The 57,671-nt window shown below is 37.1% G+C and carries 51 protein-coding genes and 1 tRNA gene (1 of these 52 running past the window's edge); 34 read left to right on the top strand and 18 right to left on the bottom strand.

What is annotated here, in order from left to right; translation table 11 throughout:
* The first annotated feature begins 29 nt into the window (after window positions 1-29).
* The 13 genes from dnaA (at window position 30) to TRESU_RS00065 (ending at window position 11,325) form a co-directional block, all read left to right on the top strand.
* Window positions 30-1,487, top strand: a complete 1,458-nt coding sequence (gene dnaA, locus TRESU_RS00005) for a chromosomal replication initiator protein DnaA (RefSeq protein WP_013700282.1) — start codon at window positions 30-32, stop codon at window positions 1,485-1,487.
* Between the two features lie 292 nt (window positions 1,488-1,779).
* Window positions 1,780-2,904 carry a DNA polymerase III subunit beta gene (gene dnaN, locus TRESU_RS00010; RefSeq protein ID WP_013700283.1) on the top strand — a complete coding sequence of 375 codons (1,125 nt, stop codon included), beginning with the start codon at window positions 1,780-1,782 and terminating at the stop codon, window positions 2,902-2,904.
* Between the two features lie 17 nt (window positions 2,905-2,921).
* Window positions 2,922-4,043: a DNA replication/repair protein RecF gene (gene recF / locus TRESU_RS00015; protein ID WP_013700284.1), complete on the top strand. Its 1,122-nt coding sequence runs from the start codon at window positions 2,922-2,924 to the stop codon at window positions 4,041-4,043.
* Window positions 4,040-4,582: a DciA family protein gene (locus TRESU_RS00020; protein ID WP_013700285.1), complete on the top strand. Its 543-nt coding sequence runs from the start codon at window positions 4,040-4,042 to the stop codon at window positions 4,580-4,582. The genes recF and TRESU_RS00020 overlap by 4 nt, the downstream gene beginning before the upstream one ends.
* Before the next feature lie 56 nt (window positions 4,583-4,638).
* Window positions 4,639-4,794, top strand: a complete 156-nt coding sequence (gene rpmH / locus TRESU_RS00025; protein WP_013700286.1) for a 50S ribosomal protein L34 — start codon at window positions 4,639-4,641, stop codon at window positions 4,792-4,794.
* Between the two features lie 17 nt (window positions 4,795-4,811).
* Window positions 4,812-5,174, top strand: a complete 363-nt coding sequence (rnpA, locus tag TRESU_RS00030) for a ribonuclease P protein component (protein WP_052299464.1) — start codon at window positions 4,812-4,814, stop codon at window positions 5,172-5,174.
* Entirely contained in the window at window positions 5,144-5,392 is a 249-nt protein-coding gene (gene yidD, locus TRESU_RS00035) for a membrane protein insertion efficiency factor YidD (RefSeq protein WP_041611842.1), read from the top strand. Before rnpA ends, yidD begins: the two co-directional genes overlap by 31 nt.
* 21 nt (window positions 5,393-5,413) lie before the next feature.
* Window positions 5,414-7,222, top strand: a complete 1,809-nt coding sequence (yidC, locus tag TRESU_RS00040) for a membrane protein insertase YidC (protein WP_013700288.1) — start codon at window positions 5,414-5,416, stop codon at window positions 7,220-7,222.
* Between the two features lie 23 nt (window positions 7,223-7,245).
* Window positions 7,246-7,962, top strand: coding sequence for an RNA-binding cell elongation regulator Jag/EloR (gene jag / locus TRESU_RS00045; protein WP_013700289.1), 717 nt, complete (start codon window positions 7,246-7,248; stop codon window positions 7,960-7,962).
* 30 nt (window positions 7,963-7,992) lie between these two features.
* The gene (locus tag TRESU_RS00050; protein ID WP_013700290.1) at window positions 7,993-8,769 is read left to right on the top strand and encodes a DUF6675 family protein; all 777 of its coding nucleotides are present in this window, start codon (window positions 7,993-7,995) and stop codon (window positions 8,767-8,769) included.
* 14 nt (window positions 8,770-8,783) lie between these two features.
* Complete coding sequence (locus TRESU_RS15750) at window positions 8,784-9,806, top strand: peptidylprolyl isomerase (RefSeq protein WP_013700291.1); 1,023 nt, start codon at window positions 8,784-8,786, stop codon at window positions 9,804-9,806.
* A 227-nt stretch (window positions 9,807-10,033) separates the two neighbouring features.
* On the top strand, window positions 10,034-10,567 hold the full coding sequence (locus TRESU_RS00060; RefSeq protein WP_013700292.1) for a GNAT family N-acetyltransferase: 534 nt from the start codon (window positions 10,034-10,036) through the stop codon (window positions 10,565-10,567).
* A 2-nt stretch (window positions 10,568-10,569) separates the two neighbouring features.
* On the top strand, window positions 10,570-11,325 hold the full coding sequence (locus TRESU_RS00065) for a hypothetical protein (RefSeq protein ID WP_013700293.1): 756 nt from the start codon (window positions 10,570-10,572) through the stop codon (window positions 11,323-11,325).
* Here TRESU_RS00065 and TRESU_RS00070 read toward each other — a convergent pair.
* The 4 genes from TRESU_RS00070 to TRESU_RS00085 form a co-directional block, all read right to left on the bottom strand.
* On the bottom strand, window positions 11,322-12,674 hold the full coding sequence (locus TRESU_RS00070; RefSeq protein ID WP_041611843.1) for a GntR family transcriptional regulator: 1,353 nt from the start codon (window positions 12,672-12,674) through the stop codon (window positions 11,322-11,324). The genes TRESU_RS00065 and TRESU_RS00070 overlap by 4 nt on opposite strands.
* Before the next feature lie 75 nt (window positions 12,675-12,749).
* Complete coding sequence (locus TRESU_RS00075) at window positions 12,750-13,154, bottom strand: cytidine deaminase (protein ID WP_013700295.1); 405 nt, start codon at window positions 13,152-13,154, stop codon at window positions 12,750-12,752.
* Window positions 13,154-13,465: a YhbY family RNA-binding protein gene (locus TRESU_RS00080; RefSeq protein WP_013700296.1), complete on the bottom strand. Its 312-nt coding sequence runs from the start codon at window positions 13,463-13,465 to the stop codon at window positions 13,154-13,156. The genes TRESU_RS00075 and TRESU_RS00080 overlap by 1 nt, the downstream gene beginning before the upstream one ends.
* A 31-nt stretch (window positions 13,466-13,496) precedes the next feature.
* Window positions 13,497-14,246: a TIGR02757 family protein gene (locus tag TRESU_RS00085; protein WP_013700297.1), complete on the bottom strand. Its 750-nt coding sequence runs from the start codon at window positions 14,244-14,246 to the stop codon at window positions 13,497-13,499.
* A gap of 169 nt (window positions 14,247-14,415) precedes the next feature.
* On the opposite strand from TRESU_RS00085, the gene TRESU_RS00090 reads away from it, so the two are divergent.
* The 3 genes from TRESU_RS00090 (at window position 14,416) to carB (ending at window position 20,495) form a co-directional block, all read left to right on the top strand.
* Window positions 14,416-14,826, top strand: coding sequence for a hypothetical protein (locus TRESU_RS00090; RefSeq protein WP_148228218.1), 411 nt, complete (start codon window positions 14,416-14,418; stop codon window positions 14,824-14,826).
* 52 nt (window positions 14,827-14,878) lie between these two features.
* Window positions 14,879-16,198, top strand: a complete 1,320-nt coding sequence (locus TRESU_RS00095; protein ID WP_013700299.1) for a carbamoyl phosphate synthase small subunit — start codon at window positions 14,879-14,881, stop codon at window positions 16,196-16,198.
* 61 nt (window positions 16,199-16,259) lie between these two features.
* Window positions 16,260-20,495 carry a carbamoyl-phosphate synthase large subunit gene (carB, locus tag TRESU_RS00100; RefSeq protein ID WP_013700300.1) on the top strand — a complete coding sequence of 1,412 codons (4,236 nt, stop codon included), beginning with the start codon at window positions 16,260-16,262 and terminating at the stop codon, window positions 20,493-20,495.
* A 73-nt stretch (window positions 20,496-20,568) separates the two neighbouring features.
* Here carB and TRESU_RS13920 read toward each other — a convergent pair whose 3' ends face one another.
* From TRESU_RS13920 to TRESU_RS00120, 4 genes are all read right to left on the bottom strand, one after another.
* Entirely contained in the window at window positions 20,569-22,464 is a 1,896-nt protein-coding gene (locus TRESU_RS13920) for a methyl-accepting chemotaxis protein (RefSeq protein ID WP_013700301.1), read from the bottom strand.
* Between the two features lie 103 nt (window positions 22,465-22,567).
* Window positions 22,568-24,772 (bottom strand): TIGR03545 family protein, encoded by a 2,205-nt coding sequence (locus tag TRESU_RS00110; protein WP_013700302.1) that lies wholly within the window; start codon window positions 24,770-24,772, stop codon window positions 22,568-22,570.
* Window positions 24,769-25,290: a TIGR03546 family protein gene (locus tag TRESU_RS00115; RefSeq protein WP_013700303.1), complete on the bottom strand. Its 522-nt coding sequence runs from the start codon at window positions 25,288-25,290 to the stop codon at window positions 24,769-24,771. Before TRESU_RS00115 ends, TRESU_RS00110 begins: the two co-directional genes overlap by 4 nt.
* A gap of 55 nt (window positions 25,291-25,345) precedes the next feature.
* Window positions 25,346-25,418, bottom strand: a tRNA-Ala gene (locus TRESU_RS00120).
* A 107-nt stretch (window positions 25,419-25,525) separates the two neighbouring features.
* Here TRESU_RS00120 and TRESU_RS00125 point away from each other — a divergent pair.
* The 7 genes from TRESU_RS00125 (at window position 25,526) to proC (ending at window position 32,260) form a co-directional block, all read left to right on the top strand.
* Entirely contained in the window at window positions 25,526-26,461 is a 936-nt protein-coding gene (locus TRESU_RS00125; RefSeq protein WP_013700304.1) for an ABC transporter substrate-binding protein, read from the top strand.
* Window positions 26,462-26,705: 244 nt separating this feature from the next.
* A complete protein-coding gene (locus tag TRESU_RS00130) occupies window positions 26,706-27,917 on the top strand; it encodes an ATP-binding cassette domain-containing protein (protein WP_148228220.1) in 1,212 nt (403 codons plus the stop codon).
* A 40-nt stretch (window positions 27,918-27,957) separates the two neighbouring features.
* Complete coding sequence (locus TRESU_RS00135; RefSeq protein ID WP_013700306.1) at window positions 27,958-29,430, top strand: NAD(P)H-hydrate epimerase; 1,473 nt, start codon at window positions 27,958-27,960, stop codon at window positions 29,428-29,430.
* Between the two features lie 21 nt (window positions 29,431-29,451).
* Window positions 29,452-29,820, top strand: a complete 369-nt coding sequence (locus TRESU_RS00140; RefSeq protein WP_013700307.1) for a CidA/LrgA family protein — start codon at window positions 29,452-29,454, stop codon at window positions 29,818-29,820.
* A gap of 2 nt (window positions 29,821-29,822) precedes the next feature.
* Window positions 29,823-30,518, top strand: a complete 696-nt coding sequence (locus TRESU_RS00145) for an LrgB family protein (protein ID WP_013700308.1) — start codon at window positions 29,823-29,825, stop codon at window positions 30,516-30,518.
* A gap of 132 nt (window positions 30,519-30,650) precedes the next feature.
* Window positions 30,651-31,484 carry a glutamate 5-kinase gene (gene proB / locus TRESU_RS00150; RefSeq protein WP_013700309.1) on the top strand — a complete coding sequence of 278 codons (834 nt, stop codon included), beginning with the start codon at window positions 30,651-30,653 and terminating at the stop codon, window positions 31,482-31,484.
* Window positions 31,481-32,260, top strand: a complete 780-nt coding sequence (gene proC / locus TRESU_RS00155; RefSeq protein WP_013700310.1) for a pyrroline-5-carboxylate reductase — start codon at window positions 31,481-31,483, stop codon at window positions 32,258-32,260. Before proB ends, proC begins: the two co-directional genes overlap by 4 nt.
* A 2-nt stretch (window positions 32,261-32,262) precedes the next feature.
* Here the strand turns inward: proC and TRESU_RS13925 are convergent, their stop codons facing one another.
* Together TRESU_RS13925 and TRESU_RS00165 are read right to left on the bottom strand one after the other, a co-directional pair.
* Window positions 32,263-33,084, bottom strand: coding sequence for a GNAT family N-acetyltransferase (locus TRESU_RS13925; protein ID WP_013700311.1), 822 nt, complete (start codon window positions 33,082-33,084; stop codon window positions 32,263-32,265).
* Between the two features lie 2 nt (window positions 33,085-33,086).
* Window positions 33,087-34,469 carry an MATE family efflux transporter gene (locus tag TRESU_RS00165; RefSeq protein WP_052299468.1) on the bottom strand — a complete coding sequence of 461 codons (1,383 nt, stop codon included), beginning with the start codon at window positions 34,467-34,469 and terminating at the stop codon, window positions 33,087-33,089.
* A gap of 55 nt (window positions 34,470-34,524) precedes the next feature.
* Here TRESU_RS00165 and TRESU_RS00170 point away from each other — a divergent pair, with 55 nt between their 5' ends.
* From TRESU_RS00170 to pdxT, 6 genes are all read left to right on the top strand, one after another.
* A complete protein-coding gene (locus TRESU_RS00170) occupies window positions 34,525-35,991 on the top strand; it encodes an OmpA family protein (protein WP_013700313.1) in 1,467 nt (488 codons plus the stop codon).
* Between the two features lie 5 nt (window positions 35,992-35,996).
* Complete coding sequence (locus TRESU_RS00175; protein WP_013700314.1) at window positions 35,997-36,467, top strand: low molecular weight protein-tyrosine-phosphatase; 471 nt, start codon at window positions 35,997-35,999, stop codon at window positions 36,465-36,467.
* Between the two features lie 87 nt (window positions 36,468-36,554).
* The gene (locus TRESU_RS00180; protein WP_013700315.1) at window positions 36,555-37,472 is read left to right on the top strand and encodes a LysR family transcriptional regulator; all 918 of its coding nucleotides are present in this window, start codon (window positions 36,555-36,557) and stop codon (window positions 37,470-37,472) included.
* Between the two features lie 108 nt (window positions 37,473-37,580).
* Entirely contained in the window at window positions 37,581-38,861 is a 1,281-nt protein-coding gene (locus tag TRESU_RS00185) for an O-acetylhomoserine aminocarboxypropyltransferase/cysteine synthase family protein (RefSeq protein WP_013700316.1), read from the top strand.
* 164 nt (window positions 38,862-39,025) lie between these two features.
* Entirely contained in the window at window positions 39,026-39,904 is an 879-nt protein-coding gene (gene pdxS, locus TRESU_RS00190) for a pyridoxal 5'-phosphate synthase lyase subunit PdxS (RefSeq protein WP_013700317.1), read from the top strand.
* Window positions 39,901-40,458 carry a pyridoxal 5'-phosphate synthase glutaminase subunit PdxT gene (gene pdxT, locus TRESU_RS00195; RefSeq protein WP_013700318.1) on the top strand — a complete coding sequence of 186 codons (558 nt, stop codon included), beginning with the start codon at window positions 39,901-39,903 and terminating at the stop codon, window positions 40,456-40,458. Before pdxS ends, pdxT begins: the two co-directional genes overlap by 4 nt.
* 9 nt (window positions 40,459-40,467) lie before the next feature.
* Here pdxT and TRESU_RS00200 read toward each other — a convergent pair whose 3' ends face one another.
* On the bottom strand, window positions 40,468-42,009 hold the full coding sequence (locus TRESU_RS00200) for a phospholipase D-like domain-containing protein (RefSeq protein WP_013700319.1): 1,542 nt from the start codon (window positions 42,007-42,009) through the stop codon (window positions 40,468-40,470).
* A gap of 199 nt (window positions 42,010-42,208) precedes the next feature.
* Between TRESU_RS00200 and TRESU_RS00205 the strand changes: the two genes are divergently transcribed.
* From TRESU_RS00205 to TRESU_RS00220, 4 genes are read left to right on the top strand one after another with little or no spacing between them, the layout of a single operon-like run.
* Window positions 42,209-46,144 (top strand): phosphoribosylformylglycinamidine synthase, encoded by a 3,936-nt coding sequence (locus TRESU_RS00205; RefSeq protein WP_148228221.1) that lies wholly within the window; start codon window positions 42,209-42,211, stop codon window positions 46,142-46,144.
* 16 nt (window positions 46,145-46,160) lie between these two features.
* The gene (locus TRESU_RS00210; protein ID WP_013700321.1) at window positions 46,161-47,144 is read left to right on the top strand and encodes a thioredoxin family protein; all 984 of its coding nucleotides are present in this window, start codon (window positions 46,161-46,163) and stop codon (window positions 47,142-47,144) included.
* Entirely contained in the window at window positions 47,144-48,418 is a 1,275-nt protein-coding gene (locus TRESU_RS00215) for an HlyC/CorC family transporter (protein WP_013700322.1), read from the top strand. The genes TRESU_RS00210 and TRESU_RS00215 overlap by 1 nt, the downstream gene beginning before the upstream one ends.
* On the top strand, window positions 48,415-49,680 hold the full coding sequence (locus TRESU_RS00220; protein WP_013700323.1) for a hemolysin family protein: 1,266 nt from the start codon (window positions 48,415-48,417) through the stop codon (window positions 49,678-49,680). Before TRESU_RS00215 ends, TRESU_RS00220 begins: the two co-directional genes overlap by 4 nt.
* Here the strand turns inward: TRESU_RS00220 and TRESU_RS00225 are convergent.
* From TRESU_RS00225 to TRESU_RS00255, 7 genes are all read right to left on the bottom strand, one after another.
* Window positions 49,675-50,325 (bottom strand): cytidylate kinase-like family protein, encoded by a 651-nt coding sequence (locus TRESU_RS00225; RefSeq protein WP_013700324.1) that lies wholly within the window; start codon window positions 50,323-50,325, stop codon window positions 49,675-49,677. The two genes, TRESU_RS00220 and TRESU_RS00225, sit on opposite strands and share 6 nt — an antisense overlap.
* Window positions 50,326-50,394: 69 nt before the next feature.
* Window positions 50,395-51,141 (bottom strand): RluA family pseudouridine synthase, encoded by a 747-nt coding sequence (locus TRESU_RS00230; protein WP_013700325.1) that lies wholly within the window; start codon window positions 51,139-51,141, stop codon window positions 50,395-50,397.
* A 44-nt stretch (window positions 51,142-51,185) separates the two neighbouring features.
* Window positions 51,186-51,956, bottom strand: coding sequence for an ABC transporter ATP-binding protein (locus TRESU_RS00235; protein WP_013700326.1), 771 nt, complete (start codon window positions 51,954-51,956; stop codon window positions 51,186-51,188).
* A complete protein-coding gene (locus TRESU_RS00240; protein ID WP_013700327.1) occupies window positions 51,944-52,912 on the bottom strand; it encodes a FecCD family ABC transporter permease in 969 nt (322 codons plus the stop codon). Before TRESU_RS00240 ends, TRESU_RS00235 begins: the two co-directional genes overlap by 13 nt.
* A gap of 8 nt (window positions 52,913-52,920) precedes the next feature.
* Window positions 52,921-53,763, bottom strand: a complete 843-nt coding sequence (locus TRESU_RS00245; RefSeq protein ID WP_013700328.1) for an ABC transporter substrate-binding protein — start codon at window positions 53,761-53,763, stop codon at window positions 52,921-52,923.
* On the bottom strand, window positions 53,764-54,450 hold the full coding sequence (gene pyrE, locus TRESU_RS00250) for an orotate phosphoribosyltransferase (protein ID WP_013700329.1): 687 nt from the start codon (window positions 54,448-54,450) through the stop codon (window positions 53,764-53,766).
* 87 nt (window positions 54,451-54,537) lie between these two features.
* Window positions 54,538-56,964, bottom strand: a complete 2,427-nt coding sequence (locus TRESU_RS00255) for a glycoside hydrolase family 94 protein (RefSeq protein WP_013700330.1) — start codon at window positions 56,962-56,964, stop codon at window positions 54,538-54,540.
* 282 nt (window positions 56,965-57,246) lie between these two features.
* Between TRESU_RS00255 and TRESU_RS00260 the strand changes: the two genes are divergently transcribed.
* On the top strand, window positions 57,247-57,671 hold the start of the coding sequence (locus TRESU_RS00260) for an ABC transporter substrate-binding protein (protein WP_013700331.1). The gene runs 880 nt beyond the window's last position; only the first 425 of its 1,305 coding nucleotides appear in the window; it begins with the start codon at window positions 57,247-57,249; its stop codon lies beyond the right edge, outside the window.

Genomic DNA, 57,671 nt, shown 5'->3' on the forward strand with positions numbered 1-57,671 from the left:
AAAGTAAAGACAGAGTATAATTGTAAGCTATGAGTGAACAGAATTACCGTGCTTTTTGGGATGAAGCATTAAAACAAATCCATGATGAATACAAACTAAAAGGACTGGAATCAGAATTCAAACTCTGGTTCAACATGGAATATGTAGAAGATACAATTGAAACTATAACCGTATCTGTACCCTCTGATTTCATGTGGATTAGCATGGTAAACAAAGGTTATGTAAACGCAGTAGAATCAAAAATAGCCGAACTGTCAGGACAAAACATAAATTTAACTTATATATTGAAAAAACGAAATTCTCAAAAAGAATCTGAATCTATAAATTCTGTACCCAAAACTGCAACCATTGATTCTGAAAATTCAAATATTTCAAATGAAAATGAAATCGATTCTGAAAAAAAATCTGCACCCATAAATTCTGTACCCACTTTTAAAATTCATCCACAATTAAGCGAAGATTACACATTTGAAAAATTTGTAAAAGGCGAAAACAGTGAATTTGCCTACAGCGCATCTCTTGCAGCCGCAAAAGAACCTGGCAGAAGATTCAATCCTCTTTTAATTTATGGAGGAGTCGGACTTGGAAAAACCCACTTAATGCAGTCAATTGGAAATTACATTTATAACAATCCGCCTGAAGGAAAAGAAAACATAAAAATCTGTTACATAAGCGCGGAAAATTTTTTAAACGAATTTACTTTTTCCTTAAGAGATGGAACTTCCGAAAAATTCAAAAACAAATACAGAAAACTTGATGTTCTCCTTTTGGATGACATTCACTTTCTAGAAGACAAAATTCAGACGCAGGAAGAGCTTTTTTATACATTTGAAGAGCTTTACAGAACTCATGCTCAAATTGTATTTACTTGCGACCGTCCGATTTCTGAACTAAATGGAATTGAAGACAGACTGAAATCAAGATTTTCAATGGGAACTACAATAGATTTGCAGCCTCCAAGCTACGAAATAAGAAAAGCCATCCTCTTAAAAAAACTTGAAATAAAGAAAAAATCAGTTCCAGAAGATGTAATTGATTTCATAGCAAAAAATATTCAGTCGAATGTGCGCGAACTTGGAGCTTGCCTTGATAAAATGATTGGCTACGCTGAGCTTTTGCAGAAAAATCTTACAATCGATATTGCAAAGAAACTTTTAAGCGACAACATAAGCAAAGTTTCCGACGGTTCAATTTCAATAGACACAATTCAAAAAGTCGTCGCAAATCATTACAACATATCTTTAAGCGACATAAAAGGCGTAAAACGCAACAAAAAAATAGCATATTCACGCCACATCGCAATTTACATTGCACGTATTTTGACTGAATCTTCATTTAATGAAATCGCTGCTGAATTCGGCGGAAAAGACCATTCAACAATAATGCACAGCTACAACACAATTGAACTTCAGCTTAAAACGGATGAAAGTTTAAACTCAACAATTGATCTTCTTATAAGAGAGATAAAAGATTACAAGAAGCTTTGATTTCAGTGGAAAACTATATTCAAATATGTTATAATCCTGTGGAAAAAATAAGGATTTCATAAAAAAAGTGAATTTGTGGAAAAAAAGTGAATTCATTTCATTGATTTTTGCACAACTTAATTTCTTTTAATGCAAAAAGAAAAATCACTTTTCCATAAATCCACAGGCACTATTACTACTATTACTAAAATTTATAAATTTATAAATTTAATATAGCTTGTGCATAAAAATTCATTTGCTTTCTAAAAGCGAATAATTATGCAAAATTGTATAGTAAAACCAGGAGAAATATATGAGATTTACATTTGACAAAGACACAATGATTAAAGAAATTTCAATTGCCCAGGAAATTATTTCAACAAAAAACATGGGCTCAATTCTTTCAAACATCCTTATTATAGCTCAAGAAAATAAACTGACTATAAAAGCAACTGATATAAAAGTTAACTTTGAGACTCAAGTTCCTGTTCAAATAACTGAAGAAGGAACAACAACAGTTTACTGCGATAAATTCATGGGAATTTTGAATTCTCTTCCTTCTGGAGAAATTGAATTCAATCAGGAGAAGAAAGAAAATGAAGAGCAGTCTATAAATGTAATAATCAAACCTGTAGATAAAAAAATCAAGTTTCAGATGAAAAGCATGTCTCAGGAAAAATTTCCTGAATTTTATTCAGCTGAAAACGTTCCTTATTTTGAAGTTTCATCGAAAGATATAAAAGAAATGATAGCTCAGACTTCTTTTGCAGTAAGCGAAGATGAAACACGCTATTTTATGAATGGTGTTTTCTTTGAGAAAAAAGGAGACAACTTGAATATGGTTGCCACAGACGGCCGCCGTTTGAGCTTTGTTTCAAAGTCAATTCTTGCTGGAATAAGCGAATTTCCTTCAGCTATAGTTCATCCAAAAATTTTGAATATCATATTAAAGCATGCTCCGGAAGAAGGAAATATTTTTGTAGCTGTTGTTGATAAAATGATTTTCTTTAAATTCGGAAACTACAAATTTGGCGCGGCTCTTTTGGAAGGACAGTTTCCTAATTATGAGCGTGTTATTCCTGAACATCAGGCTTTCAATTTTCAGGTTTACAAAGCTGATTTAGTAGATGCTCTTAAACGTGTTGCTCTTATGGTTGATAAAAAGGCTGGACGCATATTCTTTAATATTTCCGATGGAGTTTTAAAAATAACATCTTCTCAGTCGGATATGGGAAGCGCAGATGAAGAAATTCCGTGCCAATATCAAGGAGATTCTTACACAATTGCATTGAATTTCCGCTACATTGAGGAGCCTTTAAGAGGAATAAATTCTGAAAAAATCGCATTTGAATTCACAGAAGAAATGAAAGCTGTTACCATGCGTCCTGAGCCAGCTGAAGATTATTTTCACATAATAATGCCAATGCAAAAGGAATAGAAAATAAAGCATAAAAAATGCCTTTTCTTTCTTTGTCTCCATACAATTTTAGAAATCTCTGCAATGAAAACATAGATTTGTCATCAAAAGAAATTTATTTTGTTGGAAAAAATGGACAGGGAAAGAGCAATCTTTTGGAATCGCTTTATTATTCTGCTTATGGTTCGTCATTTAGAACTCATGTTGATTCAGAAGTTATAAAAAAAAATGAAAGTGAAATGAGCCTTCGTTGCTTGTTCAGGGAAGAAAATGGAACTTCTCATACAACTTCAATTATTTTAAAAGAAAAGCTTAAAAAAATAGAAAAAGACGGAAAAATCCTTCACGACCGAAAAGAACTTATAAATACAATGCCTTGCGTTCTTTATAGCCATGAAGATTTGGATTTTGCTGTAGGTTCTCCAGAAAGAAGAAGATTTTTCATAGATCAGTCGCTGAGTATGTATGATGTTCTTTATATTGATATTATGAGAAAATACAAGAGAATTTTAAAAAACAGAAATTTAAGTTTAAAAGAAAAACATTACGATTTGCTTGAAACTTATGATTTTCAGCTTGCTCAAAATGGACTTGAAATTCAGAAAAAAAGAAAAGATGCTGTTTTTAGTTTTAATCAGATTTTTGGAAAACTTTACGAGCAGGTAACTGGAATTTCTGGAGTTTCCATAAAATACATTCCGTCTTGGAAAAATAAATCGGACAATTTGAATTCTCCTTTTTTTGACAGAAATATTCCGTCAGTTGATTATGTTGTTGATTATTTAAGTAAAATAAGGGAGCAGGAAAAAATAATCGGCTCTTCAATAAGCGGACCTCACCGGGATAAAATTGTATTTGAAAAAGAAGGAATTCCTTTTGTTCCAACAGCATCTACTGGACAAAAAAGACTTATAGCTTTGATTTTAAGAACTGGCCAAGCTGTTTTTTATAAGCAGATTACTTCAAGAAAACCAGTTTTACTTATGGATGATGTTCTTCTTGAACTTGATCCTGAAAAAAGACAAAAAGTAACTTCTCTTTTGCCTGAATATGACCAGCTTTTCTGCACTTTTCTTCCTGGAGAACCTTATAAAAATTACAAAAGGGAAAGCACAAGAGTTTTCAAAATTCAAGACGGAAAATGGGAAGATTCAGAATGAGCGAAGAAATAGTTTCTTTCAGCCAAATAATTTCAAATGCTTTTGATTCTATAAAAATTGAAAATGCAAAGAATTCTGTAAATATTTATGATGAATGGAAAAAAATTCTTTCGCGGATAAAGACAAATTCTTCAAATCCAAATGAAGGTCTTAATATGGCTGGACATAGCCGCGTAATTGACTTGAAAAATGGAATTTTGCTCATTGAAGCCGATCATCCGGGGTGGATTTCACTTATACAGTTTCATAAAAAATATATACTTAATGGATTTAGAATGAAATTTCCTGAAGTTGAATTTAAAACTCTTGCATTCCGCTTAAAAGGAAATAAAGGTGAAATTTCATCGGAAATAGAAAGCAAGGATTCAATTTATAAAAAAGTTGAAAAAAAACTTGAATTTGAAGAGAAAATCAACAAAAAATCCGGAATAAACATTAATAAAAATCTAAAAAAATCAGAAAAAAAAGATCTTCCTCCTGAATTGAAAGTTCTTTTTGACAATTTAAGGAAAAGTATGTTGACCAATCTTGAAAAATAATGATAATATCTGCTCTACTAATCTGAAAAAAATTTTATTTATATAGGAGTCTTATTATGTTACGTACATATCAGCCTAGCAAAGTAAAGCGCAATAGAAAATTCGGTTTCCGTGCACGTATGGCAACTCGCGGCGGACGTATGGTTCTTGCTAGAAGAAGAGCTAAGGGTCGCTACAAGCTTACAGTTTCTGACGAAAAGAAGCCTTACTGATTTTTCTAAATTAAAGGATGGATACGGACTTGCTAAAAACAGGGCGTTTTAGAAGAGAAGAACATATAAAGCGCTTTGCCGACATCCAGAAACTTTTTAAAACAGGGAAGAGATTCAGTGTTGCTGGGGCTAAAATTTTTTTTTCCAGAAACAATTTGAATTTTAACAGAATTGCTTTTCCTCTTCCCAGTGGCTATGGAAATGCTGTTGAAAGGAACAGATCTAAACGCTATAGCCGTGAAACATATCGTTTTTTTAAAGCGCGCCTGAACACCGGTTTTGATATTCTTTTTTTAGTTTATCCCGGAAATGACTCGTTCCTTTCGCGGTGCGGACAATTTAAGACATTATGCAAAAAAGCTGGCTTATTAAAGGAATAAGAAATTTCTTCGTAAGGTTTTTGGTTCTTTTTATAAGATTTTATCAAGTTTGTATTTCTCCTCTATTTCCTCCATGCTGTCGCTATACTCCAAGTTGTTCTGCTTATGCATTGGAATCAATTCAAAAACATGGTCCTGTAAAAGGGCTTTATTTCGCCATAAAAAGAATTCTCAGATGCAATCCTTTTTGCAAGGGAGGCTATGATCCTGTTCCTTAAAAGGCGTAAAAAGGAAAATTTATGGAAAAAAACACTATTTTAGCAATAGCTCTTTCGACAATTGTCCTTGTTGTTTCTTTGTTTATTCAGACAAAGTATGTTATGCCGCGTCAGCAGGAAAGAGCACGTGAGCAAGCTGCCGAATTTGAAGCAAAAAAAGAAGAGCAGGAAGCTCAAATAAAAGCTGAAAAAGAAATGATTTCTGCTTCATTTTCTGAGGCGACAGTTCAAAATTCAGAAGATGTTCAGGAATTTGTAATTTCAACTAATAAAGCAAAAGTTACATTTACAAACCGCGGCGGAGACATTACAAGTTATAAGCTTCTTGAGCATAAAGATAAAGAAACTGGTTCCGGCGTTGAAATGGTAAACAATGTAACCAGTTCAAACAGAGCGTTCAGTCTTTCTTTTTGTGGAACTGAAAATCCGGCTTTAAATGATATATTCAATGTTACAAAAAAAGACGATTATACGATTCTTTTCTACCGGGACTACGAAATTAAAGATTCTGAAGGAAATCCAAAGAAATTCACACTTGGAAAAAGATATACTTTCAGTCCTGACGATTATGCTTTTAAACTTGATGTTTCTATAATTTCAAAGGAAGGCGGAGAATTTGGAATTGGAGGCGCGGCTTATACTTTAAGAACAGCTCCTCAGATTGGACCAAAATACGACAAGAAAAACCGCTATGAAGTAAGACAATTTCTTGCATTGAACGGAGGAAAAAAATTCCGCAAGAACATTTCAGATAAATTTTATGATTTAAATTCTGTGGATTGGGCTGGAGTTGGCGGAAAATATTTTACAATGCTAGTCAAGCCTTCTTCTCCTTCTGATATGCTTGGAAAAATAAAAGTTTCTACTAAATCTGAAAATGAAGATGGATGCCAGATTTTTATTCCAAGAAAGCCTGTTTTGGACGAAACTTCAAATGATACATATTACATTTATGTTGGGCCTCGTCAGGAACGTGAACTTATAAAATATAATGACCAGACAAAAAATGCATGGAATCTTTCAAATGCGAAATTTAACGAAGCATTGCAGACAACTGGATTCCTTTCTTGGATTGAAATAATTTTAAAATGGTGTCTTGAAAAAATCAATTTGATTGCCCATAACTGGGGAATTTCCATAATAATTCTTACAATTCTTTTGAAGATTGTTTTGTTCCCGCTGAATAAAAATGCCGCCGTGGGCTCGCTTAAAATGCAGAAAATTCAGCCTAAAATGAAAGTTCTTCAGGAGAAATATAAAAATGACCAGCAGAAGCTTAGCATGGAAATGCAGAAACTTTATAAAGAAGCTGGATACAATCCGATGTCTGGATGCCTCCCGATGGTTGTACAGATGTTTATTTTGTTTGCTCTTTATAATGTATTTAACAATTACTTTGAATTCCGTGGAGCAAGTTTTGTAAAAGGATGGATTGAAGATCTTTCGGCTGGAGACAGTATTTGGACTTGGAAGCGTAACATTCCTTTTATTTCAGCATTTACAATGAACAATTTGCGACTTCTTCCGTTTATTTATACTGCGTCTCAGCTTTTGAATGGAAAAATAACTCAGTACGGAAATCCTGGAACTGGAGCAAATCAGTCACAGATGAAGTTCATGATGTACGGAATGCCATTGATGTTCTTTTTCCTGTTCTATAATGTTCCGAGCGGACTTTTGCTTTACTGGGCAGTCAGCAATATTATTCAGATTGGACAGCAGCTTGTTATAAACAGCGTAATGAACAAAAAACGTTCCGAGCTTGAAAATGAAAAAACTGTGAATAAAAACGTCTTGAAATTTAAAGGCGGAAAAAAGAAAACAAGATAAAATTTAATTTTGCGAGGTAATATATGACTTACGAATATGAAGGAAAAACAGAAAAAGAAGCTATTGAAAAAGCTGCTGCTGAGCTTGGACTTGAAAAAGACCAGTTTGATGTTGAAATTCTTGAATCCCAGAAAAAAACTTTGTTTAAAAACGGATATGTAAAAATCAGAGTTCACACAGTTGATTCAAAAAATCAAGTTTCGCCTGAATTTGATGGAAAAGTTCCTAATGCAACAACAAGAGCTAATGACCCTTCGTTAGTTTCAAATCCTCTTCCTCAGGATGAAGTTGAAGAAAAAATTATTGATTTTGTAAAAACTCTTATTGAAAAAATGGGATATGAAGCTGCTGTTGAAATTATGTTCCGTGAAGAAAAAAAGATTGGAATAAAACTTTCAAGCGAATCGTCTTCAATTCTCATTGGAAGAAAAGGCAAAAACCTTGATGCGATGCAACTTATTGTAAATGTTTACGCAGGACATCTTGGAAGAGAAGATTTGCGCATTATTCTTGACACAGAAAATTATAGAATCCGCCGTGAAGAAAGCCTTGTGCGCCTTGCTTATGTTACAGCTGACAAAGTCCGCCAGAAGAAAACTTCTATTTTGCTTGAGCCTATGAATCCTTTTGAGCGCCGCCTTATTCATACAACTTTAAATGACATTGCGGATGTTGAAACCAAATCTGAAGGTGAAGGTTTATATAAGCAGGTGCGCGTTATTTATAAAGGTGTGCGTTGATTAAAATATTAAAATCTGGAGAAATAGCTGATGAAAAAGTTTATTTGTAGAATTTCAGGATTTTTTTTGATTTTGAATTTTTTTACTGCATTTTTGTCAGCTTATTCTGCGGAAGAAATTCTTGGAAAAGAAAATTTTGAGCTTTTAAATCAGAATGGAAAAATTCAGTCTAACGAATTTAAGCCAAAAGAAGCCAAATTTTCACTTCTTCCTGATACTGAGCTTTCAAATAAAATTGCAGAAGAACTTGCGTCAAATGAAGGAGAAATGCCTTCTCTTATTGGAGAAAATATTTATCTTATTCCAAAAGAAAATATTGATTTAAACGAAGCTTCTGTAATTTTACGTTCTGTCAGCAAAATGGAAGGAATGCAATATTATTCCAATGGCGAAAAAAACTGGACTACACTTTATCATGACGCATATTGCATTGCAGGTCCGCAAGATAGAACTAGAGTTGATGATAAAACAGAAGGAAGCGCAAACGGACTTGTTCAGTATTGCCTTTTAAATGACAATTCGCTTGGAAAGACAAACTACGAAGTTTCATATTTTCAGACTGAAAACGAAATTTCAATGAAACTTGTAAACACAACTCCTGTATATTACAAGTTTATAAAAGCTGTAAAGCCGGAAAATGTTCACATAAATCTTGTTATGACAATTTGCGATGATTACGTTGTTGTGTATATGAATGTAAAGGCGAATTTTTTCTCTTTAGGAGTTCTTGAAAAAAGAATGCAAAAGTCGCTTTTAAATAGGCTTGATGCGATTTACACATGGTTTTCTAAGCAAATTTCTGAGTGATATTTGGAGGAAAAATGAAAAAATTTATAGGAGCGTTGCTTTTTGTCTGCGTACTTATTTTTTATGGAGGATGTAAACCTATGAAATCTTTGGAAGGAAAAGAAGGACTTTTTGCTGTAATAAACACAAGCAAAGGTGATATTGTTCTTGAGCTTTTTTATAAACAAGCTCCTTTGACGGTAACAAATTTTGTTGGGCTTGCAGAAGGAACTTTGGATGCTGCAAAAGGAAAGCCTTTTTATGATGGATTGAAATTTCATCGTGTAATAAAAGATTTTATGATTCAGGGCGGAGATCCAAAAGGAAACGGAACAGGCGGACCTGGATATAATTTTGAAGATGAAATTGTAGATGGTCTTGAATTTACAGGTTCTGGAGTTCTTGCAATGGCAAATGCAGGTCCTGGAACAAATGGAAGCCAGTTTTTCATAACTCATGTGGAAACTCCTTGGTTGAATGGTCATCATACAATTTTTGGACACGTTGTTGATGAAGCAAGTCAGGCCACAGTAAATTCTATTGCGAAGGATGATGAAATTAAAAGCATAAAAATTATTCGTCAAGGCGCGGAAGCTGAAAAATTCACTGCAACACAAACAGATTTTGATAGATTTGCCTTAGAAGCTCAGAAAAAAGCATTGGAAGCAAAAGAAAAAGCCAATGCTTCAAAAATTGCAGAAGTAGAAAAAAATTTTCCAGGATTTGAAAAAGACAAAAATGGAATTTACTACAAAGTAATAAGAGAAGGCACCGGAAATAAATGCGGTGCAAGGAAATCAGTTGCAACTGAATACAAAGGTTATTTGGTAGATGGAAGTGTTTTTGATCAGTCAAAAGGCAGAGGTCCTCTTGAATTCCAGACTGGAGCAGGCCAAATGATTCCAGGATTTGACATTATGGTTCAGGATATGAAGCTTGGTGAAAAAAGAACAGTTGTAATACCTTCTGATTTGGCTTATGGTGACAGAGGATATCCTGGAGTAATTCCTGGCGGGGCTTATATTGCGTTTGATATTGAACTTGTAAAGATTAAATAAATTTTTTGAAAATTAACAGGCACGTTGTTAATAATGGCAGCGTGCTTTTTTTTGTTCATTGTGGAAAAATTATTTATTCACTTTTTTATACCAAGTTTTCCACAAAAATTTAAGAGTTTTCCACATAAATCTGTGGAAAATTCCCTTTAAATACACATGAATTTACACAAGTTTTCCACAATCGATGGAAAATTTAGTAAATTTATGTTGAGTAAAAGAAGGTTATAATGGAAATTATAAGAAAAGCCACAAAATATGATATAAATGCTATTATGAATATTGAAAAAGAAGCATTTTCAGAAGGAATTAAGGAAAATAAAGACGTTTTCCTTGATCGCATAGAATCATTCTCTGATGGATTTTTTATTTTAGAAGATAAAAACAAAGCAATTGGATATTTTTCTTCTGAACTGTGGAATTCTGTACCTCAAAAAGGTGACAGTTGCTTTTCTTTAAATCATTCAGCATTGAAAAATCATAAAAAAGAGGGTACAATTTTATATATAAGTTCTATAGCAATTTTAAATGAGTACAAAGGAACTGGATTAGGGTACAGATTTTTTTATAAAAGCGTAGAAAAAATTATGAAGTCATTTCCGCAGATAAAAGAAATTGTACTTTTAGTAAATGAAATTTGGATTCCAGCTTTGCACATATATAAAAAATGCGGTTTTATAGAATATGGACGAATACAGAATTTTTTTTCGTCTGCTGGAATAAAAACCGACGGAATTTTAATGCGAAAAAGTGTGGATCTGTAAAAATGAATAATTCTCAATGGAATATTTTTTTGCAATTTAGAGATGAATTTAAAAATCTTTGCAATCAATGGAGTCAGTTTTCAAACGAGTTGTACCCATTGCAAAAAGAATCTGCAAAAGACACTCCAGATTACAACTTGGAAACTTCGATTGTCTATAATAAAGCTTATGATGAAGTCCAAAAAACAGACAAAATAAGTTTCATTGTTATTGGAGATAATCCCGGAAAAGAAGAACAGTTGTCTTCTAATCAAAAATATTTGGTTGGACAAAGTGGAAGAATTGCAGAAGGATTTTTTAGGCGTAATCCAGAATTGAGTACAGATTTTAGAAAAAATGTTTTGATTTTGAATAAAACGCCTGTTCATACTGCAAAAACTGTTCAGCTAAAATATATTTTAAAAAATGGAAGCAAAGAAATTGTAGAGCTTGTAAATGAAAGCCAGAAAAAAATGGCTCAGCTTGCCTTTGAGCTTCATAATGGACTTTATTCCAATGCTGAAGATGGATTTCCTGAATTGTGGCTCGTTGGATATTCTGAACTGAAGAAAAACGGAATTTTTAATGGGTACAGAAATGAATTAAAAAAGCAATATGAAGGGTACAGTTCTTGGAATAAAGTTTTTGTATACCAGCATTTTTCAATGAACCGATTTATTGTAGATTTAAATGAATTCAGAAAGAACAATAATCTTCCTTTAAAAAAGTGCCTTGAAGAAATTGGCGGAATTCATAAAAACGAAATATTTAGTTCTTAAATTTGCTCTATGCTGGACAAATAATTTATGAGTTTGTCTTTTATCAAAAAATCGGCGATTGACATTTGGCTTAGAATAGAAAGCGGGCATCCGAATTTTTGGTACTGGTTTTTGTAACTTTCTAAAATTTTCTTTGGAAGAATCGCAGCTGTTGTGTTTATTGATTTTGAAATCAGATTTGAAAAATTTTCAATATAAATACATTTTCCGTTGAAATCTTGGCTATAAACAAAGTCAGAGCCAGAGATTTCTGTAGATGTATCATATTCAATTATATATCTGAAATCTTCTTTTGCCGCCCATTCAAGAATTTCCTGTTTTTTTTGTTTTGAATCTGTGTTCTTTGAATAAATAAATGCTGATGTTGCTCCGCTTTTTTCTAGCAATGCGGCAATTGATTCTTTTGAGTCAAACGGAATTTCTGTAGTTTTTATACTTGCTGCGGAAAACACATCTGTCAGCGACGAATGAAATCCCTGCGGAACAGCGATGCACGGTTTTATTTTTCTTGGACTGATTGATTTTTCTGCAAGCTGTAAAAGTCCGTGTAAACTGCTTTTGGGATTTTTGAATTCATCTAAAAGAAGAAGTTTAAATAAAATATCAGCTTTGTTGCAAGAAACAACTACTTGCGACGGATTTACTTCCAAATGATGAAATTTATATAAAAATGCGGCTATTGCTATTCTGAGCGGCTCTTCGCCAGTTAAATCAGGAATTTTGTTTCCTTCCAAGAGGTTTTTATTTTCTTTTATTGCAGTTTTTGCTGATTCAACATAATCTTCTATTGGAGAAAGTATTTTTCTTTTTTCCGGTGAAGAATTTACAAGGTCGCCTGTGTTTGTCAGAATTGTTTTTTCATTATTTTCTGAAGGAAGTTTTAAAACAGAATTCTGTTCTTCTTGTTCACTGGAAAAAGGATCGGTAAGAATAAAAGTCCCTGAATTCTTTAAAACAGAACTGTCTGCGTCAATGTTTTCTGTTACAAAATCGTTTTTTTCTTCTGTTTTTTCTTTTTTTCGCTCTTTTATTATTGATTCAACTGTGGGAATTCCTTCATCTTCAGATTTTTCCTTGGAATGAAGACTTGGTTCTGTGCTGCTTGGATTTTTTACAAAGAATCCGCTTTTAGAAAGAGAATAAATGTAGCCGTTTGCTTCAAGCTCGCTGTAGGCTTTTGTTACTGTGTTCCGGCTTATATTGTAGTCTTCTGAAAGTGTTCTAATTGAAGGAAGCTTTGTTTCTTCTGGAAGCTCTTTGTTTTTGATTGCATTTACGAAAAACAAATAAAGCTGATGATAAAGCTTTACTTTGCTTGTCTTGTCCAGTTTTATTTCAAAATTGTTCACAAAGCCACTCCAAATTTTATCTGTACCCATAAAAAGGCATTAGATATTATAAAACATGATTTTTAAAAAAGCAAATTATAAGCTGAAACTTTCCGGCAAAAGTTGTTCTAAAGTCATTATTTTGTATTCATTTGTAGATTTTGCCAAGACTATTTCAAAGTCTTTTTTACAGAATTCAGCGAGAACCTGGCGGCAAACTCCGCATGGCGGGCAAAAGTTTTCTATCTTTCCGTTTTTTCCGCCGACAATTGCAATTGCCTCAAATTCTTTTTTACCTTCGCTTACAGCTTTAAAAATTGCAGTTCTTTCTGCGCAGTTACTTGGTCCGTAAGCCGCATTTTCAATGTTGCATCCTGTATATATTTTGCCTTCGGAAGTTAAAAGTGCCGCTCCAACATGAAAATTCGAGTACGGAGCATAGCTGAAATTTAGCATTTCGATTGCTTTTTTTATAAGTTTTTCTATGAGGATTTTTTCCATTATTTTGCTGCCTTGCTAAGCTTTGTTTTCCTTTTTGAAGGATCTTCATTTTCCTTGTAAAAAATCGCTACGTTTCCGATTATTCTGACAAGAGTTGAGTCTGTCCTTAAAGCTATGTCGTTTGCGTATTTAGCGCGGTCTTCTTTGTACTCATTGAATTTTACTTTTATAAGTTCATGCGCTTTAAGAGAATTTAAAACCATCTGCACAAGGGAATCTGTAACTCCGTTCTGTCCTATTATAACGATAGGGTCAAGGTTGTGGGCGGCTTTTTCAAGTATTTTGCGTTGTTTGCTTGTAATTTCTAACATATAAATATTTTATCCGAGGTTTGTGTTAAAGTCAAATGTCTACACCAAGTCCGAATAGCGCAAAATCTGATTTTACAGGGTCAGATGGAAAAATTTCTTTCATTGTGTTTGTAAGCTCAATTGTTGTTTTTATGGTTGCAGATTTTGGTTTTCCTGATGAAGATGGTGGCAGAATTCCCATTTTTGTGGCTTCTTGCATTACGTGTGTGTCCAGCGGAACTAAAAGGTTTTCTTTTTTATACCAGGAACTCCAAAGTCCTATGTCAACTGGTGAATTGTCTCGAACCATCCATCGTAAAAGCATGTTTACTTTTTTTGCGGCTGTTGTTTTTGAATGAGGAATCAAGGCGCAGTTCTCTGGGAAAAGGGAACATATTGTTTCATGTAGAAATCCCCCATTGTAATGGTTACAGATGTAATTTCCTATGGTGTCAGAATTATCCAACATTGATTTTAGAGTGTCGAAGAAAATTATAAAGTCGTTGTGTGTATACATTCTGTAAAATGACTTATTTCCTTGTGTAAAAAAATCTCTGTATCCTTCTTTTTGTACCCATTGTGAGGGACAGTTTGTTTGTGCCAGTATTTGTTCTATATGCGACAAAATCTGTACCCTTTGACCGAATGCCATGTTTGCTGCAATAAAGGCTACAGTTTCTTGATCTCTAACGGATTTATATCTGTGCATAAATTTTGAAGGATCTTTTTCTAGAAAATCTTTTGTTTCATACTTTTGCGCAAGAAAGACAATTTTTTCTTTTAGTTCAGATGAAATACCCATGATGACAGTTTAGATTTTTTCATTTTTTGAATCAACACTTACAGTTTTAGAAATAACAGTTGCACCTTAAAGAAAGTGAAATGCGGGTTCTGTGTTTTACTGTCAATAAATAAGAAAAAAATAGCAGAAATTTTGCTTTTTGACTTGACAAATCTCCGGGGGGGGTAAAATGAAGGTGGTTATTTTCATTTTATCAGGAGAATTTATGAAAAAGTTTGCAAAAATTTCAGCTGTGTTGTTTTCTTTGTTTCTTGTGTTTTCTTTTTTAGGTTGCAAAGATGACAGCGATGATGATGAGCAGAGTTATTTGCTTGAAGCTGGTATAATTCCTAAAACTGTTTATGAAAAATTTAGATATTATTCATCTTCACAAATTGATCAGTGTAGAGCTGAATGTCTATTGTATACAAAATCCGGAACTTATGAAAAAGAAATTGTTGATGAAGATGACTTGGCTAGTGAACTTGAATTTTTAACAGATTCTCAAATTCAATATATAAAAGAAAGTTATTCAAGTATTATATTTTTTGAAACAACATCTGCTGATGAATATATTTGGCTTTACTCTCAAAAACAATAAAATTTCTTCATCTGTACACAAGTATAAAAAAAATGTATACTAAGATTTTAGTATGACAGACTCTACTAAAGCATTTTTGCTCCTTGCAAATGGACAGGTTTTTGAAGGTGAAAGTTTTGGCGCAACTGGTTGTGTTGTTGGCGAAACAGTATTTACTACCGGCATGAATGGCTATCTGGAAACTTTAACAGATCCCAGCTATTACGGTCAGATTGTAACCCAGACATTTCCTTTAATAGGAAACTACGGTGTTATTTCAAAGGATTTTGAAAGCGCGGATGTCCACGTAAAAGGTTATATAGTACGGTCTGTCTGCGAGATTCCTTCCAATTTTAGATGTGAATACGACTTGGACACTTTTCTTGCAGCACGGAAAATAATCGGATTATGCGGAATAGACACTAGGGCTTTGACAAAAATCCTGCGTGAAACAGGCGTTATGAACGGAATGATTGTTTCAGGTGATGGAGAAGAAGCACAAAGCATCAGAAAAGCACTGAAATCCGAGGTAGAAAAAGCAAAACTTCTAAAGAAAATCAAATCATATAAAATAAAAAGTGCAGTTGAAAGTGTAACTTGCAATGCTTCAAAAATAGAAGAGCCTGCCGACGTTGTTTTCAAAGAATCTGCGGAATATAGGTTTGTTCCTGTGCGCTCAGATGGTACAAAAGAAAATGATCCTGTCATTGCCATGAAGGACGGAAAAGGAAAAAAAGTTGTTCTTTGGGACTTTGGCGCAAAGGCAAATATCCGCCGAGAGCTTTTAAAAAGAGGATTTGAAGTTGTTACTGTTGCTGGTTCTTCTACTGCAAAAGAAATTCTTGCGCTTAATCCGGACGGAATCATGCTTTCAAATGGACCTGGTGATCCAAAAGAAAATGTAAAAATAATCGATGAAATCAAAAAAATTGCAAAGTCTGGAGTTCCGATTTTTGGAATTTGCCTTGGACATCAGCTTTTGGCTTTGGCAATGGGTGCAGATACTTCCAAACTTAAGTATGGACATCGCGGCGCAAATCAGCCTGTAAAATATCTTGCCACAGGCCGTGTTTATATTTCAAGTCAGAACCACGGATATGCTGTAAAAAATGACACTTTGCCTAAAAATGCGGTCTTGAGCTTTGTAAATACAAATGACGGAACTTGCGAGGGAATCACTTATACAAAGATTCCAGCGTTTAGTGTGCAGTTTCATCCGGAAGCTTGTTCAGGTCCTCTTGATACAGGATTTTTGTTTGATGATTTTGTGCGCCTTATAAACAATCATGATTATTTTAAGAATTTTGAAGCGAAATTTGAAAGAATCGATTCAATCAAGTACTTTGCAAAAACTATAAAGAATACTTCTGCGCATAAAAAAGCTGCAAAATAAGCGGTTTGCGGGTACTGGAATATATTCTTTTTTAACTGATATTTGGCACGGGAGCAAAAATATGCCGCTTAACAAAGACATTCACAAAGTTATGGTTATTGGATCCGGCCCTATTATTATAGGTCAGGCTGCGGAATTTGACTATGCGGGAAGCCAGGCTTGCAAGGCTTTAAAGGAACAGGGACTTGAAGTTGTTCTTGTGAATTCAAATCCTGCGACCTTGATGACAGATCATACAATGGCTGACCAGATTTACATTGAGCCTTTGATTCCTGAAACAATTCAGCGTATTATAGAAAAAGAAAAACCGGATTCCCTTCTTTCAACTTTGGGAGGCCAGACAGGTCTTACTTTGAGCATGGAGCTTGCCAAGTCTGGATTCCTTGAAAATCACGGGGTAAAGCTTTTGGGTGCAAAGCCGGAAACTATTGACAAGGCAGAAGACCGCCAGATGTTCAAGGACACAATGCTTGCGATTGGAGAGCCTTGTATTCCGTCTAAAGTCGTTACAACTTATGAAGATGCCCTTGATTTTGTAAAGAATGAAATCGGCTATCCTGCAATTATCCGTCCAGCATTTACTTTGGGAGGAACTGGCGGCGGAATTGTCCATAATGATGAGGAAATGGATGAAATTGCCCATAACGGACTTCATCGCTCCCCTATTCATCAGATTCTTGTTGAAAAATGTATTTCCGGCTGGAAAGAAATAGAATTTGAAGTTATGAGAGACAGCGCGGGAAATGTTCTTACTGTCTGCTCTATGGAAAATTTTGATCCGGTTGGTGTTCATACAGGAGATTCCATTGTAATTGCTCCGACTGTAACTTTGAGCGACAAGGAATATCAGATGCTTCGTTCTGCGGCATTGAATATTATTTCTAGTCTTGGAATGGAAGGCGGATGCAACTGCCAGTTTGCATTGAATCCAAATTCGTTTGAGTATGCTGTAATTGAAGTAAATCCTCGTGTAAGCCGTTCTTCTGCCCTTGCTTCAAAAGCTACTGGCTACCCTATTGCAAAAGTCGCCACATTGATTGCGATTGGCTATACGCTTGATGAAATTCCGAACGCAGTAACAAAGAAAACTGCTGCTTGCTTTGAGCCGGTTTTGGATTACGTTGTTGTAAAAATGCCTAAGTTTCCGTTTGACAAATTTGTTTATGCAAAACGCGATTTGGGAACTCAGATGAAGGCAACTGGCGAAGTTATGGCTATTGGGCAGACTTTTGAGCAGGCCATTATGAAGGCAGTCCGCGGAGCAGAAGTTGGCGCGCAAAGCCTGAACCTTTCGTCTTTTGTTGAAATGAGTGATGAAGAAATTGAAAAACGTGTTGGCGAATGCACAGATCAACGAATTTTTGCGATTTTTCAGGCAATAAAACGAAATATTCTTTCAATAATTCAGATTAATAAGATTACAAAAATTGACTTGTGGTTTCTTGCTAAGCTTGAAAATTTAGCTTTTATGGAAAGAGATTTTGCAAAAGTCAAAGCTGGAGAAAAGGAATTTACTCCGGAACTTTATAAAGCTGCAAAAAATGCCGGCTATCCAGATAAAGTTATTCAGGAACTTGCAGGACAAAAAATAACAGGAGCCTCTGGAATTCTTTCGGAAGCAAAAGAAGCTGCAAAACTTGTAAAGCAAGGAAAAGTTGCCCATATTCCTGCTGTCTATAAAATGGTTGATACTTGCGCTGGAGAATTCAATGCGGAAACTCCATATTTTTATGGAACTTACGATTCCCAGAATGAAGCCCGTATTTTCCTTGATGAGCGCAAAGAAAAAGGAAAGAAATCTTCAAAGGGAACAATTATTGTTTTAGGTTCAGGTCCGATTAGAATTGGTCAGGGAATTGAATTTGATTATGCTTCTGTTCAATGCGTTTGGGCTTTAAAACGGCTTGGCTACGATGTTGTTACAATCAACAATAACCCGGAAACTGTTTCTACTGACTTTGATACAAGCGACCGTCTTTACTTTGAGCCTCTTACTCCAGAAGATGTTATGAGCGTTGTCAACACAGAAAAGCCAGTTGGAGTTGTTGTTGCTTTTGGCGGACAAACTGCGATTAAACTTACAAAATTTCTTGATTCTCAGGGAATTCGCATTTTGGGAACAAGCGCGGATTCGATTGACCTTGCGGAAGACCGCGAGCGTTTTGAAGAGCTTTGTGAAAAACTTCATATAAACCGACCAAAGGGACTTACAATTTTTACAGAAGAAGAGGCTTTGGAAGCAACACAGAAACTTGGCTACCCTGTTCTTTTGCGTCCGTCTTATGTTCTTGGCGGTCAAAACATGATTATTGCCTTTAACGATGACGATGTAAAGGAATACATGAAGATTATTCTTGCCCAGGGAATTGAAAATCCGGTTTTGATTGACCAGTATATGATGGGCACAGAGCTTGAAGTTGATGCGATTTGTGACGGAAAAGACATTCTTATTCCGGGAATAATGGAGCATATCGAGCGTACAGGAATTCATTCGGGAGATTCAATTGCGGTTTATCCAAGCTGGAATTTAAATGATATTCTGCGTGAAAAAATTATAAATCAGTCCAGAGAACTTGCTTTGGCTCTTGGAACAAAAGGTCTTGTAAATATTCAGTATCTTATTTACAACAACGATTTGTATATTATTGAAGTGAATCCGCGTTCAAGCCGCACAGTTCCTTACATTTCAAAAGTTACAAATGTTCCTATGGTTGATTTGGCTGTGCGCGCAATGCTTGGAGAAAAAGTAAAGAATATGGGATTTGGAACTGGACTTTATCGTTTGCCTCCGTATTTTGCTGTAAAAGTTCCTGTTTTCAGCTTTGAAAAACTGATGGACGTTGATACTCATCTTGGTCCTGAAATGAAGTCCACTGGTGAAGTTTTGGGAATTGCATCTACAATGGAAGAGGCTATTTTCAAAGGCTTGATTGGTGCAGGATACAATATGAAAAGAAGCGGCGGAGTTTTGTTCAGCGTAAGAAAAACAGACCGTTATGAGCTTCCAGACTTGGCAAAAAAATTCTATGACATGGGATTTAAGCTTTATGCCACAGAAGGAAATGCAAAGACAATCAGCGATTTTGGAATGGAAGTTGAAGTTGTAAATAAAATCCATGAAAATCCAAATGATAATCTTTTGTCTTTGCTTGATTCTGGAAAAGTTGACTACGTGATTTCGACTTCTGCAAAAGGAAGGGATCCGCGGGCAGATTCTGTCCGTATGAGACGCCATGCTGTTGAGCGCGACATTCCGTGTCTTACTGCGATTGATACGGCAAATGCCATTGCAAACTGCCTCAAGTCAAAGTATACGGCTGAAAATGTTGAACTTGTGGATATAAATCAGCTTAGGGAAGAAAAGCAAAAAATTACTTTCTACAAGATGGATTCAACTGGAAACGACTTTATTGTTATAAATGCAATGAATCAGGTTGTAAAAAATCCTGCGGGTCTTGCGGTTCGTCTTTGTGACAGACGGAATGGCGGAATTGGAGCGGATTCTCTTGTTCTTATTGAAGAAAGCAAAATTGCTGATGCAAAGATGCGCTTTTTTAATCTTGACGGAACAGAAGGAAAAATGGCGGGAAATGCAATCCGCTGTGTGGGAAAATATCTTTACGATAACAATATAAAAGGAATTCAGGAAAAGCACGGAAAGAAAACCGATGCGACTGAAAAAATCACAATTGAAACTGGCAGCGGAGTAAAAACTTTAGTTTTGTACAAGCAGAACGGAAAAGTTACTTCTGTTACTGTTGACATGGGAAAACCTCTTTTTGCAAGTGAAGAAATTCCTACTTCTTTGGTTGCTGTTGATATTACAAATTGCGGCTTTAATGAGGAAAATAAAAATGCTGTTCTTCCAAAGAAAGCCGTTGTCAATGCGCCTTTGATTGTTGCAGGAAACGAATACAGAGTTACTTGCATAAATGTCGGAAATCCTCACTGTGTTGTTTTCAGCAAATTTGTGGACAAAGAGCCTGTCACAAAAATTGGACCTTTGTTTGAAAGCCATTTAGTTTTCCCGGAAAAAACGAATACAGAATTTGTGCGCGTTGTCGGTCCGAATGAACTTAAGATGCGTACTTGGGAGCGCGGAAACGGAGAAACTTTGGCTTGCGGAACTGGAGCTTGTGCGGCGGCAGTTGCTTCTGTTATAAATGGATTTTCTCCAATAAATCAGGATATAACTGTAAAAGTCCGTGGCGGAAATCTTATTGTAAAATATACAGGCGAAACTGTCTTGTTAACAGGAAATACAAAGATGTGCTATCAAGGCGAAGTTGAAATATAGTTTTAGCTTTTGTAAAAAATGAAAAGCCCATGAGAATTGTCTCATGGGCTTTTTTGTACTGACAGAATTTGTGTTAGAACTTAAAACTGCTCATTTCGCCGCTAAGTTTTTCAACGCCTTCTGTATTCTTTGAAACGTGGTCTTTTGCAGTTGAAATTGTGTTGTTTATATTGTTAAGACTCTGGTTGATGTTATCCATTTTTTCATTTGTTTCAAGAGTTGCCTTGTTCAAGTTTTCCATTTCAATTACAATCTGTTCTCCACCGTGAAGCATTTCGCTTGCTCCGTCTTTTACGGCGTTTGTTGAGTCAGTAATAAGCCCGATTCCTTCAAGAATCTGCTTGTTTCCTTCTGTCTGCTCTGTCATTGCGTTGGAGATAACTGTTTCCTCGTGCTTTACTTTTTGTGAAAGCTGATAGATTACATTGAACTGTTTTAGAACATTTTCTGTATTGTCTGCAACTGCGGCAATTGATTCAGAAAGAGACTTGAGATCTTTTTCAATTGACTTAGACTGAGTGTCTGTCTGTTCCGCAAGTTTTCTTATTTCTTCGGCAACAACGGCAAATCCTTTTCCTGCGTCTCCTGCGTGGGCAGCTTCAATTGTGGCGTTCATTGAAAGGAGGCTTGTCTGGCTTGCAATATCCTGAATGATTTTGCTGGCGTCAAGAAGAAGTGTTGACTTTGAAAGAACATCTTTTGACAAATCTGAAGCTTCCTGAACTTTTTTCATTCCGCTATCTGCGGCGGCTTCAAGATCCTGCGTTGTCTGGTTGTTCTTTTTAAGAATGTTTGTTACGCCATCAACGTTTGCAACCATCTCTTCGATTGCGGCGGAGGACTGTGTGATTGCTGAAGTCTGATTTTCAATTTCGTTATTCAAATGGCGGATGTGCTGAATAATTTCATTTGCAGTTGCGTTCGCTTCTTCTACACCGGCAACTTGGTTTGTCATTTCTGTTTTTACAGAATTTGCAGTATCTTTCGCATCCAGAAGTTCGGTTACGGAATTGTCAATGTTTTCCGCAAGTTCTTTTGAAACTGTCAGCGTTGAAGAGACATTTGTGTTTATTTCAGAAAAAATTTCTTTTACGGCTTTAAATGCTCTGTTCAAGTTGTTTGTAAGAAGTCCAAATTCATTTCTTGTAATAACTGGAATCGGCTGCATTTGATAATTTTTGTGCGCAAGAGAATAAATGACTTCGTTTACAGCGTCAAGATTTTTTGCAATATCTTTTGTGTTTGTAACAGTTGTAATCGCAATTGCTATAAGTGAAAGAACTTCAATAGGAATAAGAACCGAAAGAAATTCCATGAACTTGTCTTGCTCCATAAGCTTAGGAACAGACATTGAGCCGTTCAAAAGAAGGAATGAACCGATTAAATTCAAAGTTGTCATTAAAATAAGACGCTCTTTGTTTGAAGATGTCATATTTGTCTTGTCAAAAGGAAGATAATGCATTTTTCTTTCAAGGAAAGAATTGTACATTGTATAGAAAGCAATGCTGTAAAGGCAGATTAATCCAAGGTAAATCAGCGTTAAAGAAAGATATGATTCCTGATTTTCAAATGCTGAAAAACTAAGTCCGCGCGCACTGATAGAATTTGCGATTGTAGAAGGAACAAATATAGAAAGAAAAATGTTGTAGCCAACGATTATTTTTCTTGATAAGGAAATATAATTATTGCAGGATTTTTTTGATTGCTCAGTTCCGTCATAAGATCTTAATTTTTTTTCAATAATATTTGTATAAGCAATTGGAAGTATAATAGCTAAAAGATGGCTGAAAATGCAAAATGGATAAGTTAAAGCAATAAAAACTTCGTGGGATGTGAGAATACCAGTCATAATCATGTAGATTGGACCGATTATAAAAGGCACGGTAGAAACGCAGAGAAGACATATCAGCGTTGCCGGGCTGCTGTCCTCTGGAATAACGGTTTTTTGAACAGAATCTTCAGAACTCATGTTGTTTTTCCTCCTATTTTGAAAAACTGTAAAGTTCTCACCCCCTCCCTATTTATATAGTTTTTCGGCTAGGAAGTCAATATATTCTGTTTTTTTTGTTTTATTAGTTCTTATTTAAAAATCCCTTTAAAGAACTTGCTCCTTTTTCAAGTGCGTTGTTAATTTTTTCGTTTTCTGGAATTGAAATTCCTGCGTCTTTTAAAGCTTTTTCTGCTGTGGCTTTTGTTTTGTCTTCAAGCTGCTTTTGAAGTTCGGCTTTCTTTTTTTCAAGAAGCGAATTCAACTTGTCCATATTTACGCTTTGGCGGTTTATTCCGTTTTCAATGTTCACGAACTCTGAAATTTTTTCTGTTACTCCGCCAGTTTTTTCGTTCAGCTTTGCGGCAATTTCTTTTTTGGCTTCTGAAACAAGATTTGAAATTTCTGCGTCTGCGGTTTTCTTTAATGCTTTTATGAATTTTTTATCAAGGTCGGAATCAACTGAAATGCTGAATTTCTTTTCGCCGTTGAAAATTGCAGTTGCTTCCATATCAAGATCTTTTATGTTTGAAAGCGCGGTTTTGTAAAGATTGTATGCGAATTTCGGCTCAAAACTTTCAGAAGAAAATGAAATGTTTTCCAAGTTGAATTTTGCCTTGAGTGTTATGCTTCCGTCATCGCCCATCGTTCCTTTTGCAGTTACATCAGTGCTTGAATTCAGTCCAAGATATGGCGTTGAAAATTTGATTGGGAAATTGTCGCCTGAATAATCTGCGCTGACCAAAGGATTTTTTGTTTCCGTTCTTGTGTCTACAATTACATTCGCCTTGTGAGTCTGCTTTTTTGTGGAATAGCTTCCGTTGAGTAAAGCAGGAGAACCACGTTTGTCCATGTCGTTTGTGATGTCAGTTCCTTTTGCGTCAAGATTCAGTCCGCTGAAACTTATTTTTTCGATTAAGAATTTTGGAATTCTGTCCTGCTTCCAGTAAACGTCAGTTCCTTTTGCTCTTGCAATTGTCTGCTTTTTTTCTTTCTTTTCTTTTTTAGGTTTTTCTGATTTTGAAGAAGATGCTTTTGCCTGAAGAGCGTAATCTGCGGCTTGCTTTATATATGGATAATAATCGCCTGCCATTGAATAGAAAACGCTGTCCAATGTGTTGCCCAAAATCTTTTTTCCGTCTGAAATTTTAAACGAAGTGATTTTTGAAAGCTGCTTGTTTACAAGAGCATTGTCCGAAGCGATTGCGTCTTTTACTTGTGAAGAAAGCGCGTTTATTTTTTTTGAATCAGATTTTACATCATTTGCTGTTGACTGAATATTTTTTGTAAGCGATTTGCTTTTTTCAATTGCGCTGGTTACATTTTCAATTGCCAGTTTTAGCTTTGCAACATCATCAATGTTTCCCCAGTTTGTATCAAGAACTGAACGGACGCTTTGGTCAAGGTCTTTTACTTGCGATTCAAGTTCTTCCGGCTTGTTTTTCCATTTTGAAACAAGAGCTTCTGCTTCAGCCTGAACTTGCTTTGCGGTTTCTGGAGATTTTAAATTTCCTTCAAGCTCATTTATTATGTTCTGCGGATTATATTCTGCAAAAATTTCTTGTATTGAATTTTTTGCGGCGTTAAGAGCTTCGTTCTTTTTTTCTGCAAAATCAAATGAATTTTCAGACTTTTGTTTTTGCTCTTTCTGCTTTTTTTCTTTTTTAGGAAGCTCGCCGGAAGTTTTTCTTTCTGTGTTTACTGCGAATCCTGAAAGCTCAATGTTTTCAGCGTCGAATTTTCCGCGCAAGGCTTGTGTCAAATTAAATTTGATTTCAATTTTATCAGCCTGAAACAAATTTTTCATCGGCGAATTTTTGTTTGCCTGCTGAAGATTTTTTATAGTTATGCTTGCTCCAAGAAACTCAACGTTTACAGAAGAAAGTTCCGTTTTTGCGCCAAAGGCAGATTGCATTGCGCCGGTTATAGCTTTTTTTGCGATTACATTTTTAAATGAAATAAAAAGAAGAACTGCGGCTGCGATTATTCCGATTGTTGCGGCAAAAGGAATAAGTTTAAATGAAGCTTTTTGTCTTTTAATTTCTTTTGCAATCGCCTTGAATTTTTTAAGCTGCCGTTTTGAAATTTGCTTGTCGCGCGGAACAAAAAGATTTCCCTGTTTTTTTGGATGCGGCTCAAAAATTGATTTTATAAGCTCAAGGTCGGCAGGGATAAAAATTTTTTTGTAAATTTTATTTTCAATTTTTTTTGGCGAATAAGTTTTCTTAAATATTCCCGGAAGTTTTCTTGCTGAAACAAGTTTTTCTTTTTTGACTTTGTTTTTTTTCATAAAGCATTGTCCTTTGTAATAAGGCTTGTGATTTTTTCAGCAAATGGAAGCTTTGCGATGGCTTTTGCAATTGGAGTGCGTGCAAAAAGTGAAGAAACATATTTGCGCCAAAGTTTTACAAATGCGATTCCAAATATAAAACATGGAATATAAATAATAAGAGAAAATATAAAAGAGCCCATTACAATTGTGTTGTTGAATTTTGTAAATCCTACAAACGGAATGTCAATCAGCATGGAAAAAGTTTTTGTCAACGGCGCATAGTTCAAGATGTAAAATCCGATTGAATCGAATTTTGAATCCAAGAGCCAGGCAAACTGGGAAGCCACAATCATTGCGACAAAATAAAGTCCTTTGTTTATTCGCACAAAGCAGAAAAAGATAAAAATTAAAAACCACAGCGCATTGTTTTTTGGAATGAATCCAAGCATGATTCCAAGGCAGAGCGCATTAGCAAGTTCCGATGGTTTTGAATTTGAATTGAGTGCTTTAAAGAATTTTATGATTTTTTTAAGCATTTCCTCTCCTAGATTGAAAAGTTTTGTAAATCCTGAAAGAGTTGCTGTTCAGAGATGGAGTATATCGGACTCGAACCGACCACCTATTGATTGCGAACCAATCGCTCTACCAGATGAGCTAATACCCCGAATACAGAAAATCTGTTTGTTTTTATATATTATCTAAGTTTATATTTTGTTTCAAGTGGAAATTTTTATCTTCTATAAAATTTAAAAAAACACTAAAATGCCTTGTATGAAAAAATTTTCTTGTTTATTTTTTAGTCTGTTTGTTTGTTTTGCATTTTGTTTTCCGCAGAAAATCGGAGTGTTAAAAGGACCAAGCGGAATTCCTTCTGCATATTTAATGGAAAATTTTTCTGACAATGCGGAATATGAAGTTTTTTCAGGCGCGAATTTTCTTTTGCCAAAACTTATAAAAGGCGAAGTTGAAATTGGATTTCTTCCGCCGAATGTTGCTGCGAAAGTTTACAACGTAAATAAAGGCGCGGTTTTGATGGCTGCTGTCTGCGGAAACGGAATGGTAAGTCTTGTAACAAAAGATTCTTCCATTAAGAGGCTCAAAGATTTAAAAGGAAAAGAAATTTTTGTTGCGGGCCAGGGAGCGACTCCAGATTTTATGTTCCGCTATATTTTAAAACAAAACAAAATAAAATTTGACGGAACAAAAAACAGCGTCCGGCTTTCTTATTCAGTTCCGAATGCTGAGATTGCGCCTTCTTTAATTTTGGGAAAAATTCAGTATGCGGTTGTTCCCGAGCCGTTTGCAACTGTTGCCTGTGAAAAAGATAAAAATATTTTCAGGGCAGTTGATTTTCAGAAGGAATTTTTTGCGCTTTCTGAAATTGAAAATTTTCCTATGACGCTTATTGCCGTGAATGCGAATTTTGCAAAATCAAATCCTGAAAAAGTAAAAAAGTTTCTTGAAGAATATAAAAAAGCTTCAGAGTGGACTTTAAAAAATCCAAAGGAAGCAGGTCCGCTTGTAGAAAAATTTCAGCTTGGATTAAATGCGCGAATTGTAGAAAAAGCAATTCCAAAATGCGCCTTTGTTTTTGAAACAGGAAATACTGCAAGAAACGAAATTGAAAAACTGCTTTCTGTGTTTATGGAATTTGAGCCTGCTTCTGTTGGCGGAAAACTTCCAGACGGCGGATTTTATTTTGAATAAAAAAAAGATTTTTGTTTTTTCTATTGCATTTTTTTTCTTGCTTTGGAAATTTTTTTCACTGGTGATAGATTCTCCTTTGGTTCTTCCTTCTCCCGAATCTGTCGCCGCGGATTTTTTTTCTCTTGCTGTGGAAAAAAATTTTCTTAAATCTTTAGCTTTTACTTTTTTTAGAGTTTTCTGCGCATTTTTTATTTCGTCTTTTCTAGGAATTTTATTTGGTTTTTTATGCACTAAATTTTCTGTTTTGAAATTTTTTTTTGAACTTCCTCTTACGTTTATCCGCTCGGTTCCGCTTGTTTCTGTAATTTTGATTGTTCTTTTTTGGCTTGGCTCTGATTCTGTACCGGTTTTTGCCGCGGTGCTTTTGTCTTTTCCTGTTATGTTTACATCGGCTTTTTCGGGATTTTCATTTGAAGACAAAAAAATGGAAAACGTCTGCACGATTTTTAAAATTACAGAAATGCAGAAATTTTTATTTTTGAAAATTCCTTATGCTAAAGAATTTTTAAAGGACGCAATGGAAAATTCCTGCGGAATGATTTGGAAAGCTGTTGCCGCCGCGGAAGTTCTTTCTGTTCCAAAATTTGCGCTTGGAAGCCAGCTTCAGAATTTTCAGGTTGTTCTTGAAATTTCAAAAGTTTTTGCTGTTACAATTTTTATTGTTTTGCTCGGTTTTTTAAGTGAAAAAATTCTTTTGATTTTCTTTTTTGCCTTAAAAAAATTTTACAAGAATTTTATAAATTTTTATTTTCAGTCTGATTTTTTTAAACTGCCTCATCTTTCTTTAGAAAAAGAATTTTTTGTGGAGTTAAAAAATTTTTGCATTGAGCATGATGGAAAATTTATTTTTAAAAATTATTCAGAAAACTTTGACCAGAAAAAAATAACTTCAATTGTCTCGCCAAGCGGAAGCGGAAAAACAACGTTGCTTGATTTTGTGTCTGAAAATTTTTCTTCTGTTTCTTATTCAATGCAAACTCCAAATTTATTTTTGAATCTTAGTGTTTTTCAAAATGTGCAACTTCCGCTTTTAAATATTTTTGGAAGAAAAAAATCATTTGAAATAACGCAGAATATTTTAAATAATTTTGGGTTGAATGGAAAAGAAAAATCTTGTGTGGAAAAAATTTCCGGCGGAGAAAGGCAGCGTGTTTCTCTTGCGCGCGCGGTTGCTTTTCCAAGTGGAATTCTTTTGCTTGATGAATCGTTTCAGTTTTTGGATTTTTCAGTAAAAAAGAAATGCATTGAATTTATTTTGGAGCGACAAAAAGAAAATCCTCAGACTGTAATTTTTGCTGCAAACGAAATAAAAGAAGCAGTTTTGTTTTCAGATAAAATAATTTTTTATTCTTCATGTCCAATGCTTCCTTTAAAAACTTTTTTAGTTTCTGCGGAAGACAAAAAAAATCCGGCTGCACTTGAAAAAGAAATTCTTGCGTTGCTTTTTAGTTTGTAAAAATATTCCTTTTATTTTTTTTGAATGATATAATTTTGATATGCAGAATATTTTTTTTGATACCAGAATTCTTGATAAAAAATCACGCGAAAAATTTTATTTAACAGAAGAGCTTATGATGGAAAATGCGGCGCAGGAACTTGAGTCTTGCGTTATGCCTCACGTTTTCCATGAAAGTTCGCGGTACATAAACCGCCCTTGTGTTTTGATTCTTGCAGGACGCGGAAACAACGGAGCTGACGGTTATGTTCTTGCACGAAGGCTTTCTTGCCATGATTTTTGTGTGGCGGTTTGCTGCATTGGAGAGCCTTCTTCAGAAATTGCAAAAGTTCAAAAAAAACGCGCTGAACTTCTTGGAGTTTCTTTTATTTCGCCTTATGACTTGGATTCTTTTGTAGAAGAAAAAAGTTTCGATATTAGCGTTGTTGTTGACTGTGTTTATGACAGTGGATTTCACTTGCCTTTGGATGCAGAGTCAGAAGCTGTTATACAGAGTGCAAATAAAATAGAAGCCTTTAAAGTTTCGTGCGATGTTCCAAGCGGACTTGATTCAGATGGAAATGGAAAAATTGTTTTTCGTGCTGATGAAACTGTTGCAATGGGAGCATTGAAACTTAGCCTGTTCAGCGACAAGGCAAAAGATTTCTGCGGAAAAGTAAAAGTCTGTAATCTTGGAATAAGCAGGAACAATTTTGAATTCCTTGAAACACCTGATGCTTTTCTGCTTGAAAAAGAAGAAATGAAACTTCCGTTTAGAAAAATGCAAAATGTCCACAAAGGAACATTTGGGCACGTTGCGCTTGCCGCTGGCGAAAAAACGGGAGCTGCAAAAATTGCTGCGAATTCCGCGTTTGCTTTTGGAGCTGGCTTGGTTACTCTTGTGGGGATTGAAGATTCAGGCTTTATGAATATTATGGCTTCCTTGGAGCTTCCTGAAAACACAACGGCTCTTGTGCTTGGATGCGGATTCGGAAGAAAAAATCCTAGCTTCCAAAAATATTTTGATTTTTTTAAAGAAAACAAAAATATTCCATGCGTTCTTGACGCTGACATTTTTTATTACAAGGAAATTTTAAATCTTTTGACAGAGCGAGGAAATTTTGTTTTGACTCCGCATCCAAAAGAATTTTCTGCTCTACTTGAAAATTGCGGTTTTGGAAAATTTTCAGTTCAGGAAATTGTTGAAAAAAGAATTGAGCTTATAAAGCTTTTCTGCGGAAAATTCAAGGATTCAGTTCTTGTTTTAAAAGGCGCAGTTGTTTTAATTGGAACGTGGTCAAAGAATGAAGGACGCGTAAAAATTTATCTAAATCCTTATGGGAATAATTCACTTGCAAAAGGCGGAACTGGAGATATTCTTTCAGGACTTATTGCTTCTCTTCTTGCACAGGGATATGATTGTGTGAATGCGGCTGTAACAGCATCCTTGGCACATAGCTTTGCTTCGGAAAAAGTGAAGAACAACTTTGCACTTACACCGCAGCTTTTAATTGAAAAAATTTCAGAGCTTTAACTAACTTTTTTAGAGGTAAAAATGAAATACGCGTTTCAGTTTGCACTTATAATTTCTATTTCTTTTATCGGGGAAATTCTCAACATGCTTATTCCCCTGCCCGTTCCTGCAAGCATTTATGGACTTGTTATTTTGTTCTTTTGCCTGGAGCTGAAAATTATAAAGCTTCATCAGGTAAAGGAAGCCGGAGATTTTCTTCTTGTCATGATGCCCGTGATGTTTGTTCCTTCTAGTGTTGGATTTATGACGGCGTTTCCTGTTATGAAAAAATACGGCTTATGTTTTTTGGTGATTGCCGTGGTTACCACTTTTTGCGTCATGGTAATTACAGGTCATATCGTTCAGCTTATAATCCGCGCAAAGAATAAAAAGACTTCAAAGGAAAACTAGCGATGAAAGATTTTTTTATGAACTCCATTTATTTCGGGATATTTTTGACTTTGATTTCCTACGCGCTCGGAATTGTAATCAGCAAGAAGACAAAATTCTTTCTGTTCAGCCCTTTGATTGTTTCGATTGTTCTTTGCATTGCTTTTCTTGTAGCCGCAAAAATTCCCTATGAATCTTATGCTGCCGGTGCGAATTTTATAGCCTGCCTTCTTACTCCTGCGACAGTCTGCCTTGCGATTCCCTTGTACGAGCAAGTTGAAAAACTCAAGGAAAACTGGCTTGCTGTTCTGTGCGGAATTTTATGCGGCGTTGTAGTCAATTTAGTTCTGATTTTTCTTTTCTGCCTTCTATTCAAAATGGAGCACACGGAATATGTTTCGCTTTTAGGCAAGTCGCTTACAACTGCGATTGCGCTTGGAATAACAGAAGAGTTGAACGGAATAATTCCTGTAATTGTCGTGATGGTTGTTCTTACTGGAAACCTCGGAAACCTTTTTGCCGTTCAGGTCTGCAAGATTTTCAGGATAACTGAGCCTGTTGCCAAGGGAGTTGCGATAGGAACTGCTTCCCATGCTCTTGGAACTTCCAAGGCAATTGAAATTGGCGAAGTTGAAGGAGCCATGAGCGGTCTTTCAATCGGAATCGCTGGAATCCTCACGGTAATTCTTGCTCCGGTCTTTGCAGGTCTTATTCCTTAAGGAATTTTTCCCTTCTTTTATAAAATTCCATGATGTGATATAAATTTTGTAAGATTGAATATTGAATTTGTTTTACAAATATCGCATTTCAGTTTTTTTTGTATTTTTTTAACCAAATTTTAAGGAAGTTTTATGACACCGCAGGAAGTTATAGACAAGGCTAGGAAAATAGTAATAAAAATCGGAAGCAACACGCTTGCAAAGAATGACGGAACAATCAATGTGGACTTTATGGAGTCTTTTGCCTCGGAATGTGCGGCTTTAATTTCAAGGGGAAAGCAAGTCATTGTTGTTTCTTCAGGAGCGCAGGTTGCAGGACTTTCCACGATAAGCGGCTGGGCGCATAAGGGCGACATTCACTACAGGCAGGCTTTGTGCGCGATTGGTCAGGTTGAGCTTATGGACAAATGGCGCGAATCGTTCGGCAAACAGAATCTTCATGCGGCTCAGCTTCTTCTTACAAAAGAGGACTTCATGGATTCCCACCGCACTTTGAATATAAGGAACACTTTGTTCACGCTTGTTGACGAGGGTGTTGTTCCGGTTATAAATGAAAATGACTCTGTTGCGACTGATGAATTTTGCATCGGAGACAACGACAATCTTAGCGCGCTTACTGCTGTTCTTTGGAGCGCGGACTTGCTGATTCTTTTCAGCGACATCGACGGAATCTATACGGACAATCCTAAGACAAATGAAAATGCCGTTCTTGTTGAAACTGTTGAAAATATCAATGAGCTAAAAAATCAGATTACAATCAACGGAAAAAGCTCTTTTGGAACCGGCGGCATTTCTACAAAAATTGAGGCGGCAAAAAAGACGACGGCTTCTGGAATTCCACTCATACTTGCAAATGGAAAAAAAGAAAAGGCTTTGGAAAAACTTTGCAGCGGGGAATTGAAGGCTACTGTTTTTACGGCTGATGAAAACGCTTTGTTTAATGCGATAATGGGAGGCAGCAAATGAAAATCGGATTCATTGGAATGGGAAACATGGCGAAGGCGATTGCGTCTGGTTTTATAGCTTCAAGGAAAATCCAGAAAGAAAATATTTTTGCCTTTGCTCCGAATCAGGAAAAGCTTAAAAAAAATGCCGGTGAAATTGGATTTATTCCGTGCGAAAGTATTTTGTCCTTGGCTGATTCATGCGATGTTTTTATAATGTCGTGCAAGCCTTACCAGATAGAAGGCGTTCTTTCTGAAATACAGGGCAGGCTTTTTGGAAAAGTTTTGGTTTCTGTTGCGGCGGGTTGGAGCTACGAAAAGTTCCATGGAATTCTTGGGGACGATGTGCGTGTTCAGTGCATAATGCCGAATACTCCTGCGATGGTTGGAGAAGGCGTGATGCTTTTTGAAAAGGAAAATTCTTTAAATGCAGGTGAGCTTAAGGAAATAAAAGACTTGTTTTCTTCGCTTGGAATTATAGAAGAGCTTCCTGCAAGCCTTATGGGAATTGGAGGCGCAATAAGCGGATGCGGTCCGGCGTTTATGGATTTGATAATTGAATCCTATGCAGATGCCGCTGTTAAATACGGAATCTCAAGGCAGACGGCTTATAAAATTGTTTCACAGACAATGCTTGGCAGCGCGAAGCTTCAGCTAAAAACAGAAGCTCACCCTGGAATTTTAAAAGATGCGGTTTGTTCTCCGGGCGGAACTACAATCTGTGGCGTGGATTCTCTTGAAAAAAACGGTCTGCGTGGAATTTGCATTTCTAGCATTGACGCTATAATGAAAAAATAAATTTATTTGTAGTAAAGCATTTCGTATTTTGCAAACGCTGAAAAGCCGGCTTTCTTGTATGCGCAGATTGCCGGTTTGTTTTTTTTGTTTACGAATAAGACTGATTTTTTATTTTCAGTTTGAAATTCTTCAGCAAGTTTTTTTACAAGGCAAGAAGCTAAGCCTTTTGAGCGGAATTCTTTTTTTGTAAAGACTCCACCAATCTGAATAAAGTTTTTTGAAATTGCGTTTGTCTGGGCTTTTGCGCAAAATGAGTTTTTTTGTTTGACTGCAAGAACTTTCTGTGTGCGGAGAATTTTCTCAAGCTTAAGCCTTTCTAGCGCAAGATTTATTTTTTTCCATTCAGGTAGAACTTCTTCCTGTGTATAATAAATATGCAACGGAAAAAGTTTTTCGGCATCTTGCAAGGAGCATTCTGCAATTTCCAGATTTTGCGCTGAAATATTTTTGGTTTTTGTGTATTCCATGAAAAGCATTTCTCTTGTGTCATTAGGCTGAATTTTTTTCAGCTTGAAAATTAGCTTTTTGATTTTTTCCGCTTCGTTTTTTTCTCCCATTATGCAGGAAATTCTCTTTTTGGAAAAAAAGTTGCAAAGTTCTTTTTCAGTTTCTTTTGTGAGCCTTGGAATAAAACTTGTAAGAATTCCGCCTTCTGAAAAATTAAAAACACCTAGGATTTCAGTTTCAAAAATTATATAAAGCTCTTTGCTTTTTTGCATTGCCATTTGCATAAGCTGGCTGCAAATTTTTTCGTGCGGCAAAAGAAAATTTTCTGCCTTGAGAAAAAACTCTCTGTTTTTTGCGGCTTGGATAATCTTTGGCATTTTCAGTTTGTAATGTCCTTGAGCCATTTTCCAGATTTAAGACGCAAAAGTCCTGCGAAAGTTTTAAGGAATCCTTCTGACAGCAAGCACAAGTAAATGATGTTTGGTGGCAGATGAAAAATAAAAGCGGCAATGTATCCTGCGGGAATTGCAATGAACCACATCCAGAAAATATCATGGAACGCGGCATATTTTGTGTCTCCTCCGGCGCGGCAGAATCCTACAATAAAAAACATACAGAACGCGTTGAACGGATAAAAGCAAATCAGTTCCGTGAGCATTTTTTTTGCCTGCAAGAGAATTGAAGAGTCTACATTAAAAATGTACGGAAGCATTGATGAAAGCGGATAAAGGAAAAGTCCGATTAAAGCTGCGCAAGATGGAAGAAACCAGGCGAATCTGTAAGTGTAAAGTTTTGCTTCTTCAAAATTCCCGGCTCCGATTTTTTTGCCAAGGATTATTCCGGCTGCGTTTCCCGTTCCTATAAAGAAAACCCAAGTTAGCTGAGAAATTGTTCCGGTTATATTGAATGCGGCGATTGCGTCTGTTCCCGTATGCGCGAAAATTGAATTCTGAAATGTTATACCCATTCCCCAGGCGGTTTCGTTCAGCAATACTGGCAATGCGACTGAAATATATTTTAAAACAAATTTCTTGCTGAAAGAAAAATAGTTTTTTAAAGATCCTAGAATTTCAAATTTTTTCAAAGAAGAATATATCAAAAGTACAGAAGTTCCGGCTGCCCGTGAAATTACAGTTCCGATTGCGGCTCCGGCGACTCCCATTGGCGCGATTGTGAAAAATTCAGTTTTTAATCCGAATATAAAAATGTAATTGAAAACTGCATTCAGGATAATTGAAATTGTTGTGCATATCATCGGAAGATACGCATGGTTTGTGCTTTTAAATGCGAATTCAAACGGAAAACTTATTGCAAGAAAAATATAGCTTATTGCAACATATCTTAAATATTTTGCGCCATACAAAATTACAACCGGATCTTTTGAATAAAGGCTGATTAAAAATTCCGGAATAAACAAAGCCGCTATTGTAAAAACAATGGAAACAAAAATTGAAAATCCGAGCATTATTCCGAGCGTTTTTTGAATTCCTTTTATGTCGTTTTTTCCCCAGAACTGCGAAATAAAAATTGCGCCGCCTGAAGATGTTCCAAAAAGAATCATGTTCAGTATAAAGTAAATTTGATTTCCAAGTCCTACTGATGCGATTTCTGCGGCTCCAAGCTGCCCAACCATGATTGTGTCCAGCATATTTACAAAAACTTGCATTAAGTTTTGAAGAGTGATTGGAAGCGCAAGTGAAAAAAGTGTTTTATAAAATCCAGGAAGATGTGTTCTTATTAAAGCTGCATTTTTTTCTGACATAAATTCTATTCTATAAAAAATAAAAGATTGTGTCATTACTGCCGATAATTTAAACATGAAGAAAATTTTTTTGTCAGCAATATTTTTTTTGTTTTTTCAGAATGTTTTTTGCCAGAATGTGCTTTTAAAATACAATGGAAGCGGAAGCTATGTTTATATTGAGCGCACCGATGTAAGACGCTACGACAATGGAAAATATACAGGACTGGTTAGCCGGGAAGTCCGCTCTTTTATTGCTCCGACTTCTGTTCCTTCCGGCGGAAAAATTTCAGACAGATATTATGACGGAAGTTTTTTTATAGACGAAGCCACAAAGCGAAATTCACGAGAAGTGAATCTTGGCATAAATGGTGCTGTTCCTTCAAGCTTTAAAATTTCTTCGGATGGAATTCTGACAATGCTTGTTGACAACGGCTATCCGTCTTTTAGAAGTTTTCCGGCTTTTACAAATCAGCGCATAAGCATTGGAGACAAATGGCAGGCAAAAGCTGAGCGAGTTGTTGATCCGCTTAACAAAGGAATTTTTACAAAGCTTCCGATTTTAGTTGAATACACTTATCTTAAGGATGAACTTTTTCACGGAGAGGAAGTTTATGTTTTTAGCGCGCAATGGGCAACTCGCTATGGAATTTCCTACTGGGATTTTGCAGGCGACAAGGATTTAAAATCAGCGCAAGGAAGCCACAAGGCGACAATGTATGTGAGCAAAAAAAGCGGGAATGCTCTTGTTGTCCGCGATATGGTTGACGAAACTTTTATTTACAATGACGGCAACATCTATTCGTTTAAAGGCTCGATTTCAATGTTCACGGAATATCCGCCGGCTTACGACAAAAACAAGCTTATTCCGGCGTTGCAGCGTGTAGCTTCTGTTTCGGAAAAAGAGATTAAAGAAATTCTTGAAAAACCTGTTAATGAAAGCAGCTGGATTGAAAGTGAAAAAAAATCTAGCGGTTCAATTGAAAAAAATGATTTTGAATCTGGCGCGAATTCAAGAAGAAATAATTCTTATGCTGAAAAGAAAATTGCAAAAAATGAAAATCAAACTTATGGAGCAAAAAATCATCCTCAGAAAAAAAAGGATTCTGCGGATGAGATTCAGTCGAAAATTTCAGCAGGAAAAAATTCTTCTTCAAATTCAAAGTCAGAAAAAAAAGTCATTGTGGAAAACACTGCGGCAGGAATCCGTCTTACAATGCAGAATTTGAATTTTAAGCCGGACAGCTCGGAACTTTTGCCTGGAGAAAACGAGCGGCTGGATCAAATTGCGCAGGTTCTAAAAGAAGTTCCCGATCAGATGTTCCTTGTGGAAGGACATACGGCAAGCGTTGGCTATGAAAAGGGCGAAATGAAGCTTTCTGTTGAGCGCGCAAATTCTGTTGCAAACGCTTTGATTCAAAGAGGAATTCCGCGTGAAAAATTTATCTGCAAAGGCTCGGGCGGAACAAAACCGATTGCGGACAATTCAACACCGGAAGGAAAAGCTAAAAACCGCCGTGTAGAAATTACGATTTTGGAATAGAAGCTATGATAAAAATCCTTTTTGTTTGCCACGGAAATATCTGCCGTTCTCCAATGGCTGAATTTATAATGAAATTTCTTGTAAAAAAAGCCGGGCTTGAAAACAATTTTTTAATTGAATCAAAAGCTACAAGCACGGAAGAAATTGGAAATCCGCCGCATCCTGGAACTTTGAAAAAACTTGCGCAGCAGGGAATTCCGGTTTTTCCGCATAAAGCTGTTCAAATGAAAAAGTCTGATGCTGAAAAATACGACTTTATAATTGGAATGGACAGTTTTAACTTAAAAAATATTCAGCGTATTTTGGGAAGCAGTTTTAATAAAAATATTTTTCTTTTGCTTGATTTTACTTTGCGTCCCGGAAATATTGCCGATCCTTGGTATACAGGAAATTTTGATGCAACTTTTAACGATATTTGGGAAGGATGCAGTTGTTTTTTACAGAAGTTAACTAACGGAAGTTTGAAAACTGAATGAAAATCCGCCTTAAAACTATCGTTAGTTAATTAAAATAACAATAGTCATTTTTTGTATCAATTTTAAAATTTATATTAGGATATTTTTATGACATTGCAACAGCTTCATTACATTATAGGCGTTTCAGAATCTGGCTCTTTTAACAAGGCGGCGGAAAATCTTTATGTTTCACAGCCTTCGCTTACATCAGCGATAAAAGAAGTTGAAAAGGAATTCAACATTTCAATTTTCAACCGTTCAAGCAAGGGAATTTCTTTGACGCAAGACGGAAAGGAATTCATTCAGTACGCCCGTCAGATTTATGCGCAGTATGAAAATCTTTTGGAAAAATTCGGGGAAGGATTTCAGCGCAAGAAAAAATTCAGCGTGTCATGCCAGCATTATTCTTTTGCCACAAAATCTTTTGTTGAGCTTGTAAAAAAATTCGGAACTTCAGAATATGAGTTTTCAATTTTTGAAACAAAGACTCTTGACGTGATCGAAAATGTTGCGACCCAAAAAAGTGAAATTGGAATTCTTTATATGAGCGATTTCAACAGAAAGGCGATCAAGAAAATTTTAAATGCAAATGATCTTGTTTTTGAAAAGCTTATTGACTGCAAGGCTTACGTTTATCTTTGGAAAAATCATCCGCTAGCAAAAAAAACTTCAATTTCTCTTGAAGAGCTAAAAGATTATCCGTGCCTTTCTTTTGATCAGGGTGGAAACAGTTCGTTTTATTTTGCAGAGGAAATTCTCACAGAAAATGAATATCCAAAAACAATCAAGACAAGCGACCGAGCTACAAATTTAAATCTCATGGTTGGTTTGAACGGATACACTCTTTGCTCAGGAATAATTTGCGAAGAACTGAATGGCTCTAATTTTGTTGCGGTTCCTTTTAAATCTGACAAGGAAAATCCGAACAGCGTAATGGAAATCGGATATATTCTAAAGAAAAATATAATTCTTTCAAAGACAGGCGAAGAATATATTGAACAGTTGAAGTCTTATTTGAAGGCGTAAGTTGTTATAAAAAAAATCTATATCTCCGCATAAAAATTTAATATTATTCATTCCTTTTTAAATTTGCTATTCTTTCCTCAGAAAATAAAACTTTGCCTGGAGGAAAATATGAGTTACAAATTCGAAACGCTTCAACTTCACGTAGGACAGGAAAACGCTGACCCGGCTACAGATTCAAGGGCTGTTCCAATTTATCAGACAACGAGCTATGTATTTCATAATTCACAGCATGCGGCGGATCGCTTTGGTTTAAAGGATGCTGGAAATATTTACGGACGCTTGACGAATTCAACACAAGATGTTCTTGAAAAAAGAATTGCGGCTCTTGAAGGCGGAGTTGCTTCTCTTGCAGTTTCTTCCGGTGCGACTTCTATAACTTATGCAATTCAGGCTTTGGCAAAACAAGGCGAGCATATTGTTGCGCAAAAAACAATTTACGGTGGAAGCTACAATTTGCTTGCCCATACTTTGCCGCTTTATGGAATAACAACAACTTTTGTTGACGCGCACAATCTTTCTGAGCTTGAAGATGCGATTCAGCCTAACACAAAAGCTGTTTATATTGAAACTTTGGGAAATCCGAATTCTGACATTCCAGACATTGACGCTATTGCAGAAATTGCGCACAAGCACGGACTTCCGCTGGTTATTGACAATACTTTTGGAACTCCGTATTTGATTCGTCCGATTGAACATGGCGCGGACATTGTTGTGCATTCAGCGACAAAATTTATAGGCGGACATGGAACAACTCTCGGCGGAATTATAGTTGACTCTGGAAATTTTGACTGGGATAAATCCGGCCGCTATCCTTGGATTTCAGAGCCTAACCCAAGCTACCATGGAGTTTCATTTGCCAAGGCTGCTGGAAAAGCCGCATTTGCAACTTATATCCGCGCGATTCTGCTGCGTGATACAGGAGCTGCGATTTCTCCGTTCAATGCTTTTCTTCTTCTTCAAGGTGTGGAAACTTTGTCGCTTAGAATTGAACGTCATGTTGAAAACACAAAGAAAGTTGTTGGGTATTTGAAAAATAATCCGCTTGTTGAAAAAGTGAATCATCCTTCGTTGCCGGAACATCCTGACCATGCGCTTTATGAAAAATATTTTCCGAACGGCGGTGCAAGTATTTTTACTTTTAATATCAAGGGCGGAAAAGAAGAGGCATGGAAATTTATTGACAGCCTGAAGATTTTCAGTTTGCTTGCAAATGTTGCGGATGTAAAATCGCTTGTTATTCATCCGGCTTCAACAACCCATAGTCAGCTTTCTGATGCGGAGCTTGCAGAGCAAGGAATTGCCCAGAACACAATCCGCCTTTCTATTGGAACTGAACATATCGATGATATAATTGCCGACTTGGAAAATGGATTCAATGCATTAAAATAATTTTCTTTAACTAAGCTTTCCCCGGTTTTCTTTTATAGATTTCCGGGGATTTTTTTGCGGAAAATAAAATTTAACTGGTATTATCAAAATTTAATAAAACTGAATATTTATATCATACCAGATTTTTGTTAGTTTCTTTACAAATAAATAAAGCGAGGAAAAATATGGAATCAGGAAAACAGTATGAATTGAATAAAAATCTTGCCCAGATGCTTAAAGGCAGCGTGATTATGGACGTTACAACTCCAGAGCAGGCAAAAATTGCGGAAGAAGCGGGAGCTTGCGCAGTAATGGCTCTTGAGAGGATTCCGGCGGACATAAGAGCTGCTGGCGGCGTTTCCAGAATGAGCGATCCAAAAATGATAAAAGGAATTCAGGAAGCGGTTTCAATTCCTGTAATGGCAAAGTGCCGCATCGGGCATTTTGTGGAAGCACAGATTTTGGAAGCAATTGAAATTGACTATATAGATGAAAGTGAAGTTCTTTCTCCAGCTGATGATGTTTATCATATCAACAAAAAGAATTTTAAAGTTCCGTTTGTATGCGGTGCAAAAGATTTGGGCGAAGCATTAAGAAGAATCAGCGAAGGCGCATCAATGATTAGAACAAAAGGTGAGCCGGGAACTGGAGATATAATTCAGGCTGTCCGCCACATGAGAAAAATGAATTCTGAAATTTCAAGAATTGTTTCTATGCGTGAAGACGAGCTTTATGAAGAGGCGAAAACCCTTCAGGTTTCCTACGAGCTTGTAAAGTTTGTGCATGAAAACAAAAGGCTCCCTGTTGTTAATTTTGCAGCGGGTGGCGTTGCGACTCCTGCTGATGCGGCTCTTATGATGCAGCTTGGCGCGGAAGGAGTTTTTGTAGGTTCTGGAATTTTCAAGTCAGGAAATCCAAAGAAAAGAGCGGCTTCAATTGTAAAGGCTGTTACAAATTTCAATGACGCAAAGCTTATTGCCCAGCTTTCAGAAGATTTGGGTGAAGCTATGGTTGGAATCAATGAAAGTGAAATCGCCATTCTTATGGCAGAGCGCGGAAAATGAGAGCGGCAGTTCTTGCGCTTCAAGGCGCGTTTTTAGAGCATGAAAAAATTCTTGAGTCTTTGGGCGTGCCTTGTTTTGAGCTTAGAAAAAAATCAGACTTGGAAAAAGACTTTGATGCTCTTATTCTTCCGGGCGGAGAAAGCACTGTTCAAGGAAAGCTTTTGCATGAACTTGAAATGTTCGAGCCGTTAAAGCAGATCATTGAATCCGGGGCAAAAGTTCTTGCAACTTGTGCAGGTCTTATTCTTCTTGCTGAAAAAATTGAAAATGATTCGCGTGTGCATTTTGGAACAATGCCGGTTTGCGTAAAAAGAAATGCTTACGGCCGCCAGCTTGGAAGTTTTTTTACAGAAGAGACATTCGGAAATCTTGGAAAAATTCCAATGACTTTTATCCGTGCGCCTTATATTGAAAGTGCCCGGGAAGATGTTGAAGTTCTTTCAAAAGTTGACGGAAAAATTGTTGCCGCAAAGTTCAAAAATCAAACTGCGCTTAGTTTTCATCCGGAACTTAACAACGATGCAAGGCTTTACGAGTGGTGGATTAAAAGTTGAACGAAATTTCTAAACTAGCGGCGCAAAAATTCTAAAAATTCTTCCAAGCATTTTTACAATCAGCGGAAGTTTTTTGTAGTCGTCCAAAGTCATTTCTTTACATGAAAGTTTTGTAAGCTCAATGTCGCGCTGAATTTTTTCTATAACGGATTTCTTGTAAATAAGAAGTCCGTCTTCAAAGTGATGGAAAAGGCTTCTGTAGTCAAGGTTTATTGAGCCTACGGTTGCTATTTTTCCGTCGCTTGTAAAAAGCTTTGAATGTATAAATCCCGGCAAATAAAGATAAACATGAACTCCGTTTTCAACAAGCGTCTTTAAAAAAGTTTTTCCGATGCAGAATGTCAAAAAATGGTCAGGCTTGGAAGGAACGATAAGCGAAACATTTATTCCTCTGCTAGCCGCAAAAATCAGCGCACTTTTAAGCTGATTGTCAATTATGATATACGGAGTTGTTATGCAGACATTTCTTGTTGCCTTTGACAAAATGTAGAGACAGATATTTTCCGCAATGTCTTTTTCGTTGTAAGCGTTGTCTGCGTAAGGAATCAAAAGTCCTTCTTTGGAATTTTCTTTTATTGCCGGAAAAAATTTTTCATAGCTTTTATTAAATTTTTTTTCTGGAAATTTTGCAAGATTCCACATTTGCAGAAAAAGCGCAGTGTAAGTTTTTGTCGCGTTTCCTCGGATTTTTACTGCGGAATCTTTCCAATATGAAAACTTGTTTTGTCCAAAATTAAAATATTCGTTTGCAAGATTCAGTCCGCCTGTGTAGGAAATTTTTCCGTCAATCACTGCAATTTTTCTGTGGTCGCGGTTGTTTTGCTGCAGATTAAAAACTGGAGTCAGCGGCATATAAATTTTTGACTTTATTCCAAGGCTTGCTAAATATTTATGGTAAACTTTTGTGGACGCGAGCACAGAACCTATTCCGTCGTAAAGAACCCTGACTTCTACTCCTTCGGTGACTTTTTGCTTTAGAATTTCAAGAATTTTCTGCCATGAATCATCGGGCGTTATTATAAAAAATTCCAGAAAAATAAATTCCTTTGCGTTTTTAAGTTCCTGCATGAAATCAGGAAAAAAATCTTCCCCGCATGAGAAATATTCAACATCGGAATCTGTGTATACAGGAAAGTTTCCGCTTTCGTAAAGATAAAATGCGAGGTCGGAAATTTCAGGAAATGCTGATTTTGTTTCCGTAGGCTTTGGAACGAATTTCCAAGTTTGAATCTTGCTCTGTTCAATTTTGTTTTTAAGTCTAGCATTACGTGTCGCCATTTTTGTATAGATATAAAGTGAAATTCCGAACAGTGGAAAAATCATCGTTGGAAGAAGCCACGCGATTTTGAATTCGTTTTTTCCTTCACAGTTTGAAAGATAAGCCATAAAAGTAAAGCTTAAAATCAAGTTGACTCCGGCAAAATAAAAGAAATATGGAGAAAATTTTATTATGAAAAACAAATACATGCAAATCTGCATTGCAAGCAGCAAAAAGCAGAAAACCACACGGCTGTAAATAAAACGTTTAAAAAGTTTTAGTTTTTTCTTCATATAATAAATTTATTCAAAATACATTTTATTTTCAACAAATAAGTATGCAAAGGTTGTTTCAAAGCCAAAAGCACCATATAAAAAAAGTTTCCTAGCATAATTAATCCAATAATGCTTTTATCCTCTTGAAATCAGCTAAAATTGCGATTCAAAATTCAGTTGCGTTGAACAAACGGAGGTTTTGCTATAAAATATGCGAATGTTTCGTATCTATGTTGAAAGAAAGGCCGGTTTTCAGAATGAAGCGGCGCGGATTTTTTCCGAGATTACAGGTTTTTTAGGAATTGGTGGAGTTACCGGCGTCCGTTATTTCAACCGGTATGACATAGAAAATGTCGCAGACGAAGTTGCAAAGGCTTCTGCTGTAAGAATTTTTTCCGAGCCTCAAAGCGATTTTGTTGTTTATGATTCGCTTGAAGTTCCTGCTGATATTACTCAGATTATATGGGAATATCTTCCCGGTCAGTATGACCAGCGGGCGGACAGCGCAGAGCAGTGCCTTACACTTTTGCGGGAAGGAATGAAGTCTGCCACAAAAGTCGGAACAGAGCCTCCTGCTGTGAGATGTGCAAAGATTGTTTTCCTTGAAGGAAGCGTTTGCGCGGATGACGTTTTAAAAATCCAAAAGTACCTTATAAATCCAGTTGATAGCCGGCTTGCAGACAGCTCAAAGCCTTCAACTCTTAGAATGTCTTCTATTGTACCAGCTGATATTGCGGTTGTCTCTGGATTCATTTCAAAATCAGAAAGTGAGCTTGATTCATATAGAAAAGAACTTGGTCTTGCCATGGATTTGGCTGATGTAAAATTCATGCAGGACTACTTTAAGTCAATAAACCGCGATCCAACCTTTACAGAAATCCGCGTTTTGGATACTTACTGGTCAGATCATTGCCGCCACACAACCTTCCTTACAGTTCTTGACGATGTAAAAATTGAAGACGGACCTTATGCTTCCGCCTTGAAAAAATCGCTTGATAATTATAAAGCTGTTCGTGCGGATTTGTATGCCGACCGCAAAGACAAGCCTGTTACTTTGATGGACATGGCCTGCATTGGTGCAAAATATCTTCGCAAGCAAGGAAAACTTGACGACCTTGAAGTTAGCGCGGAAATAAATGCCTGCTCTATTTTTATAGATGTTCATTATACAAGCGGCGAACCTGATGAACGCTGGCTTTTGCAGTTTAAAAATGAAACTCACAATCATCCTACAGAGATTGAGCCTTTTGGTGGAGCGGCAACTTGTATTGGTGGCGCAATCCGTGATCCTCTTTCCGGACGTTCCTGGGTTTATCAGGCGATGCGTGTTACTGGAGCCGCCGACCCTACAGTTCCTTTAAGCCAGACGCTTTCTGGAAAACTTCCGCAGATGAAGCTTACACGTGAAGCTGCCCAGGGATTTTCTTCTTACGGAAATCAGATTGGACTTACAACAGGTCAGGTTTCTGAAGTTTATCATCCGGGATATGTTGCTAAGCGCATGGAGCTTGGCGCGGTTATTGCTGCTGCCCCTTGTGATCAGGTTATGCGCGAAGAGCCTGAAACCGGGGATGTTGTAATTCTTCTTGGAGGCGGAACTGGACGCGACGGAATTGGCGGTGCTACAGGCTCTTCAAAAGTTCACGATGTAAAGTCTGTTGCAACTGCCGCTGCTGAAGTTCAAAAAGGCAACGCCGTTGAAGAGCGTAAAATTCAGCGTCTTTTTAGAAATAAAGATGTGTGCCGCATGATTCGCCGTTCAAACGATTTTGGAGCGGGCGGAGTTTCTGTTGCGGTTGGTGAGCTTGCTTCTGGACTTGATATAAACCTTGATGCTGTTCCAAAAAAATATGAAGGTCTTGACGGGACAGAGCTTGCAATTTCAGAAAGCCAGGAAAGAATGGCAGTTGTTGTCCGCAAGGAAGACGCGCAGAAATTCATCTTGGAGTGCAATAAAGAGAATTTGAACGCGGTTGTAGTTGCGGTTGTTACAGATACAAATAAACTTGTAATGAAGTGGCGCGGAAAGACAATTGTAGACATTGACCGCTCTTTCCTTGATACAGCCGGAGCTGAGCATCATGCGGTTGCTTCAATAGAAAGTCCTGCAGAACAGAAAAATTCTCCTTTGGTTCATCCTCTTGAATCAGTTGAAAAAATTCTTCTTGAAGATTCAGAAAATCCGGACATAAAAGAAGCATGGCTTTGCAATATGAACGATTTGGCTTGCTGCAGTCAGCGTGGACTTGGCGAGCGGTTTGACGGTTCTATTGGCGCAAGTTCTGTTCTTATGCCTTACGGAGGAAAATATCAGGGAACACCGGAAGCTGGAATGGCTGCTAAAATTCCAGTTGTTTCCCCGCACGAAACTTCTACAGTCAGCTTTATGAGCTACGGTTTTGATCCTCGTGTTTCCCAGTGGTCGGCATGGCACGGAGCGCAGGTTGCAGTTCTTTCTAGCTTGGCAAAAATTGCCTGCATAGGTGGAAAAACCGACACTTGCCGTCTTACATTCCAGGAATTTTTTGGGCGCGCTGTAACAGAAAAAACTTGGGGGTATCCTGCAGCCGCATTGCTTGGTTCTATTGATGCCCAGCTTGCAATGGGAACTGGCTCAATCGGCGGAAAAGACTCAATGTCTGGAACTTTTGAAAATCTTAACGTTCCGCACACATTGGTTTCTTTTGCCGTGAATGTTGACGATGTAAAAAATGTTGTGAGCGGCTCTTTCAAAAAAGCGGGAAGCAAAGTTTTCCTTGTGAGCGTTCCATATTCTGCTGAGCTTGTTCCGGATTTTGAAGTGTTCAAGAAAAACACTGCCGCGCTTTACAAGTTTAATAGCCAGAAAAAAATAAATGCGATGTACCCGGTTTGCGCCGGCGGAATTGCAGAAGGATTGAGCAAAATGTCGCTTGGAAATAAAATCGGAGTTTCCTTGGACACAATTCCTTTAAGCTGCACAGCCGCCTCTGGAATAAAAGAAGCCGACGTTAGCGATTTGTTTACTCCACTTTATGGTTCAATTTTAGTTGAGTCGGATTTTGACCTTGACTTGGAAAAAGATTTTATTGAAGGAACAGTTTCTAAAATTGGAGAAACTATTTGCGAGCCTAGCATTGAACTTGAAGATGTAAAAATTTCTCTTGATGAAATTGAATCTGCCTGGGAATCAAAGCTTGAAAAAGTTTTTCCTCCAGTTTCTGGCGCAGAGCTTCAGCCACCATTGCCTTCTTTTGCATTGAAAGAGCATGAGTCGCTTGAAGAAGCTAGAAAAAAATCTTCTACGTTTGATTATTCAGCCGGAAAAACAAAGCCAAAAGTTGTGATTCCTGTTTTCCCTGGAACAAACTGCGAATACGACATGGCGCGTGCGTTTAACTTGAATGGCGGCGAAACAAAAATTGTTGTGTTCCGCAATAGAACTCCAAAAGACTTGGCAGAATCCTTGGATTTGTTCAAGGCGGAAATTGACGAGGCGCAGATTCTTGCTTTTGCAGGCGGATTCAGCGCAGGAGATGAGCCGGACGGTTCAGGAAAATACATTGCCAATGTAATCCGCGAGCACAGAATTGCAGACAGCATAATGGAGCTGCTAAAAAAACGCGATGGCCTTGTGCTTGGAATTTGCAACGGTTTCCAGGCGCTTATAAAAACAGGGCTTGTTCCTTATGGCGAAATAAAAGAACCTTCCGCAGATATGCCTACACTTACTTACAATAGAATCGGACGGCATATAAGCAGAGTTGTTCGCACAAGAATGGTCAGCGCAAAAAGTCCCTGGGCGCAGGATTCCAGTATTTTGAATTCAAAGATTCACCTTATTCCTGTAAGCCATGGAGAAGGACGAATTGTAATCACTGAAGAGCTTGCGGAAAAACTTTTTGCAAACGGACAGGTCTTTACTCAGTATGTTGACGAAAATGGAATTCCTTCAATAATAGAGCCGGATAATCCTAACGGAAGCCTTTTTGCAATCGAAGGTCTTACAAGTCCGGACGGTCGTGTTCTTGGAAAAATGGGACATAACGAGCGCACAATGGGCACAGATAAAGGCGGCTCAAGCATTGACCTTATAAAAAATATTGCAGGAATGGATTCAAACGAAAGTTCTTGCCAAAATATTTTTGCGGCTGGAATAAGATATTTTAACTAATTTAATGGATAGAAAAATGAAAAGACATGGAATTTTTATTGCTGTTATTACAGCGGCATTTCTTCTTGTTTCATGCGGCGCGCCAAAGTGGTATTCGGATTTTGATTCTGCAAAGGAAGCTGCCAAAAAGCAGAAGAAAGATATTTATCTTTTGTTCAGCGGAGATGACTGGGCGGAAACAAGCAAGCCTTTTAAGGAAAAAATTGTTTTAACAAAAGACTTTTCAGACGAATTTGGAAAAAAATATGTTTTTGCGAATTTGGATTTTTCTCAAACTGAATATGCAAAGACAAATGTTCCAGAAAATGCTTCCGAAGATGAATTGAAAGCGGCTGCGGAAATTAAAGAATCCTACGAAAAAAAGGAATTGCTTGCGCGCTATTACAATGTCCGCAAATGGCCATGCGCATTTCTTGTTTCAAAAGACGGATATGTTTTGGCTTCTGTTGATTTTGAAGAAAAGCCTGAATGTACTTTTGAAGAGTATTCTGCAAAAATGAAAGATGCCGGGCAGGAAGCTTTAAAGACAAAAGCCTTGGTTGAAAAAGTTGAAAATTCTTCCGGAATAGAAAAAGCGCAGGCTATAAATGAGCTGGTTGAAAATACAAGTCAAGAACATTGTTTCCTTTTAAAAGATTTGATTCAGGAATTTATTGTTCTTGATAAACAGGATTCAACAGGACTTTTGGGTGCTTACGAAGTCCGCAACGCTTACAATAAATCGCTTGAAGCATTTGCAGAAGGAAAAGATCCCGCCGAGCCTTTTGAGCAGATTGCAGAAAAAACTTCCCTTTCAGATTTGCAGCGTCAGGAAGCTATGTATATGGCGGCTTATGTTCTTGTAAATTTGCCGGATATTGATTTTGAGCGTGTTCAGCAGTGCTTGGAAAAAGCTTACAGCATAAAAACTGAAGGCGGATATTCGGAGGAAATCTTAAAGGCTCTGGAAACTGTGCGCAAATTTTCAGCAATGAAAAAAAGCCAGGAGAGCCAAAAGTAGTGGATTCTCTGGCTGTTCCTTTGCCGGCGCTATTGGCAACTGCGGTAGTTCTTATTGTTCTTTCAACAGTTTTTTCTGCCGCGGAAAGCGCATTTTTTTCTGTTAACAAGCTCCGTGTTCGGCTTTTGCGTGGAAAGCAAGACAAACGTGCAATCCGTGTTTGGAATCTTCTTAAAAACAAAGATAGGCTTATAAACACGCTTCTTGTTGGAAACAACATTGTCAATATTGCCCTTTCTGCGGTTTTTACTTTTATAGCGGTCGGACTTTTTGGTTCGGCTGGAATCGGGCTTGCGACTTTTGTTGTAACAATTCTGCTTTTGGTTTTTGGAGAAATTACACCTAAAATTATTGCAACCCATCACCCGGAAGCAGTTGCCTTTTTCTTTAGTTTTTTTGTTCAGATTATTGAAACTCTTCTTTTTCCGCTTGTAATGGTTTTCACTTCTTTTTCAAGGCTTGTGCTGAAAGTTTTTAAAATCAATGTAAAGCCAAAAAAAGTTTCTTACACTGAAGAAGAAATAAAAACTTTCTTGGACGTTGGATGCGAGCAGGGGATTTTAAAAGTAAATGAAAAAAACATGATGTCGCAGGTTTTCAAATTTACTGACCTTGAGGCAAAAGACATTATGATTCCGCGCAAGCAAATAAAAGCTGTGAACGTAAATGATTCTTATTCCGACATTATTGAAAAAGCCCAGTGTTCTGGTTTTTCGCGCTTCCCTGTTTACAAAAAAGACATTGATGACATTGTGGGAATTATCTATATAAAAGATATGCTGTCATTCAAAAACAAGGCTTCAGAGTTCAGTGTGCAGAAGACAATGCGACCTCCCCTTTTCATTCTTGAAACAAAAAAAATGTCCGGTGTTCAGCAAATGCTTTGGGAAAACCGGCAAAGCATGGCGGTTGTAATTGACGAATATTCTGGAACTTATGGAATTTTAACAAGGGAAGACATTGTCCGCGAAATTTTCGGACCTGTTACGGATGGAAAAAATATCCGTGCGCATAAGGCAGATCTTATAATTGAAAACACTCATGAATGTGAGCTTGACGGTTTTGCTCGTCTTATTGACTTGAACGAAAAACTTGGAATAAATCTTTCTTCTGAAAACTGTGAAACTATAGGCGGCTTTATTTGCGAAAAACTTGGCTCAATTCCGCAGGAAGGAAATTTTATCCTTGCGGAAGGATATAAATTCACAGTAATAAAAATGGAAGACAACCGCGTAAAAAAAATAAAAATGCAAAAAGACGGAGAGCAAAAATGAGCGCATTTTATATTCTTTTGAATCTTTTTGCAATTGCGTTCCTTTTGTTCTTGGGCGCATTTTTTTCAGCGACAGAAACAGCCTTTACCAGCATTTCAAGAATTTCTGTAAGGCAAATGCTCAAGGAAAATGCAAAGAATTCAATAAGAGTTTACAAAATAAAATCGGAGCTTGACCAGCTTATTTCGACTGTTTTAATAGGAACAAATTTTGTAAATACCCTGAACTCCTCAATTGCTACGGCTTTTGCAATAAAAGTTTTCGGGGCGGAATATGTTTCGTTTGCCACTGCCGCAATTACAATTTTAGTTATTGTTTTTGCTGAAATAATTCCAAAGACATTTGCAAGCTTCAATCAAAAAACTGTGGTGCAGAATTCAGCTGTTCCGATTCTGATTATTCAGAAAATATTTTTTCCTGTAATCTGGCTTTTCTTTCAGTTTACAAAGCTTCTTGATTTTCTTGAAAAAAAAATTATAAAGGCAAAACGTCCGCTGATTACAGAAGAGGAACTTAAGGCTCTTATTGCAATCGGGGAAAATGAAGGCACGCTGGAACAGGATGAGCGAAAAATGCTTGAGCGGATTTTTGAATTTTCAGACTTGCGTGTTCACAATATAATGCGGCATCGTTCACTTGTGCGCCATATTTACGCATCGGATTCTTTTGAAGATGTAATAAAAATTTTTGAGGAAACCGGATATTCAAGAATTCTGGTTTATGAAAATGACAGTGAAGAAATTGTAGGCATGCTGTATTTTAAAGATGTTCTTTTTGCTGATAAAAAAATTTGCTCTTGCAATGATTTTGTGCGCCAGTGTATGCGATCTGTTCTTTTTGTGCCGGAAACTTTGAGCGCGATTGAGCTTTTGAAGAAATTCAAAGCTGAAAAAAATAATTTCGCAGTTGCTGTAAACGAATACGGTGAAATGACTGGAATTGTAACTTTGGACAATATTCTGCATGAAGTTTTTGGAAGAATTACAGATGAGCATGGAATGGTTGATGTTCCTCCAGAAAAGCGTATAACACTTGTTGGTGTGAATGAATTTCTTGTTCCTGGAGACATGAAACTTGATGACTTGAACAATGTTCTTTACATGAGTCTTTCAAGTGAAAATTTTGATACTTTAGGCGGATGGCTTCTTGAGCGGTTTGATGAGCTTCCGGCTGTGGGTTCTGTATATAAAAAAGACGGGACACTTTTTATTGTTGAAGATCAAAGTGCCCGTCGTATTCAGACTGTAAGAATCAAACTATGATTCCTTTGCAATTTGTGCAATCATCTTTGCAGTTTTTTCCATTCCAAGAAGAGAACTGTTTATAAGCATATCATAGTGCGCTCTGTTTCCCCAAGTGCGCTCTGTAAATGTGTTGTAATGGTTTGCCCTTCTTTTATCTATGAGCTTTACATCACGTTCCGCTGTGGCAGGATCAAGTCCTTTCGTTTTTATTGCATACTGAACTTTGTCTGCAAGAGGCGCATAAATAAAAATGTTAAGAATATCTTTTCTGTCAATTTCCTCGCAATGGCGCAAAACATAATCTGAGCAGCGGCCGACAATAACACAAGGTCCTTTTTTTGCAAGCTGAATAATTGCGTTTCTTTGCGCATTAAAAACCTGATCGGCAAGAGGAGCTGCTGATGTTGCAGAGTTCATTCCAAGGTGCATTGAGCCTGTTCCTGGTGTGGCGTAGCTTGCTCCAAGTAAAAGCGTGTAAAGCCATCCAGAAGAAATATTCTGCTCATTTTTTTTTATAAAATCAGGATGAAGTCCAGAATCTTTTGCCGCAAGGTCGATTATTTCATTGTCATAAAACGGAATTCCAAGTTCCTTTGCCACTATGCTTCCGATTGTATGTCCGCCGCTACCATATTCACGGCTTATAGTTATGTATTTTTTCATGTTTGTCCTCCGATTTTTTATATTTTATCACAGTTTTTTATGAAGCGTAAGATTTTTTTTTAAGATTATTTATGCCAGAGGATCTATCTTGAAAATTTTTGCAAGCTGATTTCTTACTGCATCCATGTCTTTTGGATAGGGAGCTGTAAAAATAATTTGCTCGCCTGTTTTTGGATGCGCAATTTCAATTGAATAAGCATGCAGTGCAAGTCTGTTTAAAAGCGGGCGTTCTTCGTAAACATCTCCGTTCCATTTTCGCTTGATGTCGCTAAGCCGGACAGGTTTTTGATTCCCTGAATAAAGCGGGTCGCATACAATTGGAAATCCCGTGGACTGAAGATGCGCGCGAATTTGGTGGGTTCTTCCAGTTTTTGGAAATGCTTTTATCCAACTGTAAGGGCCGCAGTGTCCTACAACTTCAAGATATGTTACAGACGGCTTTCCGAATTTTTTGTTGATTACAGTTCTGTGCCTGTCATCTCCGTCTGGAAGAAGCGGAAGATCCACCGTAAAATTGTCCCAAGCTGGATGTCCATTTACAAGGCAATGGTATGTTTTTTTTACAGTTCTTTCTGTAAACTGTATTGAAATATTTCTGTGGGCTTCTGGAGTTTTTGCGTAAATTACAATTCCGCTTGTGTCCTTGTCAATTCTATGCACTGCAAAAAGGCTTCCGAATTCTTTTTCTGCAAGAAGATCTAGACGCGGAGCTTCAGCATCGTATCTGTCTGCGGCAACTAAAAGTCCGCTTTTTTTATTCAGCACAACAATTTCATCATCGCTGTAAATTACCGTATAGCTTGGAGTTGTTTTCATAAAGTTATTTTATCTGATTTTCTGTTTTTTACCAAGAGCGTTTTTTAAAAGACTGCCAATGGGGTTTTGTAAAGTGGATGGGTACAGATTTCTATGTTTGCATTGTATGCTGCACAAAGGTATTCCTTTATCATTATTTGCTCTGGAGTTCCATAGATGCAAGGCTTGAATTTTGGGAGCAGCGCGATTTTTTGTGCGAATCTGGCGGCTGTATTTATGTCGTGAATTGAAATAAGAATTCCAGTATTTTTTTCTTTTGCAATTGATTTTAAAAGAAACAAAAGCTCCTCTTGGTAAGAAAAATCAAGTCCGGCTACTGGCTCGTCTAAAAGCATGAATTCTGTTTCCTGCGCAACTGCTCTTGCAATTCTTGCTTTTTGAAATTCACCTCCTGAAAGTTCCAGAATACTTTTGCTTGCCAAATTTTCTATATTAAGCTGTTCTATGGCTTTGTCTGCCGCATAAAAATCAGCTTTTGAATAAAATCCAGTGAAGTTTGTATGTGGAAATCTTCCTGTAAGAACAATATCTTTTACACTGTAATCCCATGCCGGAAATTCTTTTTGCTGCATATAGGATACAGTTTTTGCCCTTTGTTTTATGCTAAGGCAAGAAATGGGTACAGATTCTTTTATATTTCCAAAGACTAGTTCTGTCTGTACCCCTGACATTATTGAAAGCAAGGTTGATTTTCCACTTCCGTTTGCTCCTGAAAGACAGATAAATTCTCCTTTTTTTATAGAAAGATTTATGTTAAAAAGAATTTGCTTTTTATTCCAGCCTGCGTTGAGGTTGCAAACTTTTAGTTCATCCATTCTATACCTCTTTTTTTGGAAAACAAAAGTGAAATAAAAAATGGCGCGCCAAGTATTGCTGTAACTGTACCCACTGGAAGTTCTGCTGGGGAAATTACAGTTCTGCAAATGGTATCAGAGAGAAGTAAGACAGAAGCTCCTGTAACCATTGAAAGCGGAACTACAGTTTTTGCCTTTGTTCCAAAAATTTTACGTGCGATATGTGGTGCAATCAAGCCTACAAATCCTATTGTTCCGCCTGCGCATACTGCCGCAGAAACTGCAAGAGCTCCAGAAATTAAAATTACAAGCTGAAGTTTTTTTACAGAAAGTCCTAATGAAATGGCGTTTATTTCGCCGCAGGAAAGAATGTCTAGTTTGAATATGCAAAGAAAAAAAATTACAACTGCACCCAAAAATGGTGGCAGAATAAACAAGAGTTCTTCCCAGCCTCTTCCGCTAAAACTTCCTAGCATCCACATATAAATAGAATGAAGCTGCCGGTCATTTATGGAAAGCAAAATCGAGCTGAACGCGGAATACAATGTGCCAAGTGCAGTGCCGCAGAGCAAAAGTGCCGAAGGTGATTTTTTTCCGGCAATTGCTATTACAAGTGCTCCAGAAATAAGCGCGCCTAAAAAAGAGCCGAGTTGCAATGACGAGAAAAATGTTGTGTTGAAAACTCCTGCGCAAGAAGCTAAGACTGCGCCTAATGTTGCGCCAGATGAAACTCCCATTATCCCTGGTTCTGCAAGCGGATTTCTAAAAAACATCTGAAATACAGCTCCGCTTCCGGCTATCGTTATACCTGCGATAAGGCAAAGAATTGCGCGCGGAAGCCTTATGTTAAAAAAGATTATTTTTGAAAAACTGTCACCATTGCAGAATAGTTCTGTAACCTTTATTCGTTCAGCTCCCAAAATCAAAGAGAAAAATATGCTTGCTGCAAATATTATAAACAGTGCGGCTTTTTTCATTTGATGTTTTAATTGGCTATTTTGCTTAGTGCAAGGACAGCCTCTCCTATTCTAGGACCTGGTCTTGAAATTAAATCTGCATTGATAGCAAAAATTGAATTATTTTTTACAGCTGGTATTCTGTTCCATCCTCGGCGCATTTTTATATCTTGTGGATTTATTCCGTTTGCATCTGGCAAGATTATTATTTGCGGCTGGCTTGCGATAATTGATTCTTCGCTTACCATTGGGTAGCTTTCTTTTATTGAATCGAATATATTTTTGTAACCTGCTGCTTCCAAAAGTTCATTTATAAAAGAAGATTTTCCTGCTGTCATAAAAGGCTCATTCCAGACTTCATAATAAACGGTTTTTATGGATGCAGATTTGGGTACAGAATTTATCTGCTGTTCTATGTGTTCTACGATTTTTTTTCCTTCATCCTGTTTTTCAAGAAGATTTGCAATATAAAGGATTTCTTGCTTTGTCTGGGAAATTCCGTTTGCGGCGTTGCTTAAAAAAACTTTTATGCCTAGATTTTCCAGAGGCTTTTTTAAAAAATCGTGCATTCCTTGCGAGCCGTAAACAAAATCTGGGGAATATGCCAGTATTGTTTCAATACTTAAGTTTTTTCCGTCGAATCCGCCAACTGAAGGCAATTTTTTTAATTCTTCCGGGTAGTCGCAGTAGTCTGTTCTTGCTTTTATTTTGTCAAAACTGTCTAAGGCGCATAATATTTCTGCCCCTGAAGGTGAAAGGCATACTATTTTTTTCGGTGAAAATTTGTCTTCTGCACCCAATGATGGAAGGGTACAGATTGAAATTACAACGAAAAATGCAAGAGATTTTAATTTTTTTACTGGAAAATTCAATTATTTTGCACCCCATTCACTGTAGTATGCGTCAATTTCTTTTTTTATTTCGTCGGTTATGATTTTTTTGTCGCCGTTTGTATATAAGCATTCAACAACATCTGCCATTGAAACTATTGCACGTGCAGGAAATCCGTATTTTTCTGTTATAACGTCAAGGGCGGCTTTTGTGCTGTCAGGTGCTTTTTCCATGCGGTTCAGGCTTACGATTTCGCCTACAATTTTTATTCCGTCGGAAGTTGTTTCCTGCGCTTTGATTTTTGGGTAAGTTTCTTCAATTGATTTTCCGGAAGTTGTTACGTCTTCTATTATAACAACCCGGTCTCCGTCTTGAATTTTGTATCCTAAAAGAGAACCTTTGTCTGCGCCGTGGTCCTTTTCTTCTTTTCTGTCTGAGCAATATTTGATTTCTTTTTCATAAAGGTTATGATATGCGATTGCTGTTGCTACGGCCAGAGGAATTCCTTTGTATGCAGGTCCAAACAAAACGTCAAAGTTGTCTCCAAAATTGTCGTGGATTGCTTTTGCATAGAATTCTCCGAGGCGCGCAAGCTGGTTTCCTGTTGTGTATGCTCCTGCGTTCATAAAAAAAGGTGATTTTCTTCCGCTTTTGAGTGTAAATGAGCCGAATTTAAGTACGTTGCATTCAACCATAAAATCTATAAAGTCTTTTTTGTATTGTTCCATAAGAAATTTCCTTGAATTGGTTAGTTTGAATTTTATGCTCTACAACTAACGATAGTTTTATTAAAACTATCGTTAGTTAAAATGTTTTTACATACGCTCGTTTTCTACAGGAAGCGCATTTTTGCCCATTACGGCAATGATTGTGCTTCCGTCTTTTAAAAGCTCAGCTGGAATTGTGGAAGAATCGATGCGTTTTCCGTCTATTTCGATATATTCAATTCCTTTTGAAACGTGCGAAGGATTTTTTACTTCAATGTGAAGATTCATTTTTCTCCAGCGGCGTTCAACTTTAAATCCGTCCCAGTCATGCTTAATGCATGGATCAATCAAAAGTCCGTTGTACTGCGGGCGGATTCCAAGCATATACTGCGTGATTGAATAATAGTTCCAAGTTGCGGCTCCAGAAAGCCAGGAAACTCTTGTGTTGCCCGGACGTTTTGAATATGTGGAATAAGTTGTCTGCCCGATAACATAAGGTTCGCTCTGGCGGATTTCTGCCTTTGTGTTGTATGTAGCTGGAAGCGCGGCTTTGCAATATTCGTAGGCTCTGTCGCCGTTTCCGTTCATGATTTCAGCGATAATTCCCCAGCCTTGTGTGTGGTTGAAAATTCCGGCATTTTCCTTTATTCCCGGAAGATATACAACTGAGCTCATTATGTCGCGGCTTGCATAGATAAATGGCGGCGCGCAAAGCATAAGTCCGTAAGGAGTTGCAAGTTTTTCTTTTACAGATTCAAGGCAGGTTTTCATTTGTTCTGGAGTTGCGGCTCCTGAAAGAACTGACCAGACTTGTGTGTTGAAGTAAATCTGTCCTTCTTCAATTGACTGAGTTCCGTAGACTGTTCCGTCTTCTGCGATTGCCCATATAAACCATTTTCCGTCCCAGCATTTTTTCTGGATGTTTTCATCGAGTTTTTTGCGCTCGCTCAAAGCCCAGTCAGCTTCGTCGTTTTTTCCGAGGCGTTTTGAAATATCCGCGTAAGTTGTAAGTCCGAGTCTAAGCTGGAATGCAACAAAAAGGCTTTCTCCGTGGTAGCCGAGTTTTAGGCAGTCGTTCCAGTCGGCGAGAAGTCCGCAAGGAAGTCCGTCTTTTCCCATTCTCTCAAGATTGAACAAAAGAGCCTGCTTTAAATGTCCGTAAACTGTATCTTCGCCCTTGTCTGCATAAGGAACTACGCGGTTGAAGAAATCAAAGTTTCCAGTTTCTGCGACAAAACAAGGTACAGCATTAAAGAACCACTGGCAGTCGTCTGAGCGGAATTTTTCTGCTGGAATCATTTTTTGTTTTCCGGCTTCAAAATCCTTGCTTATTACAGGCAATGCGCCTCCGTTTGAAAACTGCCCGCTTAAAAGCCGAACAAGACGTTCTTCTGCTTCCTGCGGAATTGCCGCGCTTACTCCAAGAATATCCTGAACTGAATCTCTGTAGCCAAGTCCGTCGCGTTCTCCGTTGTAAACCAAAGATGCGGCTCTTGACCAGGCGAAAGTTATAAGGCAGTTATAAAGTCCCCACATATTCACTGTGTGGTTTATGTCTTCATCCGGCGTAACTGCCGAAAAGCTGTTTAGCTTTGAATGCCAGTTTTTTATAAGCTTTTCAAATTCTTGGTCTGCGCGTTCAAATGTTCCAAATTCTTCTACAGTTTTTTTGCCTTCAACATTTGCGTCTCCGATTCCGAGAAGAACCATGATTTCTTTTGTTTCACCCGGATTCAGTTCAATGTCAGCTTGAACTGTTCCGCAAGAATTGTCTCCGAACGCTTCTGAATTTGAGCATTCGCCTTTTAAAACTGCCGCAGGTTCTTTGTAGTTTCCGTAAGTTCCGATAAATGCTTCACGGCTTGTGTCGAATCCTGTCATTGGCGCGCCAGCAAGAGCTATCCATTCGCTCATGTAGTCGTTGATTGCAGGATTTTTCTGATGCTGAATATAAAGGTTTTCGTGTATTGAATAACGCAGCATATTTGGCGCGGACTTTTCGCCTTTGACAATGAAAATTGAATACTGCAAATTTACTTGGTCTTGCGTTGTGTTCCATTGATTTGAAAATTCGCAGTAGCTGAATGCGCGGAGCTTGCGTTTTTTGCTTCCGGTGTTTGTAACTTTTAAACGCCAGTATTCAAATGTCTGCCCGAGCGGAACATAATATTTTGTTTCAGATTTGATTCCTTCGTATTCAGAAGTGATTTTTGTGTATGCAGTTCCGTGGCGGCATTCGCTTTTAAATTTGTCCAAAGGTTTTCCTACAGGTTGCCAGGAAGCTGACCAGTAGTCGCCTGATTCCATGTCGCGCAGATAAAAATAGCGGCCAGGCTGATCCATTGGAATTGAATTGAATCTAAGGCGCATAAATCTTCCCTGCGCTCCAGACTTGTAAAATCCGTAGCCACCCGCGTTGTTTGTTATGACAGCTCCATATTCAGTTGAGCCAAGATAGTTGCTCCAGGAAGTCGGTGTGTCTGGACGTGTAATAACGTATTCTTTGGCTTCGTCATCAAAATATCCGTATTGCATTTTGTTCTCCGTAAAATTTTCTTTTCCAAATCATAATGAATTTTTGCATTTATTAGAATAGAATTTTCTGCGGAATCGAAAGTTTTAAAAAAATCGTAAGAATTTATAAAAAAAATGAATTTTTTATTTGACAAATAAAAGAAACGATGATAGCCTAATTTTTAGGAAACCGGTTGCCATGTGATTGAGTTCACACGTCCTTCTTGGCGGCCGGTATTTCTATTTAGGAAAGCTGGATTTTTCTGGCTGATATTTTTCATAAAGTTAAAATGGAGGAAACTTATGAAGAAAAATTTTGCAGTTATTTCTGCAGTGATGATTGGAGCTTTTGCTTTTATCGTGGGAGGATGCTCTAAAGATAAGGCATCTCAGGGAAAATCAGATGCAAACAACAAGCTTGTAGTCTGGTCTTTTACAGACGAGCTTAACGGAATGATTGATAATTATTTCAAGAAAGACTCTCGTTTTGCCGGAAAATATGATATTTCATTTTCTCTCACACCTACTGACCAGTTTCCTAACAAACTTGACCCTGTACTGGCTTCTGGTTCTGGATGTCCTGATGTTTTCGCTCTTGAAGATGCTTTTGTGCGCAAATACATTGAATCAGGTCTTTTGCTTGACATTACAGATATTTATAACGAAGTAAAGGACAAGGTTTATCCGTATCCTGTAGAAGTCGGAACTTACAACGGAAAAGTTTACGG

Origin of the sequence: Treponema succinifaciens DSM 2489 (genome assembly GCF_000195275.1) — a bacterium.
GTDB classification, from domain to species: domain Bacteria; phylum Spirochaetota; class Spirochaetia; order Treponematales; family Treponemataceae; genus Treponema_D; species Treponema_D succinifaciens.

Coding starts and splice junctions, on each gene's coding strand:
- TRESU_RS00075 (WP_013700295.1), bottom strand. CDS start 13,154: ATGGAAAAAATCCTCATAGAAAAACTTATAAAAAAAGCAATCGAAATG.
- TRESU_RS00165 (WP_052299468.1), bottom strand. CDS start 34,469: ATGTCAGAAAAAAATGCAGCTTTAATAAGAACACATCTTCCTGGATTT.
- rpmH (WP_013700286.1), top strand. CDS start 4,639: ATGTTACGTACATATCAGCCTAGCAAAGTAAAGCGCAATAGAAAATTC.
- TRESU_RS00200 (WP_013700319.1), bottom strand. CDS start 42,009: ATGAAGAAAAAACTAAAACTTTTTAAACGTTTTATTTACAGCCGTGTG.
- TRESU_RS13920 (WP_013700301.1), bottom strand. CDS start 22,464: ATGAGTTCTGAAGATTCTGTTCAAAAAACCGTTATTCCAGAGGACAGC.
- TRESU_RS00085 (WP_013700297.1), bottom strand. CDS start 14,246: ATGGGTATTTCATCTGAACTAAAAGAAAAAATTGTCTTTCTTGCGCAA.
- TRESU_RS00140 (WP_013700307.1), top strand. CDS start 29,452: ATGAAATACGCGTTTCAGTTTGCACTTATAATTTCTATTTCTTTTATC.
- TRESU_RS00185 (WP_013700316.1), top strand. CDS start 37,581: ATGAGTTACAAATTCGAAACGCTTCAACTTCACGTAGGACAGGAAAAC.
- rnpA (WP_052299464.1), top strand. CDS start 4,812: ATGGATACGGACTTGCTAAAAACAGGGCGTTTTAGAAGAGAAGAACAT.
- TRESU_RS00255 (WP_013700330.1), bottom strand. CDS start 56,964: ATGCAATACGGATATTTTGATGACGAAGCCAAAGAATACGTTATTACA.
- TRESU_RS00175 (WP_013700314.1), top strand. CDS start 35,997: ATGATAAAAATCCTTTTTGTTTGCCACGGAAATATCTGCCGTTCTCCA.
- TRESU_RS00225 (WP_013700324.1), bottom strand. CDS start 50,325: ATGAAAAAATACATAACTATAAGCCGTGAATATGGTAGCGGCGGACAT.
- TRESU_RS00090 (WP_148228218.1), top strand. CDS start 14,416: ATGAAGGTGGTTATTTTCATTTTATCAGGAGAATTTATGAAAAAGTTT.
- dnaA (WP_013700282.1), top strand. CDS start 30: ATGAGTGAACAGAATTACCGTGCTTTTTGGGATGAAGCATTAAAACAA.
- TRESU_RS00060 (WP_013700292.1), top strand. CDS start 10,034: ATGGAAATTATAAGAAAAGCCACAAAATATGATATAAATGCTATTATG.
- recF (WP_013700284.1), top strand. CDS start 2,922: ATGCCTTTTCTTTCTTTGTCTCCATACAATTTTAGAAATCTCTGCAAT.
- TRESU_RS00230 (WP_013700325.1), bottom strand. CDS start 51,141: ATGAAAACAACTCCAAGCTATACGGTAATTTACAGCGATGATGAAATT.
- proB (WP_013700309.1), top strand. CDS start 30,651: ATGACACCGCAGGAAGTTATAGACAAGGCTAGGAAAATAGTAATAAAA.
- TRESU_RS00095 (WP_013700299.1), top strand. CDS start 14,879: ATGACAGACTCTACTAAAGCATTTTTGCTCCTTGCAAATGGACAGGTT.
- TRESU_RS15750 (WP_013700291.1), top strand. CDS start 8,784: ATGAAAAAATTTATAGGAGCGTTGCTTTTTGTCTGCGTACTTATTTTT.
- TRESU_RS00065 (WP_013700293.1), top strand. CDS start 10,570: ATGAATAATTCTCAATGGAATATTTTTTTGCAATTTAGAGATGAATTT.
- TRESU_RS00180 (WP_013700315.1), top strand. CDS start 36,555: ATGACATTGCAACAGCTTCATTACATTATAGGCGTTTCAGAATCTGGC.
- pyrE (WP_013700329.1), bottom strand. CDS start 54,450: ATGGAACAATACAAAAAAGACTTTATAGATTTTATGGTTGAATGCAAC.
- TRESU_RS13925 (WP_013700311.1), bottom strand. CDS start 33,084: ATGCCAAAGATTATCCAAGCCGCAAAAAACAGAGAGTTTTTTCTCAAG.
- TRESU_RS00135 (WP_013700306.1), top strand. CDS start 27,958: ATGCAGAATATTTTTTTTGATACCAGAATTCTTGATAAAAAATCACGC.
- TRESU_RS00210 (WP_013700321.1), top strand. CDS start 46,161: ATGAAAAGACATGGAATTTTTATTGCTGTTATTACAGCGGCATTTCTT.
- pdxS (WP_013700317.1), top strand. CDS start 39,026: ATGGAATCAGGAAAACAGTATGAATTGAATAAAAATCTTGCCCAGATG.
- TRESU_RS00235 (WP_013700326.1), bottom strand. CDS start 51,956: ATGGATGAACTAAAAGTTTGCAACCTCAACGCAGGCTGGAATAAAAAG.
- TRESU_RS00240 (WP_013700327.1), bottom strand. CDS start 52,912: ATGAAAAAAGCCGCACTGTTTATAATATTTGCAGCAAGCATATTTTTC.
- TRESU_RS00110 (WP_013700302.1), bottom strand. CDS start 24,772: ATGAAAAAAAACAAAGTCAAAAAAGAAAAACTTGTTTCAGCAAGAAAA.
- jag (WP_013700289.1), top strand. CDS start 7,246: ATGACTTACGAATATGAAGGAAAAACAGAAAAAGAAGCTATTGAAAAA.
- TRESU_RS00050 (WP_013700290.1), top strand. CDS start 7,993: ATGAAAAAGTTTATTTGTAGAATTTCAGGATTTTTTTTGATTTTGAAT.
- TRESU_RS00205 (WP_148228221.1), top strand. CDS start 42,209: ATGTTTCGTATCTATGTTGAAAGAAAGGCCGGTTTTCAGAATGAAGCG.
- TRESU_RS00220 (WP_013700323.1), top strand. CDS start 48,415: ATGAGCGCATTTTATATTCTTTTGAATCTTTTTGCAATTGCGTTCCTT.
- yidC (WP_013700288.1), top strand. CDS start 5,414: ATGGAAAAAAACACTATTTTAGCAATAGCTCTTTCGACAATTGTCCTT.
- TRESU_RS00170 (WP_013700313.1), top strand. CDS start 34,525: ATGAAGAAAATTTTTTTGTCAGCAATATTTTTTTTGTTTTTTCAGAAT.
- dnaN (WP_013700283.1), top strand. CDS start 1,780: ATGAGATTTACATTTGACAAAGACACAATGATTAAAGAAATTTCAATT.
- TRESU_RS00145 (WP_013700308.1), top strand. CDS start 29,823: ATGAAAGATTTTTTTATGAACTCCATTTATTTCGGGATATTTTTGACT.
- TRESU_RS00125 (WP_013700304.1), top strand. CDS start 25,526: ATGAAAAAATTTTCTTGTTTATTTTTTAGTCTGTTTGTTTGTTTTGCA.
- proC (WP_013700310.1), top strand. CDS start 31,481: ATGAAAATCGGATTCATTGGAATGGGAAACATGGCGAAGGCGATTGCG.
- pdxT (WP_013700318.1), top strand. CDS start 39,901: ATGAGAGCGGCAGTTCTTGCGCTTCAAGGCGCGTTTTTAGAGCATGAA.
- TRESU_RS00020 (WP_013700285.1), top strand. CDS start 4,040: ATGAGCGAAGAAATAGTTTCTTTCAGCCAAATAATTTCAAATGCTTTT.
- yidD (WP_041611842.1), top strand. CDS start 5,144: ATGCAAAAAAGCTGGCTTATTAAAGGAATAAGAAATTTCTTCGTAAGG.
- TRESU_RS00115 (WP_013700303.1), bottom strand. CDS start 25,290: ATGCTTAAAAAAATCATAAAATTCTTTAAAGCACTCAATTCAAATTCA.
- carB (WP_013700300.1), top strand. CDS start 16,260: ATGCCGCTTAACAAAGACATTCACAAAGTTATGGTTATTGGATCCGGC.
- TRESU_RS00080 (WP_013700296.1), bottom strand. CDS start 13,465: ATGTTAGAAATTACAAGCAAACAACGCAAAATACTTGAAAAAGCCGCC.